Raw genomic sequence first — 54,571 nt, forward strand, 5'->3', positions numbered from 1 at the left:
ACGGGCGCGACGAACTCCTCGATCGTCGCCGGCGCTCTGCACATCTCCACCGGCGCCAATGCGGATCTGTCGATCACGGGTTCGGGCAATGCGCTGTCCTCGCTCGGTCTGACCGGCTCGACCGGCACCGGCACCGCCTTCACCGCGAGCCGCTCACCTGCGTCCGGCAGCATCTCGGGCAAGACCTTGACCTTCGCTTCCTTCAACGGCGGCACGGCGGTCAACGTCACCTTCGGCGACGGCACCAACGGCACCGTCAAGACGCTGGATCAGCTGAATACGCACCTTCAGGCCAACAACCTTGCCGCCACGATCGATGCCAATGGCCTGCTTACCATCTCGACGACCAACGAGTACGCCTCCTCGACGATCGGCTCGGCCGTCGCAGGCGGCGTGATCGGCGGCACGATCACCTCGGCCCTGAGCTGGACGAATGCGACGACGCCGACTGTCGATCCGGTGGCGCAGGCTACCCGCTCCAACCTCGTGGCCCAGTACAACAACATCCTGGCGCAGATCGACACCACGTCGGTCGACGCGTCCTTCAATGGTGTCAACCTGCTCAATGGCGACCAGCTCAAGCTGGTGTTCGACGAGACGGCCAAGTCGACCTTGAACATCACCGGTGTCACCTTCAACTCGAAGGGACTCGGCCTCGCCGGCCTGTTGCAGGGCACCGACTTCATCGACAACGCCGCGACCAACAAGGTGCTCGTCAGCCTGAACTCGGCCTCGAGCACGCTGCGGTCGGAAGCTTCGACTCTCGGTTCGAACCTCTCGGTCGTGCAGATCCGTCAGGACTTCAACAAGAACCTGATCAACGTGCTGCAGACCGGTTCGTCCAACCTGACGCTGGCCGACACCAACGAGGAAGCGGCCAACAGCCAGGCACTGTCGACCCGTCAGTCGATCGCGGTCTCCGCGCTGTCGCTGGCCAACCAGTCGCAGCAGAGCGTGCTCCAGCTGCTCCGCTAATAAGCAACTGAAATCACAAGAAAAATACGACGGCGGGGCCTCGGCTCCGCCGCTTTTTTGCGTGCGCGGAGACCGTGCAGATTGTGCGGCCGAGGCCGGGAAGGGACGCTAACCCGGCATTAACCGTATCCCTTAAACCGTCGTTAACCATACTTTAAAGGACAGCCCCTAAGAGTGGACAAAAGCCCGCTTTCCAGATCGGCGAGCCCCGATTCGTACCCGGTTCAAGAGGAAGACCCGCCATGTCCAACATCGTTCTCTCGGCGTCGGTTCGCCAGAACCTGTTGTCCCTGCAGTCGACGGCCGACCTGCTGGCCACGACACAGCAGCGCCTCTCGACCGGCAAGAAGGTCAACACGGCGCTCGACAACCCGACCAACTTCTTCACCGCGCAAGGGTTGGACAACCGGGCGAGCGACATCAGCAACCTGCTCGACGGCATCAACAACGGTGTGCAGGTGCTGCAGGCCGCCAACACCGGCATCACCTCGCTGCAAAAGCTCATCGACAGCGCCAAATCGATCGCGAACCAGGCGCTTCAGACCACGGTCGGCTATTCGACCAAATCGAACATCACGACCACGATCCCGGGGGCTACGCCAGCCGATCTTCGCGGCACCACGAGCTACACCTACGCAACCGCAACCGGCAATGTCGTCACCAACGGTACTGCCGGCGGTACGACTCCGATCACTGGCACGACCACGCTCGGCGGCATTTCGCAAGCCCTGACCGGCAATGCCGCTCCCGACGGTGCTGGCACGGTAGCAAGCCTGGCCGTGGGCCTGACTCTGCTTGGCACGCCGAGCGGCACCACCATTGCGGCGAACGGTGCGCCGTCGGACGGCGACGTCATGATCGTCGACGGCAAGACCATCACGTTCCGGGCCGGCGCTGCGCCCGCGGTGGCCAGCGTTCCCGCCGGCTCCGGCAAGAACAACAACGTCGTTACCGACGGCAATGGCAATTCGACCGTTTACCTCGGGACAAACGCCGTCCCGGCCGCAAACGTCCAGGACGTGATGGACGCGATCGATCTTGCGACCGGCGTGCAAAAGGCGGCCATCGCCGGCGGCACTGCGGTGTTGTCGCTCTCGTCGGGCGCCGTCGCCTCCATCGCCGGCGGCCAGCTCACCCTCACCACCGGCACGGGCGCCGACCTCAGCATCACCGGCAAGGCCGACTTCCTCAAGGCGCTTGGTCTGACGACCGCGACCGGTTCCGGCAACGTCAATGTGACCAAGGCACGTCTGACGAGCCCCACGACGCTGGGCTCGCTCATCAATGACGGCTCCACGCTGAACGTTGACGGCAAGACGGTGTCGTTCAAGAACGCGGCGGTTCCTGCTACGGCTCCGACGGGGTCCACCAAGATCGGCAACATCGTCACCGACAACAACGGCAACTCCATCGTTTATCTCCAGGGCGCAAGCGTTCAGGACTCGCTGAATGCGATCGACCTGGCTTCGGGTGCCGGCATCGTCAGCGGCAGCGCCGTGGCAGCGGCGAGCGGTTCGTCGCTTTCTTCGGTCGTCAACGGAGCTCTCAAGCTCAGCACCGGCACCTCGGCGGATTTGTCGATCACCGGCACGGGCAACGCGCTGTCCGCGTTCGGCCTGACCGGTCCGACTGGCACTGGCACGGCCTTCACGGCTGGTCGCGCGCCCGGAGCGGGCAGCATCTCGGGCAAGACCCTGACCTTTACCTCGTTCAACGGCGGCACGCCGGTCAACGTGACCTTCGGTGACGGTACCAACGGCACCGTCAAGACGCTCGATCAACTGAATTCTCAGTTGCAGGCGAACCATCTGACCGCGACGATCGACGCCAACGGCGTGCTCACGATCACCACCGTCAACGAGTATGCTTCCTCGACGCTAGGCTCAGTGACCGCCGGGGGCGCGGTCGCCGGCACGATCACGGGCGTGGTCGCGTTCACGACCGCGCAGCCGCCGATCCAGGATCCGGTCGCGCAGACGGCGCGCTCGAACCTGGTCAACCAGTTCAACAACATCCTGGCGCAGATCGATACGACTTCGCAGGATGCCTCCTTCAACGGCGTCAACCTGCTCAACGGCGACACGCTGAAGCTGATCTTCAACGAGACCGGCAGCTCCACGCTCGGCATCAACGGCGTGGTCTTCAACGCGGCGGGCCTCGGTCTCAGCAACCTCGTCAACGGTATCGACTTCATCGACAACGGTGCCACCAACAGGGTGCTGGCGAGCCTCAACGCCGCCTCGAGCACGCTGCGCTCGGAAGGCTCGGCGCTCGGTTCGAATCTCTCGATCGTGCAGGTGCGTCAGGACTTCTCGAAGAATCTGATCAACGTGCTGCAGACCGGCTCGTCCAACCTGACGCTCGCCGACACCAACGAGGAAGCGGCCAACAGCCAGGCGCTGTCGACCCGCCAGTCGATCGCGGTCTCCGCGCTGTCGCTGGCCAACCAGTCGCAGCAGAGCGTGCTGCAGCTGCTCCGCTAATCTCGCAGCGCAAGATACTGAATCGGAATATCGCGGCGGGGCTCATGCTCCGCCGTTTTTATGAAGATCGCTAAGGCAGGATTAGCCGAGATTGATGCGCATCATGCGAGGTGTGTTTACAGCATGCTCGTGCGCATCTAGCTTTGCGACGAAGCACTCCGTGACCCGTAATAATCCGGAGTGCTTCCAAGCACACACGTAAGCAAATCTTAAGCGGTGCTGCCTAGGGTCGGGAAAGAAATCCTTAAGCGCGTTCAACGGGCTAGGTAACCTCCAGGGTGTGATTGATGTCGAATTCCGCTGCCTCGGCCTACGCGCGTGTTGCAACGACCACCGCATCTCCTCGCGACATCGAAGCGCAGACCCTGCTCAAGGCCGCGAACAAGCTTCAGGATGCGATCAACAGCGCCGAGCCGTTCAGCGAGCAGACCACGCAGGCCCTGATGTTCAATCGCAAGCTCTGGACGATCTTTCTGGGCGAGGCCATGCGCGAGAACAATCCGCAGCCGATCGAGGTCCGGCAGAAGATCGCCAACATCAGCGTGTTCGTGCTGAGCCAGACCGCCGCGCTGCAGATGAGCCCGCAGTTCGATCACTTCCGTCCCCTGATCGAGATCAACCGCAATATCGCCGCTGGTCTGTCCGGCCGTCCGTGATCGAGCACGGCTCGTTCCGCGGCGGCAATATCAAGTTCAAGTGACGGATAGCGGCAAGGCGCAGATCAACAACGTCGTCACCGGTCCCGCGACCGTTCGAGCGATCTCGATGTTGCCGTTCCGACGCTCGACGCCTGATGGTCAGGCGCTGCGGTCCGTGCTGGCCGGACGCGAGGGCTCGGATTTCAAATCCTGCGCATGGAAATAGGCCCGCCGGCGCAGCATTGCCTCGTCGGGGAACTGGTTGACCACCGCGTCGGTCCTGTCGTTGACGACCTGGAAGACGAACGACGCCGCCGCTTGGTCGAACACGACCTGGCGTGAGACGTTCTCGCTGCTTCGCAAATCATTGCGTGCAGGCGCGCTCGCCTCGCCAGCGGCCACTGTCTGGCTCACGGGCAGATCGGTTTGCACGGCCTCGTTCGCCGCCGCATTCGACGTCGTTACGATCTGCACGGCGACCGGTATCCCCACCGGCCTGATGCTGAAATCTGTACTCATGGCAGCCTCCTGGTTGCCTCACGTGAGTCAAATCCCAACCCCTCTCAATACGCAACCATGGAACACCGGGATTGAACATCCGGTAAGGAAACGTGCCTAACCGCGCGACGATGTTGCCCCGCGGTTTTTCGTAAAATTGTCATTTGTTATTGCGCGCGCTCAGAGCGAGCGGCTGACCGCGAGCGGCGTGATGTGGCGCGGGCCCGGCGTGGCGCGGCGTCCCGCGGCCGTGTAGGTGTTCGGCACGTTGCGCTTCTGGATCTCGGCGTTGACGCCGCGCACGACGCTCTCCGACACCGCGTGAGCGGTTGCGAGCACGGTGAGGTTGACCTGGAGCATCGCGCGGAATGCATCATGGTGCCGATGCAGCGTCGAGAGCAGCTCGGGCGCGGATTTGGCGAGCTGGGCCTGGTTCGCCTTCAACTGGGTGACGGCGCCGACATAGTTTCGCGACAGTTCCTGCTTCTTGCTCTCGAGGGTCATCGCCTCGCGGACTTGGCCGGCACGTACCAGCTCGGTCTCGCGCTCGATCAGGCCGAGCAGGGCACTCATCGCATCCATCAACTGCTCGGCGATCTTGCGCGCCTCGGCGCTGCCGGATGCGGTGTTCGGGCGCTGCGCTTGCACCGGCTGACGCGAGGCGTTGAAGTGGTTCATCTCGTTTGACCTTATGCCGTGCGGATCGTTTTTGCCTGCTGCATGATCAGGGTGCGATAGACGTCGGTGGCGATGCCGACGCCGCCGGCGTTGGCGAAGTTCTTGGAATATTGCTCGGTCAGCATTGAGCGCCACACGCCGGTGCCAGGGGTGTCGCCGAACGGGCCTTCGCCCTTCAGACCCGAGGTCATCTGCGAGAACATGCTGTTGAGGAACATCGCCTCGAAGTCGGTGGCGATCTTCTGCGCCTTGACCTGCTGCTTCGGCGAGACCTTCTGCAGTGCCGCGGCGAGATCGAAGTCCGGGCGGCCGTTGCGGCTCTCCACCGAGAAGGCGGAGCTGGCGAGCCGTGCGGGGTTGACCATGCCGGCCTGCATCACATCACCTCGATGTCGGCTTCGATCGCACCGGCGGCCTTGATCGCCTGCAGGATGCTGATGAGATCGCGCGGGCCGATGCCGAGGCCGTTGAGGCCGTCCACGAGCTGCTGAAGCGAGACGCCGTCCTTGACGACGGCGAACTTCTTGCCGTCCTCGGTGACGCTGACGCTGCTGCGCGGCGCGACCACGGTCCGCCCCCGCGACAGCGGGTTGGGCTGGCTGACCTGCGGGCTCTCGGAGATCGTGACGGTGAGGTTGCCCTGTGCGACCGCAACGGTGGCGACGCGGACGTCGCGGCCCATCACGATGATGCCGCTGCGTTCGTCGATGATGATCTTGGCGGCGAGATCCGGATCGACCTGGAGCTGCTCGATCTCGGTGAGAAAGGCGACGACGTTGCCCTTGAACTCCGGTGGGATCGCAAGCTGCACGGTCGATGGGTCGATCGGCTCGGCGGTCTTGACGCCGAGATAGTCGTTGATCGCGGCGGCGATCCGCTTGGCCGTGGTGAAGTCGGCATTGCGCAGCGCAAGACGGACGTTCGGCAGGCGATTGAGCGCGAACTCGATCTCCCGCTCGATGATGGCACCGTTGACGATGCGTCCGACGGTCGGCACGCCACGCACGATTTTCGCCGCCTCACCTTCGGCCTGGAAGCCGGATATCGCGAGCGAGCCCTGTGCGACCGAATAGACGTTGCCGTCGGCGCCGAGGAGTGGGGTGACGAGCAGGGTGCCGCCCTGGAGATTCTTGGCGTCGCCGAGCGCGGAGACGGTGACGTCCATGCGCGTGCCCTGGGTGGCGAAGGCCGGCAGATTGCCTGTCACCATCACGGCGGCGACGTTGCCGGTGCGGATGGTGGCGCCGCGGATGTTGACGCCCATGCGCTCGAGCATCGCTTGCAGCGACTGCTTGGTGAAGGGGATGTTGTTGAGGGTGTCGCCGGTGCCGTTGAGGCCGACGACGAGGCCATAGCCGATGAGCTGGTTCTGCCGCACGCCTTCGATGTTGGCGAGATCCTTGATGCGCGATGTCGCGCTTGCAGAATTGGCCGAGAGCACCAGCGCTGACAGCGCGGCGCAGGCCACCCCCACAAGTCTCACCCAACGAACGCTTGGCATCCTCTGCTCCCCGAGGCTCCTCAAATCAAAGAACCATCGCGACACTCCCATGACGAGCTGGTCCGACGCTGTCCTTGCGAGCGCTGTGCCAAGTCGGGGCAGCGGGGGTAGGTAGCTGAATAGGTTGAATAAATCTGTTTCGAGCGACCTCAGCCTGTGTTGTCTCTGAGGAGCGAAACTGCCGCCTGTCGGCAGATTTTGCCGGGCTGTTTACGGGCCGTTAACCATAAAACGGCGAATGTGGCACATCGATCACCCGGATTGCTTCCGATGCGCATCTACGGACCGAACGGCACCACGCTTGGAACGCCGGCCACCCAGGCCAGGCGGACGAGCTCCGGCACCTTCGTGTTGCCCGACACCTCGTCGGCGCCGGAGACGCGGGGCGCCGCGGCGCCGAAGGCCGCCGCCAACATCGACGGGCTGCTGGCGCTGCAAGGCATCGAGGAGGATCCGGTCGAGCGTCGCAAGCGCTCGGTCGTGCGTGGAAAGACCGCGCTCGACGTGCTCGACGATCTCAAGATGGGACTTCTCTCCGGCAAGCTCGACGCCTCGACCGTGATGCGGCTGCGTGACGCTGCGGCGAACCTGAAATCGTCCTCCGGCGATCCCGGCCTGGATTCGGTGCTGTCCGAGATCGAGCTGCGCGTCGAGGTCGAGCTCGCCAAGGCCGGGCAGGCGTAGCGTCTTACGCCGCTTCATCCTTCAACTGCGAATCGTAGCGGCGCTGGGCGGCCAGCACGTCTTTCAGATTCTGTTCGGCCCAATCGCGCAGCGGATCGACGGCGGCGGCGAGCGTCACGCCAAGCTGCGTGATCGAGTATTCCACGGTCACCGGCACCGTTGCGATGGCGTGACGCTTGAGCAATCCATCGCGCTCGAGCGACTTGAGAACCTGGCTCAGCATCTTCTGCGAAATGCCTTCAATCGTCCGGCGCAACTGATTGAAGCGCATCGGCTCCTCGCGCAGCAGCAGCAGGATCAGCACCGCCCACTTGTCACCGACGCGGTCGAGGATCTGTCGCGTGGGGCAGTTCGCTGCGTAGACGTCTGGCTTCATCGTCGGGTCCTCACGATCCATTCCACTGATTTGCCGGCCGCCGCCGGTTACTCCTGTGTAATCAGGTAAGCACAAAGTGCTCTCTTAACACCAGCGCTCTTTGCGATATCTAGTTACCCATAGTTACCACAGAAGCAAAGGAGCCTTTCATGAAAATCGCAGTTACCGGCGCCTCGGGCCGGGCCGGGTCGGAGATCACCAAGGAACTGTCCCGCCGCGGCCACACGGTTACGGCCATCGCCCGCAACCCTGAGCAGATCGCCGCCCTGCCGAACGTCACCCCCACCAAGGGGGACGTGCTCGACCAGCCAGGCCTTGCCAAGCTGTGGGCCGGGCACGACGTCGCCGTGAGTTCCGTGCACTTCCTGGCCAGTGACGCGCTCAAGCTGATCGGTGCGGCCAAGGACTCCAAGGTCGGTCGTTACCTCGTCGTCGGCGGAGCCGGCAGCCTGGAGGTCGCTCCGGGCGTCAAACTGGTGACAACTCCCGGCTTTCCGGCTCAGTACAAGGCCGAGGCGGAGGCGGGTTCGGCCTTTCTCGACCTGCTACGGCGGGAAAAGGAGCTGAACTGGACCTTCATCTCGCCGTCGGCCCTGTTCATCGAGGGGGAGCGCACCGGCAAGTTCCGGCTTGGGACCGATCAGCTTCTCGCAGATGCGAACGGGAAGAGCTGGATCACCTTCGCGGACTACGCCATCGCGCTCGCCGACGAGATCGAGCGGCCGGCCCATGAAAGGCAGCGTTTCACGGTCGGCTACTAGGCTGTCGGCTGCTCCCGGGCCCTTCAGGATAAACCTTTCCTGTGCAAGGGCTTGGGGGCGCCGGTCGGGCGATCAGGGAAACATTGTCTGTCACAGGAGGCCGCTATATAACGCCCCGCTCAGCGGACCCCGTTCCGCGTACGAGTCGTTGCTTAGACAGATAGGCCGCCCTTGGAAAAGTTGAAAAACTACCGACCGACCGAAAAAGAGCCTTTCATGAACGACAGGCAGAAGGAGTACTTCCGATTGAAGCTCCTCGCCTGGAAGGATGAGATCCTCAAAGAGTCCAAGCTCACCCTGCAAGCCCTGCAGGAGGAGAACGTGAACCACCCCGATCTCGCCGATCGGGCATCGTCCGAAACCGACCGCGCCATCGAACTCCGTGCCCGCGACCGCCAGCGCAAGTTGATCGCCAAGATCGACGCCGCGCTCCAGCGTATCGAGGACAACACCTACGGCTATTGCGAGGACACCGGCGAGCCGATCTCGTTGAAGCGGCTCGAGGCCCGTCCCATCGCGACGCTCTCGGTGGAGGCGCAGGAGCGCCACGAGAAACGCGAGAAGGTCTATCGCGACGAATAGATTCCGAGCCGCAGCGATGCGGCTCTTTGTTTTTGAACGCAAGGCGCGCCTTTTCGCGTCGTGATCAGCATTTTGCCTGTCGCTTGCAACCGCGCATTCGGCGCGCGAGCGCAATCGCGAAAAGTGAATCGCGATCAATGGGCTAGACTCAACTCCTCCGAGCTCACGTGAGTTCGGATGAGAAACAGCCTTCACTTCAGGTGCGGGAGGTTTTGCGAGTCGCATCAAGGACATCGACTCGAATGCTGAGGCACCGATCCAGCAGCTTCACGCATTGCTGCAATCAGGCCTGATGCGACGCTACAAGGCGCGCATCCCGATAAAGCCCGGACCAGCTCAATATTTCCTTAAACGCCGGCACAGCCCGTGTGGCTTGCCATGATGTGCCCGATCAGCATTCGCAGCTCATCCAGCTTGGGTTGGCGATGACGTGCTGCCGTGGGGTCTCTTGCGCTTGTCACGCCCCGGCGGGGATGCTGAAGTGCCGCCCTCGATTGTGGTGTGTAGGAGGCGGCGCCGATGGACAGAATTCTCGCAGCCGCAAAGGCGATCGCGCTGGCGCGCCGCAACCATGCACCGCTCGCGGCGCTCGAAGTTCCTCCGGCCGATGAAGCCGAGGGCTATCAGGTCCAGCGCGCGCTGCACGATCTACTGCTGCCGCATGTCGGCCCGCTGGTCGGTTACAAGATCGGCTGCACCAGCCAGGTGATGCAGGAATACATCGGCATTCCGCATCCTTGCGGCGGCGGCGTGTTCCAGAAGGGCGTCCACGACAGCGGTGTGCGGCTCGCGGCTGCCGACTATGTCCGCGTCGGCGTCGAATGCGAGATCGCGGTGCGGCTGAAGCGCAATCTCGCCGCCGGCGAGGCGCCGTTCACGGCCGAATGGGTCGGCGAAGCCGTCGAGGCCTATCATCCCGCGATCGAGATCGTCGACGACCGCTATGTGAAGTGGGAAACGATGGGGGCGCCGACGCTGATCGCCGACGATTTCTTCGCCGCCGGCTGCGTGCTGGGTGAGGTCGTGCCGCGCTCGTCGGTGCCGGACCTGAAGGCGGTCAAAGGCCGCGCCATCGTCAACGGCGAAGAGGTCAGCCACGGCACCGGCGCCGACGTGCTCGGCCATCCCCACAACGCACTCGCCTGGCTCGCCAACCATCTCGCCGCCGAGGGCAAGGGTCTGCACGCGGGACAGCTCGTGCTGACGGGGAGCCTGGTCAAGACGCTGTGGCTGAAAGCCGGCGACAAGGTGCGAATGGAGCTGGACGGGCTGGGGACGGTGGAGGCGGAGTTTACGTAGGCGCTGCGGGCACTGCGTCGTCATTCCCCGCGAAGGCGGGGAATCCAGTACGCCACGGCTTCTCGGTTCATCACTGACGTCTCGAAATACTGGATCGCTCGCCTTCGCGGGCGATGACAGTTGAGAGGGCGGATAGGGGGAGCGGCGTCGCTGCAATCGCGCGTGCCCGACGCGCTGTACGCAGCCGACGCCACCTCAAAATACATGCGGCCCTCGCCAGGGGAGCTGGCGAGGGCCGCGTCGTACATCGTCGTCCGCGCCTAGGTTCGCGAACACGATGTGGGAGCTCGGGAGAAGCTAGAAAGGTAGCAGCACGTCCATGACTTGCTGGCCGTAGCGCGGTTGCTGCACGTCCATGATCTGGCCGCGGCCGCCGTAGGCGATGCGGGCCTGCGCGATCTTGGTGGAATCGATCGTGTTGTCGCTCTGGATGTCTTCCGGACGGACGATGCCGGCGACGATGAGCTCGCGGATTTCGTAGTTGACGCGGATCTCCTGCTTGCCTTCGACCACGAGGTTGCCGTTGGGCAGGACCTGGGTGACGACGGCTGCGACGTTGGTCTGCAACGCTTCCTTGCGGTCCACGCTTCCTTTGCCCTCGCTGGACGCGGTCGAGTCGGCGGTGAGGATGCGGCCGGGCAACACCTTCTGCGCTTGGGCGCCCAATGTCTTGGCGCCGATGAAGTCGGTGATTCCGGAATCTTCCTTGTTGGTGCGGCTGCGCTGGGTATCGTTTTCGATATTGGCCTTGTCGGTGATGTTCACGGCCACCGTCAGGAGATCGCCGACCTGGTGGGCGCGCTGGTCCTTGAAGAAGGCACGGCTGCCGTTGCGCCACAGCGAGTTCGGGTTGTAGGAGGCGACTTCCGGCTTCGGCATCGGCATCTGCACCGGCTTGTAACCGGGCTGCGTCGTCGGATTGTCGATCGCCGATAATTTCGGCTGCTCGCCGATCTGCGACAAGCGGTCGATCGAGGAGCAGCCGCTCGCCAGCGCGCAAGTCGCCAGCAGCAGGGCAGAGATCGCGATGCGACGAAGACGAAAAGCCGAACTGAACGTGGACATGACTTACTCTGACTTGGCTGGAGCTTGCGAGACGCGAACTTGCGGGATCTGGGCTTGTGCGATCTGGGCCGGGGATGCCGGGGTCTGGACCAGGTTCCGGACGAGGGCTGCGGTATCGACGGGGGCGGGCGCCTCGTCGCGCTTGAGCGAGGAGGTCTGCTCGACCGCGGCCGGCATCGGCGCGGCCTGGCTGGCGCCCTGGACCGTCACCTGGCCGCGGCCGGTGACGACGCCGCTCAGCGTGCGCTTGGTCTGCAGATTGAGCACGCTGATGGTGTCGCCCTCGGCGCCGCTCTCGATCGCCTTGCCGCGCGTGGTGAGGTAGATTCCGGGGACCTGATAAATAACAGTGACGTTCTGGTCGCGCTGCACGAAGTCGGGCTTGACGATGTCGGCGACGCGGATGGGAGTGCCCGCCCGCATCGGCCGGCGGAGTTGCATGCCGAGCGTGCGATCGCGCGAGGCGGCCTCACCCGTGACCTCGGCCTTCGGCCGGCGCTCCATGGCGACGTCGGAGGCCTTCAGGAGATCGACACGATCGATGTCGCGCGTCAGCACGGCCACTTCTACCGTTTCGATCGCGGTGCCGGTGAAACGCAGCTTGGTCGGTGCCGGATTGCTGTCGTTGTTGATCTCGAAGGCGATGTCGAAACGGCCGCTGCGGGCGTCATAGCGGGTTGCGACCGGCTGCAGCGTGCCGGTGTTGGAGGCATCCAACCGCATGTCGGCAATGCCGCGGTCGAACGTGACGGTGATGTTGGCAGCATCGCCAAGTCCAAAGCGGCGCTCGAGCGCTGAGGCGACCGCGGTTTCGAGGTCCTTGTTTACGAGCGTGCGGGCGAGACGGGTGACCTGGACCTCCTTGATGTCGCCGGTCATCACGCCGATCACCTGCTTTGCGCGCAACACCGCCAGCACGTGGGCGACCGGCAGCGCACCAGTGGTGCCGAGATCGGGCGAGCGGTAGACCGGGATCAGCGCGGCCGAGCCGGCATTGTCGATGAGATCGCCGACCCGCACCACGTCCGAGGTCACGGTGATGCTCGCGCGCAGCGTCGGAGTCGCGATGAAATCGTCGGCGGCCCGTGCGGGCAGCGCCAGCACGAGGAGAGCGGAGATCGTGGCGAGGGTGGTGCGGATCATCGTCATCACCTCAGCGGAACAACGCCGTGGTCGACTGCATCATCTGGTCGGCGGCGCTGATCACCTTGGCGTTCATCTCGTAGGCGCGCTGGGCGGCGATCAGGTCGCTCATCTCCGAGACGACGTCGACATTGGCCTGCTCGAGGCTGCTCTGCGTGATGTTGCCGAAACCTTCGGAGCTCGCGGTACCGTCCTGCGGCGGGCCGGAGGAGGGCGTCTCGGTGAACTGATTGTTGCCGACCGGCTGGAGGCCCGCCTTGTTGATGAATCGGGTCAGGCCGATCTGGCCCTGGACGGCCGAGGTCGAGGAACCTGGCAGCGTCACGGAGACCTGGCCCTGCACGTTGATGGTGAGGCCCGAAGCGTTGTTCGGGATCGTGATCGTCGGTTGTACCGGGTTGCCCTGCGCGGTGACGATGCGCCCCTGATTGTCCATCTGGAAGGTGCCGTCGCGGGTGTACTGGTAGCTGCCGTCGGGCATCAGGATCTTGAAGAAGCCTTCGCCCGTGATGGCCATGTCGAGGTCGTTGCCGGTCTGCGACAGCGTGCCCTGGGTCATGCTGCGCGGCGTGCCGACGGTCTTGACGCCGCCGCCGATGTCGACGCCGACCGGCAGGATGGTGCCCTGGTCGGACGATTGGGCGCCGACGCGGCGGACGTGTTCGTAGATCAGGTCCTGGAACGCCGCGGTCTGCTTCTTGAAGCCGGTGGTGCGCAGGTTCGCGATGTTGTTGGAGATCACCTGAACGTTGAGTTCCTGTGCCGCCATTCCGGTTGCTGCGGTGTGAAGCGCCTGCATGTCAGTTCTCCCTCAATCAGGCCGGAACGTCGGCGAGCTTCTCGATCGCCGACTTGTGCATGTCACTCTGCTGCTGGAGCAGGTTGGCGATGGCGGTGTAGCTGCGCATGACTTCGACCATGCGGCTCATCTCACCGACCGAGTTCACGTTCGACTTCTCGACATAGCCCTGCTGCACGGTCGACTTGGCGTCGGCCTGCGGGACCGCGGAGCCGATGTCGTAAAGGTTGGCGCCGAGCTTGGTCAGCTTGGCCGGATCGTCGAACGAGGCCATGCGGATCTTGCCGCGGATCGAGTCGTTCTTGGCCGTGCCCTCGAGTACCGTGACGGTGCCGTCCGGCGCGACGTTGATGTCGTGGTCGGTCGGCTGGAAGGTGATCGGGCCGCTGGTGCCCAGCACGAGGTTGCCGTCGGAGGTGACGAGCTGGCCGGTGTTGTTGAGCGAGAATTTGCCGTCGCGGGTGTAGCGCTCGGCGCCATTGGCCTGAACCGCGAAATAGGCGTTGCCGCTGATCGCCATGTCGAGTGGATTCTTGGTCGGCTCCATCGGCCCCTGGCCGACGTCGCGGAAAGTGCCGCGGTCCTGCACATAGGAGACCCGGCGGTCGGAGCCGACGAAATTGTCCTCACGCGCGTTCGAGTTGAGGTACTCCTCGAACAGCGAATGGTCGGCCTTGAAGCCATTGGTGTTGGCGTTGGCGACGTTGTTGGCGATGACATCCATCTGCCGTTCCAACGTCATCTGTCGTGACAACCCGATCAGAAGCGCGTTCTGCATCGGAAATCTCCCCTGAGTGAGATCCGCCAGCTCGCCCTCCCAAGCGCCTTGGCCGATCCCGTGAACGAGATCTCGGGTTCTCCCAAACCCTGGGTCTCGATCCTTTCTTAGCGAAACTCGTGCCAAGCTTAAAAATCGTGTAATTTCAACAGCTTGATTGTTTTTCGAGGGCGCGGGGAGGCGGCAGAAAGGGTCTGTTAGCCATGTTTGCCCGGCAGATTTTTCCTAGTGAAGGCCCAATCGAAAGGTTCCGTTAACCATTATTACCGTAGCGTTTGCGCGTAAGAGGAGCACTGCGCTGGGGCATTTGTATCGCGTCACTGTCTGCCAGGAGCTTCGCTCTTTCGACCCCTTTGAGAGATGAGCGAGCGCGGCGATCATGGCAGAGAATGAAGCGGAAGGTGGCGGAGCCACTGAGGGCGCGGAAGCCGCTCCGCCCAAGAACAAGTTCAAGCTGATGATCATGGTGGTAGGCCTGCTCGCCGTTCTCGGCGGGGGCGCCGCGACCTGGTTCTTCTTTTTCCGTCACGGCGACGACGAGCATCACGCCGAGGCGGCGCCTCCGCCGAAGCCGCCGTCTTTCGTCGAGGTTCCCGACATCATGGTCAACCTCGCCGGCGCGCCGGGCGAGCGCGTGCAATATCTGAAGCTCAAGATCGTGCTGGAGCTGAAGGAAGAGAAGCAGGTCGAGGCGATCAAGCCGACGATGCCGCGCATCACCGACATCTTCCAGACCTATGCGCGCGAGCTGCGCTCCTCTGACCTCAACGGTTCCGCCGGCATCTTCCGCCTCAAGGAAGAGTTGACCAAGCGCGTCAACGCGGCGGTCGCTCCGGTCCAGGTCAGCGCGGTGCTGTTCAAGGAAGTCGTGATCCAGTGAGCATGACGGGCTAGGGATCATGGCAGGCACCGACCAACCAGACCAGGATGCAATTGCCGCCCAATGGGAGGCCTCGCTTGATTCCGAGGATCCCGCCGAGGCCGCGAAGGCTGCTGCTGAAAATGAACTATCGGAGACCATGGCCCTGCAATGGGCGGCCATGGTCGAGGATGGCAGCCGCGATCTCGGAGCCGGCAAGAATTCCGGCGAACGGGTGCTGTCGCAGGAGGAGATCGACAACCTCCTCGGCTTCGCGGTCGGCGACGTCACGCTCGACGACCATTCCGGCATTCGCGCCATCATCGATTCGGCGATGGTCTCCTACGAGCGTCTGCCGATGCTCGAAATCGTCTTCGACCGCCTGGTGCGGCTGCTGACGACCTCCTTACGCAATTTCACCTCCGACAACGTCGAAGTCTCGCTCGACCGCATCACCTCGGTGCGCTTCGGCGACTACATGAACTCGATTCCGCTGCCCGCCGTCCTCACCGTCTTCAAAGCCGAAGAGTGGGACAATTTCGGCATGGCCGTGGTCGATTCCAGCCTGATCTACTCGATGATCGACGTGCTGCTCGGCGGCCGCCGCGGCTCGAGCCAGCTGCGCATCGAGGGCCGGCCCTACACCACGATCGAGACGGAGTTGGTCAAGCGGCTGGTCGAAGTCGTCATGACCGATGCCGAACAGGCGTTCCGGCCGCTGTCGCCGGTGACCTTCACCATCGACCGGCTCGAGACCAACCCGCGTTTCGCCGCGATCAGCCGTCCCGCCAACGCCGCGATCCTGGTGCGCCTGCGCATCGACATGGAAGATCGCGGCGGCAACATCGAGCTGTTGCTGCCTTACGCGACCATCGAGCCGATCCGGGGCGTCCTGCTCCAGATGTTCATGGGCGAAAAGTTCGGCCGCGACCAGATCTGGGAAGGCCATTTCGCCACCGAGATCGTCCAGGCCGAGATCTCCGTCGACGCCGTGCTCTACGAAGCCGACATTCCGCTCAAGCAGTTGATGCGGCTGAAGGTCGGCGACACGCTGCCGCTGGACATGCGCGCGGATGCCAACGTCACCGTTCGCTGCGGCGACGTCACCATCACCGAAGGACGCATGGGCCGGGTCGGCGATCGCGTCGCGATACGGGTGACGAAACCCTTGCGCAAGCCAAGTACGACACTTGCGATGTTCGAAAAGGTCGACGAGCAGAACAAGATGATGGAGGCCCCATGAACCACTCCCTAGGAATGGCGATCGAGACGCTGGTGGCTATCCTGCTGATGCTGACCATCGTCTACTGCGTCACGCTCAACAAGCGGCTGACGCGGCTGAAGGCGGACGAGCATTCGCTGAAGGCGGTCATCGGCGAGCTGATCACCGCAACCGAGATCGCCGAGCGCGCGATCGGCGGGCTGAAGCTCGCCGTGCGCGACGTGAACGAGAACCTCGGCAGCCAGCTCGCGTCGGCGACCCAGATGTCCGAGCAGCTCTACAAGCAGCTCGGCGAAGCCGATAATGTGGTGCGGCGCCTGTCCAAGATCGCGATCGCCGCGCGCCCCGTGACGAACCCGGAGACGGTCGCCGCGCCCGCAGCCAAGCCCTCGTCGGCGAAGGCGGTGGCGGCTGCGGCCGAAGCCTTCTCCGAGCGCCGACGATCCAACGGTCTTGCCGCATAAAGTCAGGGTATGAAGTCTTTTCGCAACATCCGCGTCATTCCGATCGTGCTGGTTGCCGTTGCTGGCCTCGCCACGCTGAAGGTCACGGGTCTTGTGATCAATGGCGGCTATGTCTTCGACTACAAGCCGAGCCAGACCAAGAAGTCCTGGGCGCAGGAGAATCTGAACTTCCCGGCCAGCCGTGAGGATCCCGACATCACGGGCTCGACCCATGGCGCGCCGAAGGAGGCGCCGAAGCCGGCCGCACCCGACACCAAGTCCGAAGGCGCCGCCGTCAAGGAGGAAGCCCAGTCGCAGATCTCCGCCTCGGAGCGCGCGATCCTGGAACGCTTGCAGTCGCGCCGCCAGGAGATCGAGGCCCGCCAGCGCGAGATCGACATCCGCGAGAGCCTGTTGAAATCCGCCGAGAAGCGCATCGAAAACAAGGTCGAGGAGATGAAGGCGGTAGAAACCCGTATCTCCGCGACACAGGCCGAGCAGAAGGCCGCCGAAGCCCAGCGCATGAAGGGCCTCGTGACCATGTATGAGGGCATGAAGCCCAAGGACGCCGCGCGGGTCTTTGACCGGCTCGAGATGGGCGTGCTGATCGAGATCGCCTCGCAGATCGCGCCGCGAAAAATGTCGGACATCATGGGATTGATGTCCCCGGAGGCCGCCGAGCGGCTGACGGTCGAGATGGCCCGCCGGGCCAATGGCGGCGGCGATCAGTCCGCTTCGGCCGGCGAGCTGCCCAAGATCGACGGCAAGCCGACGCAAAAGCCGAATTGAGGGCTCATACTTAAGAAGTCCTTAATTGCCAAAATCTACAGTCTGGGCAGGGGCCGGCACCAATGCCGGCGTGGACCGTCGAACCGGAAGAAATGCCGCCAATGGCGCGAGAGGCTGCCGCTGGATTTGTGTCGCGAGCCCGCGCCCTGGCGCGGAGGCTGTCGCGTCATGTCCGCGCGGCGCCGCTGCTGGCAGCCAGCCTGCTGATCGGCTTCACGGCGCCTGTCCGGGCGGCCGATGCTGTCAGGGGCGAGGCGACTTTCTCGGCCAGCGGCGGCTTTGCCCGTCTCGTGATCAAGCTCGGGGAGGACGTCCCCTCTGAGGTGACGACGGCCGGCTCCATTCTCGTCATCCGCTTCGACCGGGCGGTCGACGTGCCCGTCGACCGCGTCCCGGAAGGCGCGCCCGACTACGTCAACTCCGCCCGCCGCGATCCCGATGGCGGCGCCATCCGCCTGTCGCTGGCGCGGCGCGTTACCGTCAACACCATGAATGCCGGCGAACGAACCTTCATCGACCTCTTGCCGGAGGGTTGGAAGGGACCGCCGCCGAGCCTGCCGATGGACGTGGTCAAGGAGCTCGCCGAACGCGCGCGCGTTGCCGAACGGGCGCTGCGCGCCCAACGCGCCGCGGCGGAGAGCAAGAAGCGTCCGCAGATCCGCGTGCGCGCCTCGGTGCAGCCGACCTTCGTCCGCTTCGTGTTCGAGATGCCGGACGGCGTCGGCGTATCGTCCGTGCTCAACGAGCAGAAGCTCACGCTCGCCTTCAACGCCAACCTGAATTTCGATCTCGCGGACGCGGTCGTCGCGGCGCCGCCGAACGTCGCCTCGATCAAGCAGAAGGCCGACATCGACCAGACCAGTGTCGAGATCGCGCTGATCGGCGATTCCGACGTGCATTCGTTCCGCGACGAGAAGAACTACGTCGTCGACATCTCCTTCCAGCCCGACAAGAGCAAGATGGCCAATTCGGCCGAGGCTGCGATCGCGCAGGCCAAGCCCGCCGCTCATGGACCGGCGCCTGGGCCCGAAAAGCCGGCGGCCGAGAAGCCGAAGGACGCGCAGCGCGAGATCGCGCCGCCGACCTCCGAGGCGATCGCGCGCGGAGCCAGGATCGACGTCAAGCCCGAGGTGAAGGCGGAAGCGCCCGCCGCCATGTCGCCCGCTGAAGCGCCGAAATCGGTGCCGGCTCCTGCGGCCGAAGTTGCACAAGCGCCCAAAGAAATGTCGAAGCCTGCGCCCCCTGCTGCGGAAACTGCGGTCGCCCCTGCCAAGCCGGTCATGGCCGAAGCGCCTCAAGAGGTCGTGAAGGAAGCTGCCAGGGAGCCCGTCAAGGAGCCGGTCAAGGAAGCCGCCAAGGCTGCGTCGGCAGAAGCGCCCGCCGCGCCGCAGCCGACTGGTGCCAGCGTCGATGTGCGCCGCGACAGCGACGGCCTGCGGGTGACCTTCCCGCTTCAGGTCGCAACGCCTGCGGCAGCGTTTCGCCGCGGCGACACCGTCTGGCTGGTGTTCGATACGGCGAAGCCGATCGACGTCGAGGCGATCCGCACCAAGGGTGGTGCGATGATCGGCGAGGTCGGCCGCGTCCCGCTCGAGAAGGGACAGGCGGTGCGCATCCGTCTCACCCGGCCCCTGGTCTATTCGCTGACGAGCGAGGAGGTCGGCAAGCAGACCAACTGGCTCTTGACCCTCGCCGACAAAATCCAGGCGACGCCGCTGCCGCTAATGATCTCGCGCAACATTACCGACCCGGCGCTCGCCAACATCGCGATTCCTTTTGCCAATCCGGGCCTCCTGCACAAGCTTACCGATCCCGATGCCGGCGACACGCTCTATGTCGTCACCGCGCAGCGGCCGGTGCGCGGCTTCATCAAGCGACAGGACCTCGTTGACCTCGCGCTGCTGGAGTCCGCGCATGGCATCGCGATCCGGCCGAATTCCGACGAGGTCGGCGTCGAGGTGGGAGCCGACAAGGTCATCCTCGGCAAGAAGGGCGGGCTGACGCTGTCGCCGGTCGACATCTCGGCCGAGCGCGCGCCCACCGCAGTGCGGCCGGTCTTCAGCCCCGAAGCCTGGCGCAAGGGCCAGTCGGAAAATTTCATAGCGCGCCAGAACGAGCTGATCACGGCGATCTCCAACGTCGAACCGGCGATGCGTTCGCTGCCGCGGCTCGACCTCGCGCAATTCTACATGTCGCGCGCGATGTATCACGAAGCCAAGGCCGTCACCGAATTGATGCTGGCCGATCCCCTCAACAAGGAGGAGAGCGGTGGGCTGATCATGCATGCGATCGCGAGCATCCTGATCGGCCGGCCGGCACAGGGCCTGAAGGACCTCGCCAACCCCCTGATCGGCAACAGTCACGATTCTCAGCTTTGGAAGGCGCTCGCCCATGCGCGCCAGGGCAAATGGGCGGACGCGCGCGAGAAGTTCAAGAACGTCGAATTCGCCATCGCCTCGCTGCCGCTCGACATCCAGCGCATCGTAACGATGGAGGCGATGCGCGCTTCGCTCGAGGTGAAGGATTATGCCGGTGCCTCCAAGCGCCGCAGCGAGCTCGAGGTGGTCGGCGTCTCGCCCGAGGCAGCGCCCGGCTTCGCGGTGCTGCGCGGCCGGCTCGCCGAAGCGCTCGGCCACGACAAGGACGCGCTCGACGACTACAAATTCGCGGTCGGCTCGTCCGACCGGCCGGCCGCGGCCGAGGCCAAGCAGCTCGAAGTCGCGCTGCGGCAGAAGCGCGACGAGATCGGCAAGGAAGACGCGCTGCGCGAGCTCGAAACGCTCGCGATGACCTGGCGCGGCGACTCGATCGAGGTCAAGACGCTCCAGATGCTGTCGCAGATGTTTGCCGAGAACGGGCGCTACCGGGATGCGCTCACCGCGGCGCGTACCGCGACAAAGCTGCAGCCGAACGCGGAAGCCTCGCGCCAGGCGCAGGACCTCGCCTCCGACCTGTTCACGCAGATCTTCCTGGGACCCAAGGGCGACGAGCTGCCGCCGATCGAAGCGCTGGGGATGTTCTACGAGTTCCGCGAGCTGACGCCGATCGGCCGCCGCGGCGACGAACTGATCCGGCGCCTCTCGGACCGGCTCGCCTCGATCGATCTGCTCGATCAGGCCGCCGAGCTCCTGCAATACCAGGTCGACCACCGCCTCGAAGGCGCTGCCCGTGCGCAAGTCGCCGCGCGCCTTTCCATGATCTATCTCGCCAACCGCAGACCCGACATGGCGATCACGGCGTTGCGCGCGAGCCGTATCAGCGACCTCTCGGGCGAGCTCAGGCAGCAACGGCTGCTGCTGGAGGCGCGTGCGCAGAGCGACGTCGGCCGCCACGATCTCGCGCTCGACATCGTCTCCAACGTTACAGGACGCGAGGTGCTGCGGCTGCGCTCGGACATCTTCTGGGCGGCGCGGCGCTGGCGTGAATCCGCCGAGCAGATCGAGCTTTATTACGGCGAGCGCTTCCGTGACTTCAAGCCGCTCAACAGTGTGGAGAAAAGCGACATCATCCGCGCGGCTGTCGGTTATGCGCTCGCCGACGACTCGATCGGCATGTCGCGCTTCCGCGAGAAATATGCGCCGCTGATGAGCGAGAGCGCCGATCGGCTCGCCTTCGACATCGCGAGCAAACCGACCGGCGCCTCCAGCGCAGAGTTTGCCGATATCGCGAAGCTGGCTGCCAGTGTCGACACGCTCGACGGCTTCCTGCGCGAGATGAAGCAGCGCTTCCCCGACGCCACCGCCCGCGCGCCGGCCTCTCCGCAGGCCAAGGACGAGTCCGACCACACCGGCTCGTTGCCCACGATTCCCGTCGTGCGGCAGATCAAGATGACGCGGTAGTTTGCAAGATCGTTAGCCAGCAGCACAGCGGATCCGCCACGGCGTCGGTTCTTTGCGCTTTTCAAAATCTCAAAAATGAGATAATGTCGATCCGTGTCCTGGCGGGTTGAAATTCTCGATGAGGCCGTCGCCGCAGAGATTGCGGCTCTGCCGGCCGATATGCAGGCACGTTTTCTGCGGCTCGCAGAGCGCATCGCTTCAGCAGGCTGGAGAGCCTTAGCGAGCCACACGTGAAACATCTAGAGGGGAAGCTCTGGGAACTGCGCTTGGCCGGTCGCGATGGAATTGCCCGCGCATTATACGTGACTGCGATCGGACGCAGAGTGATCGTTGTGCGCGCGTTTGTGAAAAAGACACAGAAGACGCCGCGTTCCGAGATCGAGCTCGCGCTGCGAAGAGCAAAGGACGTCTCATGACGATCGCTTTTGAGAAGCTGAAGGCGCGTCTGCTCGCCAACCCGAAGGTGAAGGCGGAGTATGACGCGCTGGCGCCCGAGTTCGAGATCGCTGCCGAACTGCTCAGGGCCCGCTTGCGTGCTGGTCTTTCGCAAGCGGAACTCGCGGCTCGGATGGGCACCAGTCAATCTACGATTGCCCGGCTCGAAAATGGCCAGACCCTGCCCAGCACCAAAACGCTTCTGCGCTTCGCCGAGGCGACAGGCAGCAAGATGCATGTGAGGCTTTCGGCAGCGTGATGCAGGTCAATGCGACCTCACCGCATGCTGGTGCTGATTGGCGATCAGTTCAGCAAGCAGCACGACGTGTAGGGGGAGGGCGGGCGCTGCCGTATCGCGCGAAGCGCTGCTGGTCGCCCCATTCTCCGTCATCGCGAGCGCAGCGAAGCAATCCAGCGTCTGTCCGCGGCGGCAGCCTGGATTGCTTCGTCGCAAGAGCCCCTCGCAATGACGGGGAGATAGCGGGGCCAAGTCGAGTGCGGGAGGGATGCAAGGCCGGCTCCGCAGTTCGCCCCTGGGCACGCGCCCGCTAACCTCCGTAACTCTGTACCAGACTCCCTGCCACCAGCGACCAGCCGTCGACGAGCACGAAGAAGATCAGCTTGAACGGCAGCGAGATGGTTGCGGGCGGCAGCATCATCATGCCCATCGACATCAGCACGGACGCGACGACGAGGTCGATGATCAGGAAGGGAAGGAACAGCAGAAAGCCGATCTCGAAGGCACGTTTCAGCTCCGAGATCATAAAGGCGGGGACGAGGATGCGTAAGCCGAGCTCGTCGGGGGTTGCCGGCGGCGGCTCGCCGGAGAGATCCAGGAAGAGCTTGAGGTCCTTCTCGCGCACGTTCTTCTGCATGAAGCCGCGCAGGGGGACGGAGGCGCGCTGAAGCGCGTCTTCGACGCCGAGCTGATTGGCGACCAGCGGACGGATGCCTTCGTCGTAGGATTTTTGCAGGACGGGTCCCATCACGAAGAAGGTGAGGAACATCGCCAGCGCGATGATCACCGAGTTCGGCGGGGCGGTCGCGGTGCCCATCGCTGTGCGCAGCAGCGACAGCACGACTACGATACGCGTGAACGACGTCATCATGATCAGGATCGACGGTGCGATCGAAAGCACCGTCAGCAGCGCGATCAGCTGGATCGCGCGCTCGGTGACGCCGCCACCGCCAGCGCCTCCTCCGCCGAGATTGATGCTGATATCCTGCGCATGCGCCGGCATCGCGAGCGCAGCCGCGCCGATCAGGACAGAAAGAAGAAAAACTCTACGCGGGAGGGCCGGCAGCCTCACGAAGACGGCTTCGGACGGCCGAGCAACGAGGCCATCTCGTCTTCGAGATTTTCAAAGCTGGTCTTTTCCGGAGCCGGCTTTGCGGGAGGGGCCGGGGGTGCCGGCGGCTCGCTGCGGGCCACACGCGGAGGAGCGGCCGGGGGCTCTGGGGCGACCGGAGGGGCAAGCGTCTCGCCGGTGGGGCGGCGGAGTGCTGCTTCGAGCCGCTGCGCCATCTCGGCGAGATTTTGCTCGGCGCTCGATGGCGCCGCAGGAGCGGGCGCCGGCGGCGGAACGGGCGGAGCCTGCGGCACGGGCGGAGGTGGTGCGGCGACGCGCTCGGCGCGCACCGGAGGTGCCTTCACCGGCTCGCTCTGGCGCGGCGGACGCGGCATCAGAGGGGGTTCGTTGCGCGCAACGCGCGGCGGAACAGGTTCGGGACGAAGCTCGCGCTCGGGGCGCGGCGCGATCGGCTCGGAGGTGAAGCCGGCCAGTGGCGGCTCGTTGCGGCGTTCGGCCAGCGCAGGAGCGGGCCGGCGCACTTCGTCGGCAAAGGAGGGGCGCGCGGGCCGCGGTGGCGGCTCGGGCATTTGCGGCTCGGGATGATCGAGCAGCTCGGGCCGCGGTACTTCGTCGGCCCAGCTGCTGCTATCATGCATCGGCGCGAGACGCGGCGGCTCGGCAGCATTGGAGCGCTGCGGGAGCTGGTCGCGGCCGGGCGCTGCGCGCACGATGTTGGGTTCGACGACGATATCCGTGGGGCCGCCGATCATCAGAAGATGCTCGACATTGTCACGCCGGACCAGCACCAGACGGCGGCGGCCGTCGACTGCGGCGGCATCGATCACGGCGAGCCGGGGCATCCGGCCGCGCTGGGTGTTGGCGCCGAGCCGGCTGGTGGCGAATCGGCGAACCAGCCATGCAGCGACGCCGATCAACGCCAGAACGACGATGAACGCGACGATGAAGGTGATAGGACTGCCTTGCATACTTGTCCCCGACAAATGGCGCTTCTCTCGGGCCCGTGGTCAGATGCGCCAACCACTGGCTTACGTTGCCCCAAACTGCGATTTCTTAACGTCCCACGGCAAGTTTTGCCGTCCCCAACTCTTAATAACCCATGAATCGCTCGATCCAAAACGACTTCTTGGCCTGTGCATGCGCCGCCAAGCGGTTGGGTTAATGCCGCTTTTGGAGGCGTAGAATCACGGGGCGTGCGCATTCGTGTCCCGGCGGGGTACAACTGCCTCCGACCTCCTTAACCAGCTGTTAACCATACAGGCGGCAAATTCTGCCTAGCTTCGGACCCATGGGTCCTGCGAGGCGGAAGGAGCCGCAACGATGTCCATCAACGATCTTCCGGTGCTATCGGCGCTTCGCACCAAGATGCAATGGCACCAGGAGCGCCAGCGCGTCCTTTCCGAGAACGTCTCCAATTCGGACACGCCCAAATTCCGGCCGCGCGACCTGGTGGAGCCGAAGCTGGACAAGAGCGGTGCCGTCACGGGTTCGATGGGCCCCTTGGCGCTCACCCGCACCAGCGGTTCCCACATGGCGCCGTCAGGTGCGGCCTCCGGATTCGACCAGAACAAGAATGCGGGTTTTGAGACCCGCCCCGCGGGCAACGCCGTCAATCTCGAAGAGGAGATGATGAAGGCCGCCAGCAACCAGATGGATTATGCGGCGGTGACCTCGCTCTATTCGAAGAGCCTGCATCTGCTCAAGACCGCGATCGGCAAAGGCTAGAGCATGATCCGGAAAAGTGTGCAGCGGTTTTCCGACCAGATCATGCTCAAAAATGAGCGCTGGAGATAGACCATGGCGAACGACAGCAGCGACTTTGCCCGCTCGATGGCGATCGCGACCTCCGGTCTGCGGGCGCAGGCCGGGCGCATGCGGGTGATCTCGGAGAACATCGCAAATGCGGATTCGACGTCGCAGACCGCCGGCGGCGATCCTTACCGGCGCAAGGTGCCGACCTTCTCCTCGGCGCTCGACCGTACACTCGACGCGCAGGTCGTCACCCTCGGCAGGATCAAGCCCGACCAGTCCAATTTCCGCACCAAATACGAGCCGAACAATCCGGCGGCGGATGCGACCGGTAACGTCAAATATCCGAACGTAAACTCGGTGGTCGAGATGACCGACATGCGCGACGCGCAGCGGTCGTACGAGGCCAATCTCAACATCATCAGCGCGACACGCCGGATGATCCAGCGCACCCTCGACATCCTCAAGAGCTGAACAGGACATTTGAACCATGGCAACACCGACAATTGCCGCCAACGCCTATGCAAACCTCGCTCGCGTGCTGGAGAACAGCGGTGCCGGCAAGGGCAGCGAGCCGAGCGGGCAGTCCTTCGCCTCTCTTCTGAAAGACACTGTCGGCAGCGTCCTGGAGTCCGGCCGAAAATCCGATGCGCAGACGGTGGCGATGGCCGCCGGCAAGGCCAACGTGATGGACGTGGTGACGGCGGTCGCAGACACCGACGTCGCCGTGTCGACGCTGGTCTCGGTCCGCGACCGTGTGATCGCGGCCTATGAAGACATCATGAAGATGCCGATCTGATTTTTGGCGCTCGCGCCCGCCCCAACCGTCATTGCGAGCGCAGCGAAGCAATCCAGAGTCTTTCCGAAGCGGCAGTCTGGATTGCTTCGCTACGCTCGCAATGACGGGGGATAGGTCTTCGCATCGCTCGCAAGAGCGGTGGGAGGCGAGGAATAAGACAAAGGAATTGTGCAATGACCGGACCGGAAACCCTCGACGTCGCGCGTGATGCGATCTGGACCATCGTGATCGTGTCGTCGCCGCTGATGTTGGTCGGCCTCGTGGTCGGCGTCGTCGTGTCGCTGTTCCAGGCGCTGACGCAGATCCAGGAGCAGACGCTGATCTACGTGCCGAAGATCCTGGCCATCTTTGCCACAATGCTGTTGGCCTTGCCGTTCATGGCCGACGCACTGCATTCCCACATGCTGCGGATATCGTCGCGAATCATCGGCGGCTGAGGCACTATGCGCCCATCATGCGCATCGACGTCTCGCTGCTGCCGGCGCTTGCCGCCTCCTTCATGCTCGCCTTTGCCCGGGTCGGCGCGATGGTGATGCTGTTGCCGGGCCTGGGCGAGACCAATATCCCGACACGGATCAAACTGTCGATCGCGCTGCTGCTCACGCTGATCATCCTGCCGCTGCATCGCAACGCCTATCAGGTCGACATGGGTTCGATCGCGCCGCTGCTGGTCCTGATGCTGCATGAGATCGTGATCGGCATCGTGCTGGGGGCGACCGCGCGGGTGACGTTGTCGGCGCTGCAGGTTGCCGGTGCCGTGATCGCGCAGCAGATGGGGCTCGGCTTCGTCACCTCGGTCGATCCGACGCAGGGACAGCAGGGCGTGCTGGTCGGCAACTTCCTGACGATATTGGGGGTCACGCTGCTGTTCGCCACCGACAGCCATCATCTGGTGATCGCGGCACTGAACGACAGCTATACGATCTTCGCGCCGGGCGAGACGGTGTCGAGCGGCGATGTCGCCGCGCTGGCGACGCGCGCCTTTGCCGCCGCATTCCGCCTGGGCTTGCAACTTTCCGGCCCGTTCCTGGTGTTCGGCCTCGTCTTCAACATCGGGCTCGGCGTGCTGGCGCGGCTGATGCCGCAGATGCAGGTCTATTTCGTCGGCGTGCCGCTCTCGATCTTCGCCGGCTTCCTGGTGCTCGCCGTGGTGCTGACGGCGATGATGGGCACCTATCTCGACTATTTCATCGGTGTCATGCACCAGATGATGCCACTCAAGTGACCGGGTGATCGATGGCGGAAGACAACGATCCAGAGAGTCAAACAGAAGACCCGACGCAAAAACGTCTCGAAGAGGCGCTCGAACGCGGTGACGTCGCCAAGAGCCAGGAGATCAACACCTGGTTCATGATTGCGGGCGCCACGCTGGTGGTCTCGAGCTTCTCAGGATCGGTCGGTAGCGGGCTATTGGCGCCGATGCGCAACCTGCTCGCCAATTCCTGGATGATCAAGACCGACGGCAGGGCTCTGCTCGCTCTGATGCAGCAGATCGAAGTCGCGGTGCTCGCGGCGGTGGGCGTGCCGCTGCTGATGCTCGTACTGGCGGCAATTGCCGGCAACGTGCTGCAGCACCGCCTGGTCTGGTCGGCCGAATCTCTCAAGCCCAAGTTCAGCAAGCTGTCGCCGGCCGAGGGCCTCAAGCGCATCTTCGGCAAGCAAGCGGCGGCGAACTTCCTCAAGGGTCTCGGCAAGCTGATCGTGCTCGGCGCGGTCATGACCATGATCCTGTGGCCGGAGCGGCATCGCATGGAGGCGATGGTCAGGCTCGATCCCGCCGCCCTGCTCGGCGCCTCCACCAGCCTGACCATTCACCTGCTCGGCGCGGTGGTCGCGGCGCTCGCGATCATCGCCATCGGCGACTATTTCTTCCAGTATCGCAGCTGGTTCCAGCGGCAGAAGATGTCGCTCCAGGAGATCAAGGAAGAGTTCAAGCAGTCCGAAGGCGACCCGCACATCAAGGGCAAGCTCAGGCAGCTGCGCCAGCAGCGCTCGAAGAAGCGCATGATGGCGGCGGTTCCCAAGGCTTCCGTGATCATCACCAACCCGACCCACTATTCGATCGCGCTGTCCTACGAGCGCGGCATGTCGGCGCCGATCTGCGTCGCCAAGGGCGTCGACAACCTCGCTTTCAAGATCCGGGAGATCGCGCGCGAGCACGACATCCCGATCGTCGAGAACGTGCCGCTCGCCCGCGCCCTCTACGCCACCGTCGAAATCGACGAGGAAATCCCGACCGAGCACTACCATGCGGTCGCCGAAGTGATCGGCTACGTCATGCGTCTGAAGAGCGGATTTGGCGCCAGCCGGCAATAATACCCCTGAAAAGTACTGGAAATGGCCGTAATCTGGGAATCAGCGTACCTTTCGCCCCTGCTGCCCTTGCGTCTGCGGGTCCGATTCAGGCAGGGAGGACCCTGCGCGCCCTGTAGCGCGTTGATTCTCTGCCGACAGGCTGTGCCAGCTTGAGATGACTGCCGAGACCGACCACGACCTCACACGCGAGCCCGTTGCGGCGCACGAGCCGTCGCCGCGCTCGGGCAGCATTGCGCTGGTGCTGCTGGTGGCCGCCGGCCTCGTCGCCGTTGCCGTCGGGCTGATGACGCTCGGGCGCGCGCAGGCCCAGCCCTATATCCTCGGCATCCTCGCCGTGCTGGCGATGGTCGGCCTGTTCAACCTGTTCGCCTTCGCCGCCGGCATCATCCGCTTCGTCGATCGCAATCTCGACGATCCCGTGATGGGGCGCATCGCCGACCACGCCTTCGACGGCCTCGCCGTGACCGACCCGCGGGGCCATGTGGTCTATTCCAACGCGGCCTATCTGACGCTGACCGGCGCCGCCGGCCCACAGGACGTGCGTCCCGTGGAGCGCGTCTTCATCGGCAACCCCGACGTCTCCGAGGCGGTGTTCCGCCTGTTGAAAGCCGCGCGCGAAGGCAAGCGGCAGCAGGAAGAGGTGCGCATCTCCGGCAATGACGGCAGCCAGGGCCGCTGGCTACGCATGCGGGTGCGGCCTCTCGGCACCGGCAAGCGCGAGGCGAGATATGCGGTGTGGTCGATCGCCGACATCACCCGCGACCGCGAGCGCCAGGAGGACGTGTTCCAGGAACTCCAGCACGCGATCGAATATCTCGATCACGCGCCCTGCGGTTTTTTCTCGGTCAATCCGGCCGGCGAGCTCGCTTATGTCAACGCGACGCTGGCGAACTGGCTCGACTACGACCTTGCCGAGATCGGCTCGGGCGGGCTGAAGCTCACCGACATTGTCTCCGGCGATGGCGCTTCGCTGCTGACCGCGATCGTGTCGGTGCCGGGCGAGGTCAAGACCGAGGTCTTCGACATCGACCTGCGCATGCGTACCGGCAAGACCATGCCGGTGCGGCTCTATCACAAGCTCGCCTTCGGCGCCGACGGCGCGCCGGGCCCGTCGCGCACGCTGGTGATCAGCCGTGCCCGCGACGAGCGCAGCGATCCGGACCGTGCCGCCGAAGTGCGCTTCATGCGCTTCTTCGACCATACCCCGATGGCGATCGCCACCGTCGACCGCGGCGGCAACGTCGTGCGCGCCAATGCGCGCTACGCCAAGCTCGGGCAGGCGCTAGGGCTCGACAGCGCCAGCAAGTCGATCTTCCGCGCGGTCAATTCGCGCGACCGGCATCTCTTGATCGCGGCCATCAACCAGGCCGCGGAGGGCCAGGCCGACGTCGCGCCGGTCGAAGTGGCGCTCGAAGGAACCAGAGAGCGCTGGGGCCAGTTCTTCGTCACGCCCGTGGACGCGGCCGAGAACGACGCCGAAGTCGCCATCGTGCACATGCTCGAGACCACCGAGCGGCGCGCGCTGGAGAACCAGATCAATCAGTCGCAGAAGATGGAGACCGTCGGCCAGCTCGCCGGCGGCATCGCCCACGACTTCAACAACGTGCTCTCCGCCATCATGATGGCGAACGACTTCCTGCTGAACGCGCACAAGCCGACCGATCCGTCGTTCCAGGACATCATGCAGATCAAGCAGAACGCGACGCGGGCCGCCACGCTGGTGCGGCAGTTGCTGGCGTTCTCGCGCCGCCAGACGCTGCGGCCGCAGGTGCTCGACCTCGGCGATGCGCTCTCCGACCTCGCCATGCTGCTGCGCCGCCTGATCGGCGAGAAGGTCAAGCACGAGACGATCCACGGTCGCGATCTCTGGCCGGTCAAGGTCGACGTCTCCCAGTTCGAACAGGTCATCGTCAACCTCGCGGTCAACGCGCGCGACGCCATGCCCGACGGCGGCAAGCTGATCATCCGCACCGCCAACGTCACAACCGAGGAAGCGGCCAAGCTGGCCTACAAAGGCATGCCGGCAGCGGACTATGTGCGGATCGAGGTCGCCGACACCGGTACCGGCATTCCCGCCGACATCCGCGACAAGATCTTCGAGCCGTTCTTCTCGACCAAGGAAGTCGGCAAGGGCACTGGCCTCGGGCTCTCGACCGTCTATGGCATCGTCAAGCAGACCGGTGGTTTCATTTACGTGGACTCCGAGCCGGGGCAGGGCACCTCGTTCCAGATCTTCCTGCCGCGCCATCATGCCGAGCCGGAGGTGCAGGTCGAGCAGCCGGCGCCGGTCGTTGGCGCCAGCAATGGTGCCGCGAAGGAAGCCGGGTCCGTGACGGACGCCAAGCCCCGCACCGATCTCACCGGACAGGGCACCATCCTCCTGGTCGAGGACGAAGAGGGCCTGCGCGCGCTCAACGCGCGCGGTCTGCGCTCGCGCGGCTACACAGTGGTCGAGGCCGAGAACGGTGTCGAGGCGCTGGAGGTACTGGAAGAGCAGAGCGGCGGAATCGATCTCGTCGTGTCCGACGTCGTGATGCCGGAGATGGACGGCCCGACACTGCTCAAGGCGATGCGCGAGAAGAATCCCGACATCAAGTTCATCTTCGTCTCCGGCTACGCGGAAGACGCATTCGAGAAGAGCCTGCCCGAAGGCCAGCAGTTCGACTTCCTGCCCAAGCCGTTCACGCTCAGCCAGCTCGTGGCGGCCGTGAAGGAGACGATGGCGAAGGCGGGGTGAGGGCCTCGACGCCATGACGACGGGAAACCGGAACTCCCGTCGCACAAGTGACCGGTAACCCGCGACCGCGGCTCCTTCGCACGCCCGGCCAAGCTGCCGCCAAAGATGGGCTTTTGCCACATCCCCGCGACTGAGGGCCGCAGCCATAAGTTCCGATAGTGGCTTCCTTTTTACGGAAGGCTGCCCATCTTAGGGGCACGTCCCCATGCCGGGGATCTGGGAAACCAACATGAATTTCTCGCAACGCTCCCGCAGCCTCTTCAAGACGATTGCCGTCGTGCTGGCGCTTGCGCTGCCGACTGCGCTGGCGATCTCGTCCGCCGACGCGCGCGTCGGTGGCGGCATGTCGTCTGGTTCGCGCGGTTCGCGCACCTATTCGGCCCCGCCATCAACCACGACCGCGCCGGGCTCGACCTCGCAGTTCAATCGGACCTACACCCAGCCGGGCGCAGGCATGAATTCGGCTGCCGCCGCACCCGCGCGTGGCGGCCTGTTCGGCCGCGGTGGCGGTTTCCTGGGCGGCCTTGCGGCCGGGTTCCTCGGCGCCGGCCTGCTCGGCATGCTGTTCGGCGGTGGCCTGTTCGGCGGCCTCGGCGGCCTGTCGTCGATCATCGGCCTGATCATCCAGATCGTGCTCGTGGTGCTCGTGGTTCGGCTGGCGATGTCCTGGTGGCAGCGCCGGCACACCCCGCAGGCGGCCTATGCCAACGCTGACGCCGGTGCCGGTCCGGGACCGCAGGCGAATAACCGTCTTGGTGGCGGTCTTGGCGGCGGCTTCGGCTTCGGCGCCAACAACGCCCCGCTCGAGATCAAGCCGGACGACTATGAAGCGTTCGAGCGCCTGCTCGGCGATGTCCAGACCGCGTGGTCGAATGAGGACGTGGCCAAGCTGCACACGTTAGCGACGCCGGAAATGGTCTCCTATTTCGAGCAGGACCTCGGCCAGAACCGCGCGCGCAATGTCGTCAACAAGGTCAGCGGCGTGAAGCTGTTGCAGGGCGACCTCGCGGAATCCTGGCGCGAAGGCGAGACCGATTACGCGACGGTGGCGCTGCGCTTCGCGCTCACCGACAAGACGCTCGACCGCAATACCGGCGCAATCGTCGCCGGCAGCGAGCAGCCGGGCGAGGCCACCGAGGTCTGGACCTTTGCCCGACGTCCGGGCGGCGCCTGGGAATTGTCGGCAATCCAGCAGACCAACTGATCGCGCGTATAGCGACAAACGAGGGCGTCGTGCTTCGGCACGGCGCCCTTTTTGTTTGAGCTGCGCGTTTCGGTCAGGCGGCCATTTGGGCGAAGCACTTAATTGCTTGTTGGCCGCGCAGAGCTGCCGCAATTTCGCACATGCCGGTTGGATGAGGAGATATTCCGTGAGCCAGTGTGTCGCGCGCCTCAGGACAAACTACGAAGGCATTGCCAGGAGTTCGTCCCTGCTGCTGGAGGCGATCGGAACGGCGTATGACCGGATCGAGGCCGAGCGCGACCGCAATTGCTGGATCTATCTTCGCCCACGGCAGGAGGCACTCGAAGAATGCCATAGACTGGTGGCGCGCGCGCGGACGGGCGAAAATCTTCCGCTGCTTGGCATTCCATTTGGTGTGAAGGACAATATCGACGTCGCGGGAATGCCGACAACTGCCGCATGTCCGGCGTTCAGCTACACGCCCTGGCATTCCGCGCATAGCGTCGAACGCCTCACCGCAGCCGGCGCAATTTGCCTCGGAAAGACCAATCTCGATCAGTTCGCCACAGGCCTGTCCGGCGCGCGCTCGCCCCATGGCCCCTGCGCGTCGGTTGCCGATGCCCGCTATGTTGCGGGCGGTTCCAGTTCCGGCTCCGCGGTCGCCGTGGCGGCGGGGCACGTCGCCTTTGCGCTCGGCACCGATACCGGCGGCTCGGGGCGCATACCTGCCGGGTTCAACAACATCGTCGGAATCAAGCCGACCGTTGGGCTGGTGTCATCACGTGGCCTGGTGCCGAATTGTCCGACGATCGATTGCGTGTCGGTATTCTGCAATACCGTCAGCGACGGCGAAGCAATCCTCGACATCATCGAAGGGTTTGATTTCGAAGATCCCTACAGCCGCCTGCCCAGAACCTTTTTCTCCGCCAACGGGGCGGCGGCATCATTCCGGTTCGGCCGCGTTGCGCCAGCAGATCTCGAATGCTTCGGCATGTCGGAATGCGGCGAACTCTACGAGAGCGCCTGCGAACGTCTTGCTCATATCGGAGGAACAGCGATCGAGGTGGACTTTGCCCCATTCCGCCAAGCGGGGGAGTTGATGTTCAGCGGTCCCTGGGTCGCTGAGCGGCGCTCCGCCATCGCTTCTCTCATCGATGTCGAATCCGGCTCCTTGCTTGATGTCACGAGGACCGTGCTGGGCTCAGCCGCCGGCTATTCGGCGATCGACACGTTTGGCGCCATTCACCGGCTGCACCGGCTTCGCCGCGACGCCGAAGCAATCTTTGCCGGCATCGATGCCCTGGTGGTTCCGACTGCACCGCGGCCGTTCACACTGGAGGAGATGCATCGTGATCCGATCACCCTCAACAATCGTCTGGGCTACTACTCGTACTTTGCCAATCTACTCGATCTCTGCGGCGTCGCCGTTCCGAATGCGAAATTGTCAAACGGCATGCCCATGGGCGTGACCCTGCTAGCGCCGGCCTGGCACGATCGCGCGCTGATCGGACTGGCGCGGCGGTTCGAGGCAGGCGCAGACGGATCGGCGTTCGAATTGAAGTCTGGCGGCTAAAGGGCGGACATTATCCCATCGCCTGCCCGAGCGTAGAAATATCCAGGATCGAAATCACGGATCTTTCATATCTGATCACGCCTTCGTCCTGGAGCCGCGCGAGTTGCACGGTCACCCATTGGCGGGTGGATCCGATGAGGTTGGCGAGATCCCCGTGGGTGAACGGCATGCCGACGACGACCTCGTTGTCGCGCTTCACGCCGTAGACGTGCGACAGGAAGATCAGCAGGCTGTGCAGCCGCTCGGTCACCGAGCGCGTCCCAAGCATCTGGGCCATCGCCGAATAGCATCGCGCCTTGAATGCGAGGGCATCCAGCAAGGCGACGGCAATCGTCGGCGATTCCAGCGCAAGCCGCCGCAGCGCCGGTCCGGGCATGAACGTCAACCGGCTGCGCTCGGCTGCAACCGATGTCCACATGTGCGGGCCCGTCCCGAATATGTCGGGCCCGCCGACGAAGTTGCCGGGAAACCAATAGGCGAGCGTGACTTCGCGCCCCGACGGTGCAGCATAGTAGCTGCGTATGCGTCCCTCGCTGATCAGGTAGATCCCGGCCTGTGCGTCGCCCTGAGACCAAACCAGTTGGCCGGCTTCCAGGATCTTTTCGCGTCCGATCGCACGCAAGCGATTGCAATCAGCCCGGTTGAGACCATCCAGCAAGCCGGGCAGCGGTCTGACGAGATCGTCCGACTCCGCGAGCATCACACCTGCCGCTATCGCGCTGTTCGCCCTGTGCATGGCCGGCTCCGCATGTGAGACCCGGCATCGAATATTCAAGAACCATGCCAGCCCGCTGCGTCCGCCTCAGACCCGCGGGCTCCGGGTCATCAGTCCGCGTCCGACTGATTGAACGCCCGCAACCCTTCTGCGCGGATGACGTCGAGACAATCCTTCTTGAGCGACAGATAAGCTGGCTCGACCATGACAGAACTCGACCGTGGGCGCGGCAGCTTGACCGCGACTTCGCGCAGGATGCGGCCGGGTCCCGCGCTCATGATGAGAACGCGGTCGGCCAGCACGATGGCTTCATCGATATCATGCGTCACGAATACGATTGTCGCCTTGATCCGGTCGCGCAGCGCCAGCAGATTGTCCTGCATCACCGCGCGGGTCTGCGCGTCGAGCGCCCCGAAGGGCTCGTCCATCAGCAGCACACGGGGCTGATTGGCCAGCGCTCGCGCGATCGCCACGCGCTGTTGCATGCCGCCGGACAGCGTGTTCGGATAAGCGTCGGCGAAACGCTTGAGGCCAACCATCGCGATCAGATCGTCGGCGATGGCATACGCTTCCGTCTTGGACTTCCCGAGCATCCTGGGGCCGTGGGCGATGTTGCTGCGGACGGACTTCCAGGGAAAGAGATGCGGCTGCTGGAACACCATGCCGACATCGGGACGCGGACTGTAGACGGGCGCGCCCTCGACCAGGATCTCGCCTTCGAACGGCACTTCCAGCCCGGCGATCGTATTGAGCACCGTCGACTTGCCGCAGCCGGAGGGCCCGGCGATGCAAACGAACTCGCCAGGCGCCACGTCAAACGAAACGCGATCGACCGCAATCATTTGCCCGCGCTTGGTGTCGAAGACGATGCTCAGGTTCGAGACTTGAATGGCCGGTTGTTTTCGGGCCGATTCGACGGAGGCAGGCGAACTTGCCAGCGCCAGTTTCATGCCCGATCGAGATCCCGACATCAGCGCCACCAGACGATACGTTCGGCAAGAGCCGCAAACAGCCGGTCGGCGATGAACGACATCAACCCGAGCGCTGCGAGCCCGCCCATGACCTGGCCCGTTTGCAAATTCTGCTGCGCAATCTCGATCCTGTAGACGATGCCGGCGAAAGCGCCGGCCAGTTCAGCCGCGACAAGCGTATAGAAGGAGATGCTGACGGCGGTGCGCAACCCGACCACAATGTAGGGAAGCGCGCCCAGCAGCACGATCTCCTGCAGCATCTGCCGTCGGGGCGTGCCGAGCATCAACGCCGCCCGAATCAGGCCACGGTCGACCTTCTGCACGCCGATGTGAGTCGAAAGCCATACCGTGAAGAATACGCCCCATACGACGAGGAACAATTTTCCCGCCTCCGACAGGCCGAACCAGAGGATGACGATCGGCACGAACGCAATCGGCGGAATTGGCCGCAAGATATGGAATAGCGGGGACAGCAAGCTCGAGATAACGGGGAATTGGCCGGTGAGAACACCGAGCAGGATGCCGAGTGCGCCGCCTATGATGAATCCCGTGGTGACGCGAAAGAGGCTGGCCAACAGATCGCTAAAGAACTGTCCGCTTCGGATCCATTCAAGCACGGCCGCAGCAACCACCGTGGGCGGCGGAAACAGCACCATGTTGACGGTTCCGGAACGGGAGACAAGTTCCCAGAGCCCAATGAACAAGGGAAGCGAAAGCGCCCCGACCAGAATATTGAGACGGCGAAGCCGAACTGAATTCGGCCGCCGAGCGCGACCGCCAGTGCGGATGGCAATGTCGCGTCCCGCTGAAGTGGCTTCCTGCATGGCCGCGCGGGTGCCTATTTCCACGACAGGGTGACGCGTGCGGGATCGACCTTTTTCAGTGGCTCGGTGACGACGAATTTGCTGAAGTCGGGCATCGCCGCTCCCGGAGGATGGTTGCCGCTCTCGAGGCGCCATGCGGAGTGGGTCTTGAGAATCTCGATCAGCCGGTCGTCGAGACGCACCCGGTAAACATAGTCGGCCCAGATGGGCGCGAGTTCGTCCCGCTTCATTCCAACCGCGTCCGCCACTGTCGTGATCGCTTCATCCGGGTGTTCCTTCATCCAGACCTCGGCATCGATCAGTGCGGCGATGAACTTCTCGACCAGCGCAGGGTTGGCATCCAGATAGGGCCTCATGACGACGATGTTGAACGTCTCGGAGTAAGTGCCCGTTGTATCGAGCTCAGCGACGGCTTCGCCCAGGGCCTTCTTCGCGTTGGCGACGTGGGGCTCCCAGGTGTCGATCGCGTCGATGCTTCCGGCTGCAAGTGCCGGCAGCATTTCCTGCGGCCGCAGATTGACGAGGGTGACATCCTTGGGCGTCAATCCCGCCGACTTCAGCAAAGTCGCCGTGTAAACCTCGCTGCCGGTGCCGGCCGTGAAGGCGATTCGCTTGCCGCGAAGATCGGCCTTGGTCTTGACGCCGGCCTTGGCTGCGACGACCGTCTTGAGGTCGGAATATTCCATGCCGGCGACGAAGGCGATGGGCTGGTTTGCCATCGCCGAAGCGGTGACCGGCGCCTCGGCCGTCGTCGCGATGTCGGCGCCGCCCCCGATCACCGTGTCCAGGCACTGCTTGCCGGACGTGAAGTTCGAGACTGTGATGTCCAGTCCGTTCTTTTCGAAGATTCCCTTCGATTTGGCGACGATCGCAATGCCGGAGATCGGTCCGAGGTTTTGCGCAAGTCGGGCTTTGAGCAGTTCCGCGGCCAAGGCGCAGTTCGGACCGATGGCAAGACCGACGGCAAGGCAGCAAAGGGTGGCACGGCCGGCAATTGTCGTGATTGGGCGGATGGTGGTCCGGTGCATGACGATCTCCCCCTTGCGCCGCGTCCCTGCGCAGCCCCGATGTGGTCGCGGATACCGCCCTGAACGGTCCCGCCACAGTCCCCCGCGTCCTCCCCTGGACGATCACTTGAGGATCGGCCCATTTGGTATGCTCGCCCGGCACCCTTGTCCCGGGAAGCAATTAATCGACATGGCAGTCGGGAAGCGGCTGGGAATCGTCGGCGATCCCGCTGACCAACAGATCGCAGACGACATGAAAAGCCAGGGCATCGTGCTTCTTGCATGGGGCCTTGTTCTTTTGGGCGTCTCGCATTGCGACATCGGAATAAGCGGGCCTGCGTCGGGTTGAAATCTGGCGGCCAATGACAACACAAAGGGAGGACAGGATGACCCGCATTGAGAGATCCGTGACGATTTCAGGCCTCGCGCTCGCTGCGGCCTTGCTTGCGGCGCCATCGGCGCAGGCGCAGTCGGCCGACATGACGTTCTTCGTGACTTCCAATGGTCCTGGCAAAGGCGCCGATCTCGGCGGTCTGGAGGGGGCCGATGCGCAGTGCCAGAAGCTGGCCCAGGCCGGCGGCGCCGGCGGCAAAACCTGGCGCGCTTATCTCTCCACGCAGGCCGCCGACGGCAAGCCGGCCGTCAACGCGCGCGACCGCATCGGCAAGGGACCGTGGCAGAACGCCAAGGGCGCTATGATCGCAAAGGACGTTGCCGACCTGCACGGGGCGGCCAACAACCTCACCAAGCAGACCGCGCTCAGCGAGAAAGGCGAGGTCATCAACGGCCGCGGCGACACGCCGAACCGGCACGACATCCTCACGGGTTCGCAAGCCGACGGCAGCGCATTTCCCGCGGGTGACGACAAGACCTGCAAGAACTGGACGTCGAGCACGCAAGGCGCGGCGGTCGTGGGCCATGCCGATCGTCAAGGCCTGCGCGATGACGAGCCGTCGAAATCGTGGAACAGCTCGCATCCCTCGCGCGGCCCTGATGGCGGCTGCTCGCAGGCCGACCTGAAGAGCACCGGCGGCGACGGGCTGCTGTATTGCTTCGCGTCGAATTGAGGCTGCCGTCATTGCGAGGAGCGCAGCGACGAAGCAATCCAGAGTCGTTCCAGGGTGACAGTCTGGATTTGCTTCGCTTCGCTCGCAATGACGGAGCGTGTGGTGCCGCCGTTCCGCCCCATCCTGACGGAACCTTGTCGCGCGTGATAAATTGGTCCTGTCGCTTCCACGCTCACGGACCCCTTTCATGAAATACGAGCTCTATTATTGGCCCGAGATCCAGGGCCGCGGTGAATATGTGCGGCTGGCGCTGGAGGAGGCGGGCGCGGGTTATGTCGACGTGGCGCGTGGCCCACGCGGCACAGCTGCGATGATGAAGATGATGGACGCGCACAAGGGCACGCCGCCTTTTGCGCCGCCGTTCCTCAAAGCCGGTAAGCTCGTCATCGGCCAGACCGCGAACATCCTGCTCTATCTGGGCGCCCGCCACGCCCTCGCCCCGAAGTCGGAGGCCGGTCAACTCTGGGTCCATCAGCTCCAGCTCACGATCACCGATTTCGTGGTCGAGATTCACGACACCCATCATCCGCTGGGGCCCTCGCTCTACTACGAAGATCAGAAACCGCCGGCAAAGAAGCGCACCGCCGACTTCTGGGGCGAGCGCGTGCCGAAATATCTCGGCTATTTCGAGCAGCTCCTTGAGGACAATGGCGGTGCCTATGTCACGGGCCGCAGGCTGACCTATGTCGATCTCTCGCTGTTCCAGATCGTCGCGGGGCTGCGCTATGCGTTTCCGAAGCGGATGAAGGCGTTCGAGACCGATATCCCGGGCCTGGTCGATCTGCACGACCGCGTCGCGGAGCGGCGGAACATCAAGGCCTATCTCGATAGCGGGCGCCGCATTGTCTTTAACGAGCAGGGCATCTTCCGCCGCTACCGCGAGTTGGATGGTTAAAGCACAGCAGAGTGATGCGCGCGCTCACCACAGGCCAGGCAGCAGGCGATAGCGCACGCGCGTCACATAATCGGCATAGCCCGGCAGGCCCTCGCGCAGCGTGCGCTCCTCGATGCGAATGCGGACCGCAAACAAGAGGAGGAACAGCGGCACCATCAGAAGTCCCCACCACGAGCCCAGAAGCAGCGGCACGCCGGCGAAGAACAGGATCATGCCGCTGTACATGGGATGGCGCACATGGGCATAGGGCCCCGTCGAGATCACGTGCTGCGCGCGCTCGGCCTGCAGCTTCACCACGGGCGCCGCGAATGAGTTCTCGCGGAAAACCCAGAGGATGAACAGCGTCGAGAGCAGGAACAGGGCGAAGCCGAGCATCTGCAGCGCCATCGGCACGTCGGAGGACAGCGTACGCCGGTCGAGCCCGATCGCCGCCAGCCAGACCAGCATCGCGACGACGAAGACTGTCATGAACACCTTGTCGGCGGCGGGCTGGTCCTTTTGCAGGACCGGCCGCAGACGTTCGGCGAGCAGTGCGGGGTCGACCCGGTAAAGCCACCAGCCGCAAAGCGGGCCGAGCAGGGCGGAGGTCGCGAGGAACACCCAGGCCGAAGGCCAATGCAGGGTGTCCGCGGACGCGAACAGCAGCGCGCCCATGGCGGCGGTGGTGATCGTGCTCTGCAACAGGAGTCTTGCGATCATGCGCAGGTCTCAGGGTAGCCGCGCACAATATTGGCCCCGCTATCCGGCGAAGTTGCGGCCGGACACGCGAAAAGCCCGATCGACCGGATCGGGCATTTCATCTTCGACGCGGCTGTTCAGGCGAGCTGATCGATCCGCGTACCCTGACCCGGCGGCAGCGGCGCAGGCGGCGGCGGCTTATAGGTCGGGTCGTTGTCTTTGGTCTTGATCTGATCGTCCTGCTGCTTGGTCGTGTCGTAGCTCGGCACCACGATCGCGATCGGCGGCGGCGAAACGGTAGAAACGCTCATCCACAAATCCTCACACATGGAAACAATTGACCCTGCGCCGCGAGGAGCGAAATTTCCTTCAAGCCAATCGTTAAAATGCGAGGGATCCGGTGCGGTGGAATGTGCTCTCGGACCTCTCCTCGTCATTGCGAGGAGCCCTTGCGACGAAGCAATCCAGTCTGTCACCGCAGAGACAGTCTGGATTGCTTCGCTGCGCTCGCAATGACGGAGTGCGTGGAAAGAGCGAGGGGTCGCCCCGCCTATTCGTCCTTGCCGCGCGTGATCGCGATGGACGCATCCGTCTTGGTGCGGGTGCATTCCATGTTGAGACGCCGGTAACGCATGCTGATCTTGTCGCCGCGCAAGAGCCCCATCCGCTTCAGGCAGCGTGTCGCGCCCGTCGTCGTATCGTCCTTGGTCACGGTGAAGACGATCGCCGCCATCGACCCCACCAGCGCAAAGAACTCCGGCTTGGGCTTGCGATCGCCCTTGGCATAGAGCTCGATCGAATATTTGTCGCCACGGCAAGCCACGGACAATTCCTTGGCCGCGGGATGAGTCAAGTAGACGACATTGGCTGCGCGGAAATTCACCTTGAGGCGATCGACCTGGTTCGCCAGCTCCTTGGCGCTGTCGTCGCAGCGGTCTGCGCGCGCGGGCGAGGCGAGGGTCACAAGGCCGGTGATGGCGGCGGCGACCAGGATCGCGCCGCGGACGTGCAAGTTCAATGTCATGATGAAAAGCCCCTTAGCGGGCGCATTCAACCGTCGTCCCGCGCATAGCGCAAGGGGTGCACCCAGGGTCTTCACCGGCATGATGAGGGCCTCGTGTCCGTCGACTGCCGCCGAAAATAGGTCGCCATGTCGCCGAATCGGGATGCCCCGACCGCACCAGAGCGCCTTCCCTTTGCGGCAAAAAAGCTTAGAACGCTTCTATGGAAGGGGCCCATACGAGGGCTCCAAAACCCCGAGATTCCAGCCCATGAACGCTCCCACCGCCTTCCCCGACCCCATAAAGCCCGTTCCGCCCTACAAGCACACGCCGCTGTTTCCGCTCGGCAAGGACGAGACGCCCTACAAGAAGATCACGGCCGAGGGCGTGCGGGTCGAGAAGGTCCTGGGGAAGGACATGCTGGTGGTGTCGCGGGAGGCGCTGCGGGCCCTGTCGGAAGCGGCCTTTGGCGACATCAACCACTATCTGCGGCCGGGGCATCTGAAGCAGCTCCGCGCGATCCTGGAGGATGGCGAGGCGAGCCCGAACGACAAGTTCGTCGCGCTGGACTTCCTCAAGAACGCCAACATCGCCGCCGGCGGCGTGCTGCCGATGTGCCAGGACACCGGCACCGCGATCATCATGGGCAAGAAGGGCTGCAACGTCATCACCGATGGTGACGACGAGGCGGCGCTGTCGGAAGGCGCGCGCGATGCTTACCTGCGCCGCAATCTGCGCTACTCGCAGGTCGCGCCGCTCTCGATGTACGAGGAGAAGAACACCGCCAACAACATGCCGGCGCAGTGCGAGATCTACGCCGAAGGTGATGACGCCTACAAGTTCATGTTCATGGCCAAGGGCGGCGGCTCCGCCAACAAGAGCTTCCTGTTCCAGGCCACGCCCTCGGTGTTGACCAAGGACCGGCTGCTCGCCTTCCTGAAGGAGAAGGTCTTGACGCTGGGCACCGCGGCGTGCCCGCCCTATCACCTCGCCATCGTGATCGGCGGCACCTCGGCCGAGCTCTGCATGAAGACGGTGAAGTTGGCGTCGGCTCGCTATCTCGATGCACTGCCGACCCACGGCTCGCCCGACGGCAACGCGTTTCGCGATCTCGAGATGGAGCAGGAAATTCTGAAGATGACGCAGTCGCTCGGCGTCGGCGCGCAGTTCGGCGGAAAATACTTCTGCCACGACGTCCGCGTGATCCGCATGCCGCGTCATGGCGCCTCGCTCCCCATCGGGCTCGGCGTGTCCTGCTCGGCCGATCGCCAGGTGCTCGGCAAGATCACCAAGGACGGCGTCTATCTCGAAGAGCTCGAGCACAACCCGGCGCAGTATCTGCCTGAGGTCGAGCAGTCGCTGGGCGGCGAGGTCGTCAAGATCGATCTCAACCAGCCGATGAAGGATATCCTGGCCACCTTCTCGAAGTACCCGACCAAGACGCGGGTCTCGATGACCGGCACCATGATCGTCGCGCGCGATTCCGCGCATGCCAAGCTGCGCGAGCGGCTCGACAAGGGCGAGCCGCTGCCGGACTATTTCAAGAACCATCCCGTCTATTACGCCGGCCCCGCCAAGACGCCCGAGGGCTACGCCTCCGGTGCGTTCGGCCCCACCACCGCTGGCCGCATGGATTCCTTCGTCGATCAGTTCCAGGCCGCCGGCGGCTCGATGGTGATGGTCGCCAAGGGCAACCGGGCGCCGGCCGTGCGCGAGGCCTGCAAGAAATATGGCGGCTTCTATCTCGGCTCGATCGGCGGTGCCGCGGCGAATCTTGCCGAGCACTGCATCAAGAAAGTGGAGGTGCTCGAATATCCCGAACTCGGCATGGAAGCGATCTGGCGCATCGAGGTCGTCGACTTCCCGGCGTTCATCATCATCGACGATAAGGGCAACGACTTCTTCAAGGAGCTGAATCTGGGCTAGCTCTTCGCCTCGCTCCGGAGTGCCGGAAGAGCTCGGCCTGCATGGTTCGAGACGCCCGCTTTGGCGGGCTCCTCACCATGAGGGTCTGATATCTCGCCGCGAAACATGACCTCATCCTGAGGGCCCGCCGGAGGCGGGCGTCTCGAAGGATGGGCCGCAGGCTAACTGCAATTCGTGACCTGGTTGGAGCACAGCCCGCGCCACCAGCCGCGGACGCCGTCCTGGCTCTCGACGAGGCCCCAGAGGCCGCTGCAAGCAAAGATGTGCTTCGGCCCGCCATCGGTGTCGATCGGACCGCCGAGCTCGCGCTGGGCCGGCATCCATTTCGCATCGACGAAGGGCGCCTGGAACAGGCCGCCCATGCGGGTCGCGCCATTGGCGTAGGCCGCGCCGACCTTGTTGGAGGCGACCCAGCCGCGTCCGGCATAGGGCTTTGGCGCGCTGCGCGGATATTTCTTGTCGTCCTCGTAGTCCCTGCCGGGCGGCTTGGCGCCTTCGATCAAAAACCAGCCGTTCTTGAAGCCGATGATGCGGAATTCGGTGAGCCAGCCGCCATCGGGCGTGTTCTCGCTGCCGCCGAGCTTGAGCAGGTAGGGCGGCGGAAGCGTGCCGAGCACACGCGCCTTGGTCGATGGTTCGGCACGCACGTTGAGGCCATCAGGATCCTTGTCGACGGACCAGGCGCCGAGATCGCACGGCTCGGTGCCGTCGGGAAGCGTCGAGCGCTTCGCGGCGAGATCGGCGTGCAGCTTTGCGAATTCGGTGTCGTCGTTGTCAGGATCCGGCCCGCTACGCGGCTTCAATGCGGCCGAGACTGCGCGCGTCGCATCCGACGTCAGCGCGACCACAAGAGCCTGGCGCGCGCCGAAAACGCTTGCAGGCGACTTCGGATCGTTCGACGAGATCGGATAGACGGCGAGGTAGCCCGTCGAACCTTCGGTTCGATAGGCCGTGCCGGCAACATAGCCTGCCGGTAGCATGGCGAGCGCGCTTGCCCGCCACGCCGGTTCGGCGTCGTCCGCGCGCGCCGCTTGTGTCGCGACACACAGGATCGTCGCCGCGATGAGACCGAGCGCGCGCACGGTTGCCGCGCGGCTTAGGCGCGCGTGCCGGTGAACGGGAAGCGGCCCATCGGGCCGATGCCCATCTCACCGCTCATGCTGTCGCCCGAGACGGTTCCGATGAATTCGAGCGTCAACGGCATCGGATTGGTGATCGAGACCTTCCAGTTGACGGCATCGCCGCTGACGGTGCCGTCGAATATCTCGGCTGTATCGCCTTCCGCACCCTGCGTCCCTGTGAGCGTGCCGCCGGCAGCCGTCAGGCTCAGCGTCGCCTTGCGCTCGCCCATGGGGGTTGTCAGGGTCAGAGTCCAGTTGCCGTCGACGGCCATTCGCGTCTCCCAAGATCCCGGCGGACCGCGACGATCCGCGGGCCAGTCCCGGCCGAGCGTATAGCGCAACTCGTCGCCCGCGCCTAACGCTCCGTCGGAGGCATTTAGGCGCGGGCGGCGGCGCGCCGTCGGCTGGTGACGATGAGACGGAGCACGACATATTGCACGGCGAAGGCGAGGATCTTGGCGCCGCCCGCGACCACCGTGATGTAGAACGCCCACAGCTTCAGATCGCCTGTGGAGGCGACGGCGATCATGCCGGCGCCGATCACGAACATCAGCACAGCCCAGGCATAACCTGCAGCCGTCACATATTCCGGAACGGTCTCTACGACGATCGCCGGCATGTAGCGCAGCATCCAGCCGCGCTTGAGCATGATGGCGCCGATCGCGAAATGCGCGATCGAGGGCTTTGCGAGCATGAAGCGGGGATCGTTGGTCAGCAGCGTGATCGTGCCGAGCACGACGACGAGCGCGACGCTCGCATAGGTCATGTAATTGACCTGCTGCCCCTTGACGCGCGCGTAGATCACCTGCGCGATCGCTCCGGCAATCGCCACCGACGTTGCCAGGACGACGTTGTCGGTCACGAGGTAGATGACCAGGAAGACGATGGCGGAGAAGAGGTCGGAGGCGAGGCGGGCGAATACGTCCTTCATCGTCGATCCTGTTCAGCGAGTGTGGGGCAGTGCGCTGGCCGGCGCACCGTACGTGATCTGCCGATATTCGGGATACCATTTTGTGAAGTACATCGCGCTGTTGCGGGCGGCGAAGGCGACCGCAAGGCTCGACCAGAGCGGCAGGCCGGGGACATAGAGCAGCACGAGATTGGCGGCCGCCATCAGCAGCGCAGCCGCGGTCCATGCGCCGGTGATGATGTAATTGGCGTAGAGAAAGCCGGGCATTGCCGCGGTCTCGGCCGGCACGGCCTCCAGCGCGTATTGCAGCGTGAATGGACGGCGGACCAGCATCGAGCCGAGCGAGATGACGAAGATGCCGATGTCGACCGACAGCTTGACACCGAGTGTGCCGAGCGCCGGATCGAACAGCGCGAGGTGGATGCCGATTGCGGCGAATAGCAGCGCCGAGCTCATCGCCAGGATCTTCACCGATCGACCGCGCACGACATCGATCGCGACGGTGGCGAGACAGATTGCCGAGGCCACGAATACGCTGATCGTGGCCGATGTCATCAGCATCAGGAAGGTGAAGGCGCCGTAGGGCGCGAGGATCAGGAAAATCGCCATGGTCCGCCTCGGTCAGGCCTTATCTTTACGATGTAAAGATCAATAAGTCACGGGCGGAGCGGGGTCAAGCAAAATCTTTACAGTGTCAAAATGACGTAAGCGACTTCCAAAAATTGAATTGCTGCAACGGCTTGGTCGGCCATTTCGTCGATGAATCCGGCCCAGGGCAGGTAGGACAGCGCAGGTAACGCACAGGCGACCGAGAGGACGAGGGCGAGCAAGATACCGCCGTTGAAGACGGTTTGGCCGCTCCGCCGCGGCTGGATCATCTGAAGTGTGAGGGCGGCGCAGATCAGGACCAGGACGAGATAGTCCGCAGTGATCGATGGCATGTGCATCAGAGACCTCTTTGGTGGCATCCGTGATGACGAGGAACAGCTACTGCGCGCCGACCCAATTGCCGTGAAAACCGTCGGGCACGCGATGTCCGAGCTGCACCAGCGCCACGGGACCGGCCTCGATATCTCCAGCGTTGAACACGGCGAGGTCGCTCCGGTTCTCCCGCGCGCGCCAGACCACCGCCAGCAGCCAGCCATCGCCTTCTGCCGCATCTTTCGACCGCTGGACGAAGACCGGTTCAGAAATGGTGTCGCCGGCCGGCAGCAGATAATGGCCGAGGCGCTTGCCCTTGCCATCGACATGGACGACGCCGGACAACGCGCCGAACATCGGCAGCGTCGGATTGGCGCAGGCGTACCAGCCGTGACCGCTCTTCAATCCGGCGCGGCGGTCGTCGATGCGCGGGAATTCGCCGGTGAGATCGTCGAGATAGGTCTGCTGGAAGCGGTCGGTATTCCCGGCAAGATCAAACGTCCAGCGGCAATGGCGGGCGAAGGATTTCTCGGGATTGGTGGGCGTGCCGTCGGGATGCGTGAACAGTGGTGCTTCCTCGAACTGCATGACGTCGGCGATGATGCGGTCACCTTCCTCCCATGCATTCATGACGTGGAAGACGTAACAGGCCTCAGCGCGAAACCAGACGATGTCCTTCGCGCTGCCCTTGCGCTTGATCACGCCGACATAGGCGCCCTTGTCCGGCTCCCAGGCATAGGGCGGCCGCCCGCTCATCGCGCGCTCCATGCTGCCGGTGAGGGGCAGGATCGGAAACAGCAGGTGGTTTTCCGTGACGATGAAGTCGTGCACCATGCTGGCATAGGGCGCCTCGAAACGTTCGAAGCGCGTCGCCTTACCGGACGCATCGATCGATCCGTAGGAGAGGGCAGGCGTCAGCCGTCCCGCCGCATTGTAGCCGAAGAACACCAGCTCGCCGGTGACGGGATCGATCTTCGGGTGCGCGGTGAAGGTGCCGGCGATGCGGCCTTGATAATTGTGATAGCCGCGCGTCGCCAGCGTACCGGGCTCGATCTCGGTCGGCAGATGCAACTCCTCCAACGCAAGCAGCTTGCCGGCATGGAAGATGATGTTGGTATTCGCAACGCCGCCGTCGGTCAGGTTCGCCGGGGCATCCGGCAGCTTGCGGCCAAAGCCGCCGAACAACGCGCGGCCGGCATCGTGCTCGGCCAGCCATTTCGACGTGCGGATCCAGCGGTTGCGATGGCTGGCGCGCCCGTTCTCGAGATGAAAGGCGTGCAGCATGCCGTCGCCGACGAACCAGTGCGCGCCGGGCGACTCGAACTGCGGATTGGGGCCGTTGCGATAGAGCGTGCCGTTCAGCTCGCGCGGCAATTCACCGATGATTTTCAGGAAGGGCGCGTCGGCCTCGAACGGAATCGGACCGAGATTGTGGCGGCGTTCGGCAACGGCGTCCTGCTGCACGGCGTATCCTCCATCATCTTTACATCGTAAAGATCAAATAGTCGTACGAGGAGTTCTGGTCAAGTGAAATCTTTACACTGTAAATATTGCGTCTTATAGCTGGCCTATGGGCAAGAGCGAAATCAGGACAGCAACCGCGCGAGGTGCGCGCACCCCAAAGAAGGCGAGCGCCCCGGCGCGCCTCGCGCGACGGACGGCGAGCGTCAAGTCCGAGGCGCCCTATCACCACGGCGCGCTGCGCGAGGCGCTGCTCCAGGCCGCCGAACGGGTGCTGGAGCGTGACGGGCTCGCCGGCCTGACATTGCGCGCCGTGGCGCGCGAGGCGGGCGTCTCGCATGCCGCGCCCACCCATCATTTCGGCGACCTCACCGGGCTTCTCAGTGAGCTCGCGGCAGTTGGCTTCCGCCAGTTCAATGCGGCGATGGCGTCGTCCTCCGACTCCGCCACCACCCCGCTCGAGCGCGCGCTGGCGCGGCCGAAAGCCTATGTTGCCTATGCCCAGGCTCATCCCGGCATGTACGGCATCATGTTCCGCACCGAGCGCCTCGACTATTCCAGGCCGTCGCTGCACGAGGCCGCCGAGGCGTCCTTTGCCGGGCTCGCCAATGCCGTCGGCATGATGCGGCAGGAGCAGATCAGCGGCGACGCGCTGACGCTCCATCAGGGCGCCGCGATCGCGCGCGCGTGGTCGATGGTACACGGTTTTACCATGCTGCTGCTCGATGGGCGGCTGGAGGATATTCTGGGGCGCCTGCCCGAGGGCACGACTCCCGAACGCCTGCTCGAGGCGATGCTGATGTCGCCCGTGACGGGGAAGCCGCCGGGCCCTTGATCGCTTGCCGCGAGCGCCTAGCGCATCGTCGCCAGCTCGACCGCGCGGCCGCGTGCGCCGATGATCTTCACCTCGTCCTTGCCGCAGATAAAGCTGCGGGCGAACTCGTCTGCGGCCTTGCGCGCCAGCTCATTGGCGTTCGGGTTGGCGATCGCGTCGACATAGGCGACGTGGCAGACGGGGCCGGGCGGCAGCCGGGTCACGATGAGCATGGCCTTGGTGTTCGGCCGGCCCTTCTTGTCGGGATCGGTGCCATCGGCGACGTGCCAACGCTGGATCATCGCAAACGGCCTGGCGGCCGCGGTGCGCCATTCGACGGTGGTTTCGGACGAGTTGAACGGAGCGAACCAGACTTTTGCCCCCGGTTCCTCGGCCGCGGCCCTGCGATTGCGGCCGACGGAGACGATTTCGCGAAGATCATCCTCGGCGATCAGGACCACGAGGCCATCCTTGCCCTTGCAGACCCGCGTGGTGCTGCCGTCGAGCTCGCTGGGCTTACCGATCTGGCGGCAATCTTTCGGGGCCGTCGAGCTATATTGGCTGCTCACGGATTGGGCGTCGGCGCGGTCGAGACCGCTGCACATCAGCAACATGGCTGGGAGCAATAGGGCCAAGACTGCGGTGGTGATGCGGAACATGACGACGCCTTTGGTCGAGCGGGAACTCCGTACCATCAGACGTCTTGATTGTGGGCAAGGTTCAAACAGGGTCGACAGACACCTGACAGCGGCGCGGAATCGTTCTAGAAGAGCGGCTTCGCTTGGGCTCTTTCAGCCTCGTTCGCGTCCTCGTTTTTCGTGATCATGCCAGCCACCTCGTCCAACAAACCTTATCGCGTCGGCCGCTCGAAGACCGGGCTCGGCCTCTTCGCCACCAAGCCGATCAAGAAGGGCACTCGGATCATCCGTTATTACGGACCGATCCTGGACTCCCGGATTCCCGAGCACGACGACATCGAGAACAAATATTTGTTCGAGCTCAACGGCCGCTGGACCATTGACGGCTCGGTGCGCAAGAACCTCGCGCGCTACATCAACCATTCGTGCCGGCCCAACGCCGAATCCGACGTCCGGCCGCGCGAGCGCAAGGTCTTCATCCGCGCCATCAAGAACATCGAGCCGGGCGACGAGATCAATTACGACTACGGCACCGATTATTTCAAAGCCTACCTGAAGCCGATCGGCTGCAAGTGCGAATCTTGCGAGAAGAAGCGCAAGAAGCTGCGCGCGGAAGCGCGGGCCGAACGCGCCAAGGTGAAGGCGCGCGCGGAGCGTAAAGCGCAGAAGGCGGGGGCGAAGCCCGTCAAAAAGAAGAAGCTCAACGGCGTCGCTGTTGGCAAAGCCAACGGGCGCGCGCGGGCGTAGCCTGATTTCGAGCTTCTGGCACAACTGTCATGCTCCGCGAAAGCGGGGCATCCAGTACGCCGCGGCCTTTTCGTATGCGACGACTGCCTCTGGAATACTGGGTCGGGCCCGGACGCCGCGGGGCCCCCCCCCGGGTGGGCGGCCCCGCCCGCGACCCCCCCCCCCCCCCCGCGCCCCCCCCCCCCCCCCCCCCCCCCCCCCCCCCCCCCCCCCTCTCCCCCCCCCCCCCCCCCCCCCCCCCCCCCCCCCCCCCCCCCCCCCCCCCCCCACGACAGCGAGTGATGCGGCCTCAGGCAGCCAGCACACTCCCGCTCCTGCGCAATCCCACATATTGTAGTTCGGCAAACACGCCGGTCGCGATCGCCTGTGCCACGACCATGAGCTCGCCGGCAAGGTTCGGCGACACCGCGCCCGAGAGCAGCAGCGCGATGCTGCCGACCGTCCAGGCCGCGTTGCCGACGACGACCAGCAGCACGGGCGGCTTTGCCACGGAGGCGCGTGAGGCGAGCCAGCCGACGAGTGCCGTATAGGCGATCAGGAACAGGCCGGTCTCGCGCAGCAGCGCTTCGGGCAGGTTGAACAGCGACGCGAACGCGCCGGCGCCGAAGGTGAAACCGACAGCGGCGACGCCGCTGAAGATCGCGTCGGCAAGAAGCGCGCGGCGAAGCAAGGTGGATGCGTCAATCATCGTGGTCTCCATGGTTGGGGTTGGGCTTGGAAAAAACTCAGTGCCACCCACGCCACCAGGCGCGGAGCAGCCGGGCGAGGCGGTACGGGCAAAGGCTCCTGCCGACGCTGTGCTCGAAGGCCGTGACCTGCGCGACGACATAGTCGCCGGTCGAATGCACCAGCGGCTCCGGCATGTTGAGGCTGCGCGCCAGCATCCGGGTTGCGAGCGCCATGGCCCAGGGAACAAGGTGGTCTGTGATGGTCCGGTAGAGCAGCAGTGCGATCATGGTCGTCTCCTGTTGCGACCCAAGATGCGCCGGCCTGAGGACCAATTCGATTACCTCCGACGTAATGGAAGGGCCGAAATCTGCGTGCTAGGTTTTCGATCATGAACGCACATGCATCCACGGCACAGGCCGAACGCAGCCAGCCGGTCCATATCGGCGACCATTTGCGCGAATGGCGGCAGCGCCGCCGCATGAGCCAGCTCGATCTCGCCGGCGAGGCCGAAATCTCAGCGCGGCATTTGAGCTTCGTCGAGACCGGCCGTGCCGCGCCCTCGCGCGACATGGTGCTCAGACTCGCCGAACGTCTCGAGGTGCCATTGCGCGAACGCAACATGCTGCTGGTCGCCGCCGGCTATGCCCCGGCCTTTCCGCAGCGCCCGCTGGAGGATCCCGCCTTGAAATCAGCCCGCCAGGCGATCGACCTCGTCCTTAGGGCGCATGAGCCGAATCCGGCGCTGGCTTATGACCGGCACTGGAATCTGGTCTCCGCCAATCGCATGCTGGCGCCGCTGCTCGCCGGCATCCCGCAGCGGCTGCTCGGCCAGCCCTTCAACGTGCTGCGGCTCGCCTTCCATCCCGAGGCGCTGGCGCCGCGCACGGTCAACCTCGCGGAATGGTGCGGACATCTCCTGGAGCGGCTGCACCGGCAATGCGAGGCGACGGCCGATCCCGAGCTGATCAAGCTGTACAACGACCTGAAGAGCTATCCGATCCCGGCACGCGCGGCGCCGCTGTCGAGCGACAATGTCGCGATCCCCTTCAAGCTGCGCCATGACGGGGAAATACTCAGTTTCTTCTCCACCACCATGGTGTTCGGTACGCCGGTCGACATCACGCTCTCGGAGCTGGCTCTGGAAAGCTTCTTCCCGGCCGACGAACGCACTGCCGAGCGGCTCCGACAAATGGCAGCAGCCATGAGTTAGCGGCCTTGCCTCGGAATAGGTTCGGCTTATCTTTGGGCACAACCGCAACGCCCGAAGGAGGCGCTCATGAGCACCCTAAAGCCGCTCCAGATCGACGTCGTTTCGGACGTGGTGTGCCCCTGGTGCTATATCGGCAAGCACCGGATCGAGAGCGCGCTGGCGCTGGTGCCCGACGTTCCGGTCAAGCTCAATTTCCGTCCCTTCTTCCTCAATCCCTGGGTGCCGTCCGAGGGCATCAGCCGGGAAGAGTATCTCACCAAGAAGTTCGGCTCGGTTGAGGCCTATAAGGGTATTGCGGGGCGCGTCGTTGCGGCCGCGAACGAAGAGGGGCTCGTCTACCGACCCGAGCTTGTCGCGCGTCAACCCAACACCACTGACTGCCACCGCCTGATTCTCTGGGCCGAGGCGATCGGCAAGGCGCCCGAGATGAAACAGCGCCTGATGGAGCTCTACTTCCGCGACGGCGGCGACCTCACCGATTTGAACGTGCTTGTGCAGGCGGCTGCCGATGTCGGCCTCGATGCCGATGACGTGCGCAAGCGCCTCTCCACCGACGAGGACGTCGCCCGCGTATCGGCGGACGCGCAGGAAGCCGCCGAGAAAGGCATCTCCGGCGTGCCGACCTACGTGTTCGCGCAGAAATACGCCGTCTCCGGCGCACAGGATCCCAACATGCTCGCGCGCGCCATCCGCGAGGTCTCGGCGGAGATCAACGCGCAGGCGGCGGAGTAGAAGCTATTTTATTTGCGAAGTAGGCCAACCGCGCGGCGGGCCGCCGCGTAGGCGATGCCGTGCGCCGCGAGCGCTCCGTGAACGAGCGCCACGATGGGGTCGTTCCGCCGCAACGGTATCAGCACGTCGCCGACGGCGAAGCGCCCGCGCCAGATCGGATTGATCATGGGGTGATCGGCGCTCGCGGTGGAATCCGCGCTGGCGATGGCCGGATCGGCGCAGAGGCGGCGGGTGAGCTCGAGTGTAAGCTGCACGCCCGGCGAATATCTTGCGAAGCGCTCGTCGACGCCGAGCTTGAAGAAGAAGGCGCGGTCCTGATGGCGCAGCACGATGCCGGCGGCCACCGGTGTCGCGCCGGCGCGAAGGGTGACGATCTCGCATTGCGCGGTTTCTGCCAGCGCGGGAACGGCGCGGCGGATGAAGGTTGCATCGCCGGCATCCTGGACCAGCGCGGTGCCGCGCTTGCCCTTCCAGCCACTGGCTTCGAGCTGCAAAAATGTCTCGAGCGCGGGCCTGATCTCGTCGAGGCTGCGCGCGACGTCGAACACGACTGCGCCGTGTTCTTCGAGACGGTGGCGCTGGCGGCGCAGCTCCTTGAGCTTTTTGGTGCCGAGCGCGTCGCGTAGCAGCGTCTCACCGTCCTGGGTCGCGTCGAGGCTGGCGCGGATGTAGGAGTTGAGGAGGCGCGGCTTCAGGCCGTCGCGATTCAGGACCTGGCTGAGGGCGGTCATTGCCGCCCCATCGAGCGCGACATCGTTCAGAACGAGCGCACGCGCTCCGGCCCCGCGGGCCTGCTGCAACAGGCGCGTCGCTGCCTCGATCGGGGCATCGCGGTCGATCAGCGGGCTGCACAGCGTACCATAGGGATGCGCGCTCACCAGCGCGGGCAGGGGGATCTTCCATGCCCGCCAGAGCGAGATCACCGGCATCAGCCCGATCAGCCGCGATCCATCGCATGCGGGAAGCGCCGAAGCATCGGTGCGGCCCCGCGCGGTTGCGCTGACAGCGAGCTCCCACCCTGGCAGGTAATATCCGTTCGGCTCGATGGCGCGCTGCGCGAGTGCGCGCCACTGGCCGGGCTCGATGGCCGTGAGCGGGACGCGCGCACGCACCGCCGCGGCATGCTTTGCCGGTGCCGGATTGATCGCAGCCTGGTGCGCGATATCGACCACGTCCCGTCGTCCCCGTTCAGAAGGCCATGCTTAGCGCAAAGATTGGAAAATACAGTTGGGACGCCGCTTCAATTCGAATGGTAATATTAACGTCTCGTTGAGCATCCGGCCGCGACCCGCCGGATGCCCCTCAATGGATACGCCAGAATTGCTCTCGACTTGGAGGATCATCATGGTCGCCACACCCTTTACGCCGATTGCGTCGCTCCTTGGCGGCGCGTTGATCGGTTTGTCCGCCGTGCTGCTGATGTGGACGACGGGGCGGATCGCCGGGGTGAGCGGTATCGCGGCGCGACTGTTTCCGCCTTACGAGGATCGGGAATTGGCCGGCCGGCTCGCCTTCGTCGCGGGCCTTATCGTCGCGCCCGTTCTGGTGCGCCTTGTCACCGGAAGCCTGCCGGCGCAAACGATCGCCGCCGGAACGCCACTTCTGATGGTCGCGGGACTGCTCACCGGCTTCGGCTCGGTGTGGGGCAGCGGTTGCACCTCCGGCCACGGCGTCTGTGGCTTGTCGCGGCTGTCGGTGCGATCGCTGGTCGCGACCATGACGTTCATGGCGGCGGGAATGGCAACCGTCTTCGTGATGCGGCACTGGAGCTGACCGCGATGACAGTCCTCATTCAATTCGGGATCGGTGTGGTCTTTGGGCTTGGCCTTATCGTCTCAGGCATGTCGAACCCGGCAAAGGTCCTGAACTTCCTGGACGTTGGCGGCATCCCGGCAGGAACGTGGGACGCAAGCCTCGCTTTCGTGATGGCCGGCGCGGTCGTGGTGACCTTCATCGGCTTCCGCCGCGTCTTGAAACTGGCGCGGCCTGTCCTCGCCGATCGCTTCTATGTCCCAGTGCGAAAAGATATCGATCCGAGAATTATCGCCGGTCCCGCCATCTTCGGTATCGGCTGGGGCCTTGTGGGCTTTTGTCCAGGCCCGGCGTTGACCGCCCTCGGGTTTGGCTCGGCCTCCGCCTTCATCTTCGTCGCCGCGATGTGTGCTGGTATGGTGCTCGCCCGCTTCATCGCGCAGCTCCCGTCGGCAACGCGTATCGTCACGCCGGGAGAGCCGCTCGAGACCTGACATGGACAGGACCGGACGAGTTGTCTCGTTCGGTCCCGCCTGTCATGTCATCATTGATTACCAGCGGTCCCCGCCGACACCGACGCCAACACTGACGCCGGGCGCGCGGATACCGACGCCGCCGCGCGGACCATCGTCCCAGTCGCGATAGGTGCGGCGCTCATAGTAGCGGTCGCGCGGCATGGTCGCATAGGAGTCGCGCACGATCACGCGCGAGCCGCCGCGGGTGCGATAGCAATTGCCGGAATCGTCGCAGACCAGCCGCACTTGCTGGACGAGATCGGGGCTGGTGTATTCGCTGGTCGTATAGACGTCGGCGGCCTTCGCGCCGCTCACCGCTGCCAAGGCTCCGACACCAGCCAGCAATGCAATCGTGAATGTCCTCATCATGTCCTCCTCGAAACTGCCCTCGGCGGTAACAAGAAGGGGAGGCCATGATCGTTCCGGCAAAATTACAGGTTTTTCCCGGAACCGGATCGGATGTCGGCTTGATCTGCTTCCTAG

At 64.4% G+C, this 54,571-nt stretch carries 63 protein-coding genes (1 of these 63 cut by a window edge); 32 read left to right on the forward strand and 31 right to left on the reverse strand.

The features are described 5' to 3' along the window. From AC0L30_RS01260 to flaF, 3 genes are all read left to right on the forward strand, one after another. The coding region (locus AC0L30_RS01260; RefSeq protein ID WP_473403636.1) for a flagellin at positions 1-975 on the forward strand (975 nt) is incomplete at its 5' end. Positions 976-1,217: 242 nt separating this feature from the next. After that, positions 1,218-3,458 carry a DUF1522 domain-containing protein gene (locus tag AC0L30_RS01265; protein ID WP_473403637.1) on the forward strand — a complete coding sequence of 747 codons (2,241 nt, stop codon included), beginning with the start codon at positions 1,218-1,220 and terminating at the stop codon, positions 3,456-3,458. A gap of 287 nt (positions 3,459-3,745) precedes the next feature. Beyond that, positions 3,746-4,114 (forward strand): flagellar biosynthesis regulator FlaF, encoded by a 369-nt coding sequence (gene flaF, locus AC0L30_RS01270; RefSeq protein WP_007602113.1) that lies wholly within the window; start codon positions 3,746-3,748, stop codon positions 4,112-4,114. Positions 4,115-4,255: 141 nt separating this feature from the next. Here flaF and AC0L30_RS01275 read toward each other — a convergent pair whose 3' ends face one another. The 4 genes from AC0L30_RS01275 to AC0L30_RS01290 all read right to left on the reverse strand — a co-directional run bounded on the left by AC0L30_RS01275 (position 4,256) and on the right by AC0L30_RS01290 (position 6,773). Beyond that, entirely contained in the window at positions 4,256-4,615 is a 360-nt protein-coding gene (locus AC0L30_RS01275) for a hypothetical protein (protein ID WP_027567591.1), read from the reverse strand. A gap of 159 nt (positions 4,616-4,774) precedes the next feature. Next, a complete protein-coding gene (locus AC0L30_RS01280) occupies positions 4,775-5,272 on the reverse strand; it encodes a hypothetical protein (RefSeq protein WP_007602115.1) in 498 nt (165 codons plus the stop codon). 11 nt (positions 5,273-5,283) lie between these two features. Further along, positions 5,284-5,649, reverse strand: a complete 366-nt coding sequence (flgJ, locus tag AC0L30_RS01285; protein ID WP_473403638.1) for a flagellar assembly peptidoglycan hydrolase FlgJ — start codon at positions 5,647-5,649, stop codon at positions 5,284-5,286. Continuing rightward, positions 5,649-6,773, reverse strand: coding sequence for a flagellar basal body P-ring protein FlgI (locus AC0L30_RS01290; protein WP_219685064.1), 1,125 nt, complete (start codon positions 6,771-6,773; stop codon positions 5,649-5,651). The genes flgJ and AC0L30_RS01290 overlap by 1 nt, the downstream gene beginning before the upstream one ends. Positions 6,774-7,043: 270 nt before the next feature. On the opposite strand from AC0L30_RS01290, the gene AC0L30_RS01295 reads away from it, so the two are divergent. After that, positions 7,044-7,457: a flagellar assembly protein FliX gene (locus AC0L30_RS01295; protein ID WP_473403639.1), complete on the forward strand. Its 414-nt coding sequence runs from the start codon at positions 7,044-7,046 to the stop codon at positions 7,455-7,457. A gap of 4 nt (positions 7,458-7,461) precedes the next feature. On the opposite strand, the gene AC0L30_RS01300 is transcribed toward AC0L30_RS01295, so the two are convergent. After that, on the reverse strand, positions 7,462-7,833 hold the full coding sequence (locus AC0L30_RS01300) for a winged helix-turn-helix transcriptional regulator (RefSeq protein WP_007602122.1): 372 nt from the start codon (positions 7,831-7,833) through the stop codon (positions 7,462-7,464). A gap of 149 nt (positions 7,834-7,982) precedes the next feature. Here AC0L30_RS01300 and AC0L30_RS01305 point away from each other — a divergent pair, with 149 nt between their 5' ends. From AC0L30_RS01305 to AC0L30_RS01315, 3 genes are all read left to right on the forward strand, one after another. Then, positions 7,983-8,594 carry an NAD(P)-dependent oxidoreductase gene (locus AC0L30_RS01305; RefSeq protein ID WP_473403640.1) on the forward strand — a complete coding sequence of 204 codons (612 nt, stop codon included), beginning with the start codon at positions 7,983-7,985 and terminating at the stop codon, positions 8,592-8,594. Positions 8,595-8,810: 216 nt separating this feature from the next. Further along, entirely contained in the window at positions 8,811-9,176 is a 366-nt protein-coding gene (gene dksA, locus AC0L30_RS01310) for an RNA polymerase-binding protein DksA (protein WP_008554760.1), read from the forward strand. 519 nt (positions 9,177-9,695) lie between these two features. Further along, complete coding sequence (locus AC0L30_RS01315; RefSeq protein ID WP_473255192.1) at positions 9,696-10,475, forward strand: 2-keto-4-pentenoate hydratase; 780 nt, start codon at positions 9,696-9,698, stop codon at positions 10,473-10,475. 297 nt (positions 10,476-10,772) lie between these two features. Here AC0L30_RS01315 and flgH read toward each other — a convergent pair whose 3' ends face one another. The 4 genes from flgH to flgF are packed head-to-tail and all read right to left on the reverse strand — an operon-like array spanning position 10,773 to position 14,260. Next, the gene (gene flgH, locus AC0L30_RS01320; protein WP_027518924.1) at positions 10,773-11,540 is read right to left on the reverse strand and encodes a flagellar basal body L-ring protein FlgH; all 768 of its coding nucleotides are present in this window, start codon (positions 11,538-11,540) and stop codon (positions 10,773-10,775) included. Between the two features lie 3 nt (positions 11,541-11,543). Further along, positions 11,544-12,683, reverse strand: a complete 1,140-nt coding sequence (gene flgA / locus AC0L30_RS01325; protein WP_473403641.1) for a flagellar basal body P-ring formation chaperone FlgA — start codon at positions 12,681-12,683, stop codon at positions 11,544-11,546. 10 nt (positions 12,684-12,693) lie between these two features. After that, entirely contained in the window at positions 12,694-13,482 is a 789-nt protein-coding gene (gene flgG / locus AC0L30_RS01330) for a flagellar basal-body rod protein FlgG (protein ID WP_007602131.1), read from the reverse strand. Between the two features lie 16 nt (positions 13,483-13,498). Next, the gene (flgF, locus tag AC0L30_RS01335) at positions 13,499-14,260 is read right to left on the reverse strand and encodes a flagellar basal-body rod protein FlgF (protein ID WP_473403642.1); all 762 of its coding nucleotides are present in this window, start codon (positions 14,258-14,260) and stop codon (positions 13,499-13,501) included. Positions 14,261-14,639: 379 nt separating this feature from the next. Between flgF and fliL the strand changes: the two genes are divergently transcribed. The 7 genes from fliL to AC0L30_RS01370 all read left to right on the forward strand — a co-directional run bounded on the left by fliL (position 14,640) and on the right by AC0L30_RS01370 (position 22,106). Further along, positions 14,640-15,140 (forward strand): flagellar basal body-associated protein FliL, encoded by a 501-nt coding sequence (fliL, locus tag AC0L30_RS01340; RefSeq protein WP_473403643.1) that lies wholly within the window; start codon positions 14,640-14,642, stop codon positions 15,138-15,140. A 19-nt stretch (positions 15,141-15,159) separates the two neighbouring features. Next, positions 15,160-16,362 (forward strand): flagellar motor switch protein FliM, encoded by a 1,203-nt coding sequence (gene fliM / locus AC0L30_RS01345; protein ID WP_007602134.1) that lies wholly within the window; start codon positions 15,160-15,162, stop codon positions 16,360-16,362. Further along, positions 16,359-16,805: a DUF6468 domain-containing protein gene (locus tag AC0L30_RS01350; protein WP_007612299.1), complete on the forward strand. Its 447-nt coding sequence runs from the start codon at positions 16,359-16,361 to the stop codon at positions 16,803-16,805. The genes fliM and AC0L30_RS01350 overlap by 4 nt, the downstream gene beginning before the upstream one ends. 9 nt (positions 16,806-16,814) lie before the next feature. Beyond that, entirely contained in the window at positions 16,815-17,573 is a 759-nt protein-coding gene (locus AC0L30_RS01355) for a MotE family protein (RefSeq protein ID WP_219685048.1), read from the forward strand. Positions 17,574-17,635: 62 nt separating this feature from the next. Next, positions 17,636-21,412: a tetratricopeptide repeat protein gene (locus AC0L30_RS01360; protein WP_473403644.1), complete on the forward strand. Its 3,777-nt coding sequence runs from the start codon at positions 17,636-17,638 to the stop codon at positions 21,410-21,412. Positions 21,413-21,642: 230 nt separating this feature from the next. Further along, the gene (locus AC0L30_RS01365; protein ID WP_354202256.1) at positions 21,643-21,828 is read left to right on the forward strand and encodes a type II toxin-antitoxin system RelE/ParE family toxin; all 186 of its coding nucleotides are present in this window, start codon (positions 21,643-21,645) and stop codon (positions 21,826-21,828) included. Then, positions 21,825-22,106 (forward strand): helix-turn-helix domain-containing protein, encoded by a 282-nt coding sequence (locus tag AC0L30_RS01370; RefSeq protein ID WP_354202257.1) that lies wholly within the window; start codon positions 21,825-21,827, stop codon positions 22,104-22,106. Before AC0L30_RS01365 ends, AC0L30_RS01370 begins: the two co-directional genes overlap by 4 nt. Positions 22,107-22,395: 289 nt before the next feature. Here the strand turns inward: AC0L30_RS01370 and fliP are convergent, their stop codons facing one another. Both fliP and AC0L30_RS01380 read right to left on the reverse strand, forming a co-directional pair. After that, positions 22,396-23,157 (reverse strand): flagellar type III secretion system pore protein FliP, encoded by a 762-nt coding sequence (gene fliP, locus AC0L30_RS01375; protein WP_473403645.1) that lies wholly within the window; start codon positions 23,155-23,157, stop codon positions 22,396-22,398. Further along, the gene (locus AC0L30_RS01380) at positions 23,154-24,125 is read right to left on the reverse strand and encodes a flagellar biosynthetic protein FliO (protein ID WP_473403646.1); all 972 of its coding nucleotides are present in this window, start codon (positions 24,123-24,125) and stop codon (positions 23,154-23,156) included. Before AC0L30_RS01380 ends, fliP begins: the two co-directional genes overlap by 4 nt. Before the next feature lie 352 nt (positions 24,126-24,477). On the opposite strand from AC0L30_RS01380, the gene flgB reads away from it, so the two are divergent. From flgB to atzF, 9 genes are all read left to right on the forward strand, one after another. Further along, the gene (gene flgB, locus AC0L30_RS01385; protein WP_007602147.1) at positions 24,478-24,882 is read left to right on the forward strand and encodes a flagellar basal body rod protein FlgB; all 405 of its coding nucleotides are present in this window, start codon (positions 24,478-24,480) and stop codon (positions 24,880-24,882) included. A 72-nt stretch (positions 24,883-24,954) separates the two neighbouring features. Next, a complete protein-coding gene (gene flgC / locus AC0L30_RS01390) occupies positions 24,955-25,380 on the forward strand; it encodes a flagellar basal body rod protein FlgC (protein ID WP_007602149.1) in 426 nt (141 codons plus the stop codon). 16 nt (positions 25,381-25,396) lie between these two features. Then, entirely contained in the window at positions 25,397-25,705 is a 309-nt protein-coding gene (fliE, locus tag AC0L30_RS01395; RefSeq protein ID WP_007612285.1) for a flagellar hook-basal body complex protein FliE, read from the forward strand. A gap of 173 nt (positions 25,706-25,878) precedes the next feature. Continuing rightward, on the forward strand, positions 25,879-26,142 hold the full coding sequence (gene fliQ, locus AC0L30_RS01400; RefSeq protein ID WP_007602153.1) for a flagellar biosynthesis protein FliQ: 264 nt from the start codon (positions 25,879-25,881) through the stop codon (positions 26,140-26,142). A 17-nt stretch (positions 26,143-26,159) separates the two neighbouring features. Further along, positions 26,160-26,930 carry a flagellar biosynthetic protein FliR gene (gene fliR / locus AC0L30_RS01405; RefSeq protein WP_007602155.1) on the forward strand — a complete coding sequence of 257 codons (771 nt, stop codon included), beginning with the start codon at positions 26,160-26,162 and terminating at the stop codon, positions 26,928-26,930. A gap of 11 nt (positions 26,931-26,941) precedes the next feature. Beyond that, positions 26,942-28,021 carry a flagellar biosynthesis protein FlhB gene (flhB, locus tag AC0L30_RS01410; protein WP_007602156.1) on the forward strand — a complete coding sequence of 360 codons (1,080 nt, stop codon included), beginning with the start codon at positions 26,942-26,944 and terminating at the stop codon, positions 28,019-28,021. A 154-nt stretch (positions 28,022-28,175) separates the two neighbouring features. Further along, complete coding sequence (gene cckA, locus AC0L30_RS01415) at positions 28,176-30,758, forward strand: cell cycle histidine kinase CckA (RefSeq protein ID WP_473403647.1); 2,583 nt, start codon at positions 28,176-28,178, stop codon at positions 30,756-30,758. 205 nt (positions 30,759-30,963) lie between these two features. Beyond that, on the forward strand, positions 30,964-31,962 hold the full coding sequence (locus AC0L30_RS01420) for a Tim44 domain-containing protein (RefSeq protein ID WP_473403648.1): 999 nt from the start codon (positions 30,964-30,966) through the stop codon (positions 31,960-31,962). Beyond that, positions 31,907-33,514 carry an allophanate hydrolase gene (atzF, locus tag AC0L30_RS01425; RefSeq protein WP_473403649.1) on the forward strand — a complete coding sequence of 536 codons (1,608 nt, stop codon included), beginning with the start codon at positions 31,907-31,909 and terminating at the stop codon, positions 33,512-33,514. Before AC0L30_RS01420 ends, atzF begins: the two co-directional genes overlap by 56 nt. 10 nt (positions 33,515-33,524) lie before the next feature. Here atzF and AC0L30_RS01430 read toward each other — a convergent pair whose 3' ends face one another. The 5 genes from AC0L30_RS01430 to AC0L30_RS01450 all read right to left on the reverse strand — a co-directional run bounded on the left by AC0L30_RS01430 (position 33,525) and on the right by AC0L30_RS01450 (position 37,428). Further along, on the reverse strand, positions 33,525-34,250 hold the full coding sequence (locus AC0L30_RS01430; protein ID WP_354159229.1) for a Crp/Fnr family transcriptional regulator: 726 nt from the start codon (positions 34,248-34,250) through the stop codon (positions 33,525-33,527). An 89-nt stretch (positions 34,251-34,339) separates the two neighbouring features. Beyond that, positions 34,340-35,179, reverse strand: coding sequence for an ABC transporter ATP-binding protein (locus tag AC0L30_RS01435; RefSeq protein ID WP_007602161.1), 840 nt, complete (start codon positions 35,177-35,179; stop codon positions 34,340-34,342). Between the two features lie 20 nt (positions 35,180-35,199). Then, positions 35,200-35,856: an ABC transporter permease gene (locus tag AC0L30_RS01440; protein WP_240543214.1), complete on the reverse strand. Its 657-nt coding sequence runs from the start codon at positions 35,854-35,856 to the stop codon at positions 35,200-35,202. Between the two features lie 182 nt (positions 35,857-36,038). After that, entirely contained in the window at positions 36,039-37,052 is a 1,014-nt protein-coding gene (locus AC0L30_RS01445) for an NrtA/SsuA/CpmA family ABC transporter substrate-binding protein (RefSeq protein WP_473403650.1), read from the reverse strand. A 160-nt stretch (positions 37,053-37,212) separates the two neighbouring features. Next, positions 37,213-37,428 (reverse strand): hypothetical protein, encoded by a 216-nt coding sequence (locus tag AC0L30_RS01450; protein WP_473403651.1) that lies wholly within the window; start codon positions 37,426-37,428, stop codon positions 37,213-37,215. On the opposite strand from AC0L30_RS01450, the gene AC0L30_RS01455 reads away from it, so the two are divergent. Together AC0L30_RS01455 and AC0L30_RS01460 are read left to right on the forward strand one after the other, a co-directional pair. Continuing rightward, positions 37,418-38,098, forward strand: a complete 681-nt coding sequence (locus AC0L30_RS01455) for a lectin (protein WP_473403652.1) — start codon at positions 37,418-37,420, stop codon at positions 38,096-38,098. The genes AC0L30_RS01450 and AC0L30_RS01455 overlap by 11 nt on opposite strands. A gap of 187 nt (positions 38,099-38,285) precedes the next feature. Beyond that, entirely contained in the window at positions 38,286-38,993 is a 708-nt protein-coding gene (locus tag AC0L30_RS01460) for a glutathione S-transferase (RefSeq protein ID WP_219685039.1), read from the forward strand. 24 nt (positions 38,994-39,017) lie between these two features. Here AC0L30_RS01460 and AC0L30_RS01465 read toward each other — a convergent pair whose 3' ends face one another. From AC0L30_RS01465 to AC0L30_RS01475, 3 genes are all read right to left on the reverse strand, one after another. Beyond that, positions 39,018-39,692 (reverse strand): methyltransferase family protein, encoded by a 675-nt coding sequence (locus AC0L30_RS01465; protein ID WP_219685038.1) that lies wholly within the window; start codon positions 39,690-39,692, stop codon positions 39,018-39,020. A gap of 116 nt (positions 39,693-39,808) precedes the next feature. Then, positions 39,809-39,982, reverse strand: a complete 174-nt coding sequence (locus AC0L30_RS01470; protein WP_007612258.1) for a hypothetical protein — start codon at positions 39,980-39,982, stop codon at positions 39,809-39,811. A 239-nt stretch (positions 39,983-40,221) separates the two neighbouring features. Continuing rightward, positions 40,222-40,695: a hypothetical protein gene (locus tag AC0L30_RS01475; protein WP_219685036.1), complete on the reverse strand. Its 474-nt coding sequence runs from the start codon at positions 40,693-40,695 to the stop codon at positions 40,222-40,224. A 247-nt stretch (positions 40,696-40,942) separates the two neighbouring features. On the opposite strand from AC0L30_RS01475, the gene AC0L30_RS01480 reads away from it, so the two are divergent. Then, positions 40,943-42,598 (forward strand): fumarate hydratase, encoded by a 1,656-nt coding sequence (locus tag AC0L30_RS01480; protein WP_219685035.1) that lies wholly within the window; start codon positions 40,943-40,945, stop codon positions 42,596-42,598. Between the two features lie 161 nt (positions 42,599-42,759). On the opposite strand, the gene AC0L30_RS01485 is transcribed toward AC0L30_RS01480, so the two are convergent. From AC0L30_RS01485 to AC0L30_RS01510, 6 genes are all read right to left on the reverse strand, one after another. Then, the gene (locus AC0L30_RS01485; protein WP_473403653.1) at positions 42,760-43,680 is read right to left on the reverse strand and encodes an SH3 domain-containing protein; all 921 of its coding nucleotides are present in this window, start codon (positions 43,678-43,680) and stop codon (positions 42,760-42,762) included. Between the two features lie 14 nt (positions 43,681-43,694). Continuing rightward, on the reverse strand, positions 43,695-43,991 hold the full coding sequence (locus AC0L30_RS01490) for a hypothetical protein (protein ID WP_473403654.1): 297 nt from the start codon (positions 43,989-43,991) through the stop codon (positions 43,695-43,697). Positions 43,992-44,095: 104 nt separating this feature from the next. Beyond that, positions 44,096-44,650 (reverse strand): inner membrane-spanning protein YciB, encoded by a 555-nt coding sequence (locus AC0L30_RS01495; RefSeq protein ID WP_473403655.1) that lies wholly within the window; start codon positions 44,648-44,650, stop codon positions 44,096-44,098. Positions 44,651-44,662: 12 nt separating this feature from the next. Next, positions 44,663-45,238: a hypothetical protein gene (locus tag AC0L30_RS01500; protein ID WP_473403656.1), complete on the reverse strand. Its 576-nt coding sequence runs from the start codon at positions 45,236-45,238 to the stop codon at positions 44,663-44,665. 77 nt (positions 45,239-45,315) lie between these two features. Beyond that, complete coding sequence (locus tag AC0L30_RS01505) at positions 45,316-45,576, reverse strand: hypothetical protein (RefSeq protein ID WP_473403657.1); 261 nt, start codon at positions 45,574-45,576, stop codon at positions 45,316-45,318. 40 nt (positions 45,577-45,616) lie between these two features. Beyond that, entirely contained in the window at positions 45,617-47,014 is a 1,398-nt protein-coding gene (locus AC0L30_RS01510) for a carotenoid oxygenase family protein (RefSeq protein WP_473403658.1), read from the reverse strand. A 106-nt stretch (positions 47,015-47,120) separates the two neighbouring features. Between AC0L30_RS01510 and AC0L30_RS01515 the strand changes: the two genes are divergently transcribed. Continuing rightward, positions 47,121-47,846, forward strand: a complete 726-nt coding sequence (locus tag AC0L30_RS01515; RefSeq protein ID WP_354159205.1) for a TetR/AcrR family transcriptional regulator — start codon at positions 47,121-47,123, stop codon at positions 47,844-47,846. Positions 47,847-47,863: 17 nt separating this feature from the next. Here AC0L30_RS01515 and AC0L30_RS01520 read toward each other — a convergent pair whose 3' ends face one another. Continuing rightward, entirely contained in the window at positions 47,864-48,484 is a 621-nt protein-coding gene (locus AC0L30_RS01520) for a hypothetical protein (protein ID WP_473403693.1), read from the reverse strand. A gap of 165 nt (positions 48,485-48,649) precedes the next feature. Here AC0L30_RS01520 and AC0L30_RS01525 point away from each other — a divergent pair, with 165 nt between their 5' ends. After that, positions 48,650-49,210, forward strand: coding sequence for an SET domain-containing protein (locus tag AC0L30_RS01525; protein ID WP_473256402.1), 561 nt, complete (start codon positions 48,650-48,652; stop codon positions 49,208-49,210). Between the two features lie 289 nt (positions 49,211-49,499). Here AC0L30_RS01525 and AC0L30_RS01530 read toward each other — a convergent pair whose 3' ends face one another. Then, positions 49,500-49,898, reverse strand: coding sequence for a hypothetical protein (locus tag AC0L30_RS01530; RefSeq protein ID WP_473403659.1), 399 nt, complete (start codon positions 49,896-49,898; stop codon positions 49,500-49,502). Between the two features lie 37 nt (positions 49,899-49,935). Further along, complete coding sequence (locus AC0L30_RS01535) at positions 49,936-50,166, reverse strand: hypothetical protein (protein ID WP_473403660.1); 231 nt, start codon at positions 50,164-50,166, stop codon at positions 49,936-49,938. A gap of 101 nt (positions 50,167-50,267) precedes the next feature. Between AC0L30_RS01535 and AC0L30_RS01540 the strand changes: the two genes are divergently transcribed. Both AC0L30_RS01540 and AC0L30_RS01545 read left to right on the forward strand, forming a co-directional pair. Continuing rightward, the gene (locus AC0L30_RS01540; protein WP_473403661.1) at positions 50,268-51,089 is read left to right on the forward strand and encodes a helix-turn-helix domain-containing protein; all 822 of its coding nucleotides are present in this window, start codon (positions 50,268-50,270) and stop codon (positions 51,087-51,089) included. 66 nt (positions 51,090-51,155) lie between these two features. Beyond that, on the forward strand, positions 51,156-51,821 hold the full coding sequence (locus AC0L30_RS01545) for a DsbA family oxidoreductase (protein ID WP_473403662.1): 666 nt from the start codon (positions 51,156-51,158) through the stop codon (positions 51,819-51,821). Positions 51,822-51,829: 8 nt separating this feature from the next. On the opposite strand, the gene AC0L30_RS01550 is transcribed toward AC0L30_RS01545, so the two are convergent. After that, on the reverse strand, positions 51,830-52,993 hold the full coding sequence (locus AC0L30_RS01550) for a GNAT family N-acetyltransferase (protein ID WP_473403663.1): 1,164 nt from the start codon (positions 52,991-52,993) through the stop codon (positions 51,830-51,832). 172 nt (positions 52,994-53,165) lie between these two features. On the opposite strand from AC0L30_RS01550, the gene AC0L30_RS01555 reads away from it, so the two are divergent. Further along, the gene (locus AC0L30_RS01555; RefSeq protein ID WP_473347691.1) at positions 53,166-53,594 is read left to right on the forward strand and encodes a YeeE/YedE family protein; all 429 of its coding nucleotides are present in this window, start codon (positions 53,166-53,168) and stop codon (positions 53,592-53,594) included. A 5-nt stretch (positions 53,595-53,599) separates the two neighbouring features. Then, positions 53,600-54,067: a DUF6691 family protein gene (locus tag AC0L30_RS01560; RefSeq protein WP_473403664.1), complete on the forward strand. Its 468-nt coding sequence runs from the start codon at positions 53,600-53,602 to the stop codon at positions 54,065-54,067. 57 nt (positions 54,068-54,124) lie between these two features. Here AC0L30_RS01560 and AC0L30_RS01565 read toward each other — a convergent pair whose 3' ends face one another. Next, positions 54,125-54,457, reverse strand: a complete 333-nt coding sequence (locus AC0L30_RS01565; protein ID WP_035994586.1) for a hypothetical protein — start codon at positions 54,455-54,457, stop codon at positions 54,125-54,127. Between the two features lie 110 nt (positions 54,458-54,567). Beyond that, positions 54,568-54,571, reverse strand: partial view of a hypothetical protein gene (locus tag AC0L30_RS01570; protein ID WP_007602199.1) — the 3' portion only. The gene runs 401 nt beyond the window's last position; the window shows 4 of its 405 coding nt (coding positions 402-405); the start codon falls outside the window, past its right edge; it ends in the stop codon at positions 54,568-54,570.

The organism is Bradyrhizobium sp. MI1.11 (assembly GCF_055811255.1).

Coding starts and splice junctions, on each gene's coding strand:
- AC0L30_RS01265 (WP_473403637.1), top strand. CDS start 1,218: ATGTCCAACATCGTTCTCTCGGCGTCGGTTCGCCAGAACCTGTTGTCC.
- flaF (WP_007602113.1), top strand. CDS start 3,746: ATGTCGAATTCCGCTGCCTCGGCCTACGCGCGTGTTGCAACGACCACC.
- AC0L30_RS01275 (WP_027567591.1), bottom strand. CDS start 4,615: ATGAGTACAGATTTCAGCATCAGGCCGGTGGGGATACCGGTCGCCGTG.
- AC0L30_RS01280 (WP_007602115.1), bottom strand. CDS start 5,272: ATGAACCACTTCAACGCCTCGCGTCAGCCGGTGCAAGCGCAGCGCCCG.
- flgJ (WP_473403638.1), bottom strand. CDS start 5,649: ATGCAGGCCGGCATGGTCAACCCCGCACGGCTCGCCAGCTCCGCCTTC.
- AC0L30_RS01290 (WP_219685064.1), bottom strand. CDS start 6,773: ATGCCAAGCGTTCGTTGGGTGAGACTTGTGGGGGTGGCCTGCGCCGCG.
- AC0L30_RS01295 (WP_473403639.1), top strand. CDS start 7,044: ATGCGCATCTACGGACCGAACGGCACCACGCTTGGAACGCCGGCCACC.
- AC0L30_RS01300 (WP_007602122.1), bottom strand. CDS start 7,833: ATGAAGCCAGACGTCTACGCAGCGAACTGCCCCACGCGACAGATCCTC.
- AC0L30_RS01305 (WP_473403640.1), top strand. CDS start 7,983: ATGAAAATCGCAGTTACCGGCGCCTCGGGCCGGGCCGGGTCGGAGATC.
- dksA (WP_008554760.1), top strand. CDS start 8,811: ATGAACGACAGGCAGAAGGAGTACTTCCGATTGAAGCTCCTCGCCTGG.
- AC0L30_RS01315 (WP_473255192.1), top strand. CDS start 9,696: ATGGACAGAATTCTCGCAGCCGCAAAGGCGATCGCGCTGGCGCGCCGC.
- flgH (WP_027518924.1), bottom strand. CDS start 11,540: ATGTCCACGTTCAGTTCGGCTTTTCGTCTTCGTCGCATCGCGATCTCT.
- flgA (WP_473403641.1), bottom strand. CDS start 12,683: ATGATCCGCACCACCCTCGCCACGATCTCCGCTCTCCTCGTGCTGGCG.
- flgG (WP_007602131.1), bottom strand. CDS start 13,482: ATGCAGGCGCTTCACACCGCAGCAACCGGAATGGCGGCACAGGAACTC.
- flgF (WP_473403642.1), bottom strand. CDS start 14,260: ATGCAGAACGCGCTTCTGATCGGGTTGTCACGACAGATGACGTTGGAA.
- fliL (WP_473403643.1), top strand. CDS start 14,640: ATGGCAGAGAATGAAGCGGAAGGTGGCGGAGCCACTGAGGGCGCGGAA.
- fliM (WP_007602134.1), top strand. CDS start 15,160: ATGGCAGGCACCGACCAACCAGACCAGGATGCAATTGCCGCCCAATGG.
- AC0L30_RS01350 (WP_007612299.1), top strand. CDS start 16,359: ATGAACCACTCCCTAGGAATGGCGATCGAGACGCTGGTGGCTATCCTG.
- AC0L30_RS01355 (WP_219685048.1), top strand. CDS start 16,815: ATGAAGTCTTTTCGCAACATCCGCGTCATTCCGATCGTGCTGGTTGCC.
- AC0L30_RS01360 (WP_473403644.1), top strand. CDS start 17,636: ATGCCGGCGTGGACCGTCGAACCGGAAGAAATGCCGCCAATGGCGCGA.
- AC0L30_RS01370 (WP_354202257.1), top strand. CDS start 21,825: ATGACGATCGCTTTTGAGAAGCTGAAGGCGCGTCTGCTCGCCAACCCG.
- AC0L30_RS01380 (WP_473403646.1), bottom strand. CDS start 24,125: ATGCAAGGCAGTCCTATCACCTTCATCGTCGCGTTCATCGTCGTTCTG.
- flgB (WP_007602147.1), top strand. CDS start 24,478: ATGTCCATCAACGATCTTCCGGTGCTATCGGCGCTTCGCACCAAGATG.
- flgC (WP_007602149.1), top strand. CDS start 24,955: ATGGCGAACGACAGCAGCGACTTTGCCCGCTCGATGGCGATCGCGACC.
- fliE (WP_007612285.1), top strand. CDS start 25,397: ATGGCAACACCGACAATTGCCGCCAACGCCTATGCAAACCTCGCTCGC.
- fliQ (WP_007602153.1), top strand. CDS start 25,879: ATGACCGGACCGGAAACCCTCGACGTCGCGCGTGATGCGATCTGGACC.
- fliR (WP_007602155.1), top strand. CDS start 26,160: ATGCGCATCGACGTCTCGCTGCTGCCGGCGCTTGCCGCCTCCTTCATG.
- flhB (WP_007602156.1), top strand. CDS start 26,942: ATGGCGGAAGACAACGATCCAGAGAGTCAAACAGAAGACCCGACGCAA.
- cckA (WP_473403647.1), top strand. CDS start 28,176: ATGACTGCCGAGACCGACCACGACCTCACACGCGAGCCCGTTGCGGCG.
- AC0L30_RS01420 (WP_473403648.1), top strand. CDS start 30,964: ATGCCGGGGATCTGGGAAACCAACATGAATTTCTCGCAACGCTCCCGC.
- AC0L30_RS01430 (WP_354159229.1), bottom strand. CDS start 34,250: ATGCACAGGGCGAACAGCGCGATAGCGGCAGGTGTGATGCTCGCGGAG.
- AC0L30_RS01435 (WP_007602161.1), bottom strand. CDS start 35,179: ATGAAACTGGCGCTGGCAAGTTCGCCTGCCTCCGTCGAATCGGCCCGA.
- AC0L30_RS01440 (WP_240543214.1), bottom strand. CDS start 35,856: ATGGTGCTGTTTCCGCCGCCCACGGTGGTTGCTGCGGCCGTGCTTGAA.
- AC0L30_RS01445 (WP_473403650.1), bottom strand. CDS start 37,052: ATGCACCGGACCACCATCCGCCCAATCACGACAATTGCCGGCCGTGCC.
- AC0L30_RS01455 (WP_473403652.1), top strand. CDS start 37,418: ATGACCCGCATTGAGAGATCCGTGACGATTTCAGGCCTCGCGCTCGCT.
- AC0L30_RS01450 (WP_473403651.1), bottom strand. CDS start 37,428: ATGCGGGTCATCCTGTCCTCCCTTTGTGTTGTCATTGGCCGCCAGATT.
- AC0L30_RS01460 (WP_219685039.1), top strand. CDS start 38,286: ATGAAATACGAGCTCTATTATTGGCCCGAGATCCAGGGCCGCGGTGAA.
- AC0L30_RS01465 (WP_219685038.1), bottom strand. CDS start 39,692: ATGATCGCAAGACTCCTGTTGCAGAGCACGATCACCACCGCCGCCATG.
- AC0L30_RS01470 (WP_007612258.1), bottom strand. CDS start 39,982: ATGAGCGTTTCTACCGTTTCGCCGCCGCCGATCGCGATCGTGGTGCCG.
- AC0L30_RS01475 (WP_219685036.1), bottom strand. CDS start 40,695: ATGACATTGAACTTGCACGTCCGCGGCGCGATCCTGGTCGCCGCCGCC.
- AC0L30_RS01480 (WP_219685035.1), top strand. CDS start 40,943: ATGAACGCTCCCACCGCCTTCCCCGACCCCATAAAGCCCGTTCCGCCC.
- AC0L30_RS01490 (WP_473403654.1), bottom strand. CDS start 43,991: ATGGCCGTCGACGGCAACTGGACTCTGACCCTGACAACCCCCATGGGC.
- AC0L30_RS01495 (WP_473403655.1), bottom strand. CDS start 44,650: ATGAAGGACGTATTCGCCCGCCTCGCCTCCGACCTCTTCTCCGCCATC.
- AC0L30_RS01500 (WP_473403656.1), bottom strand. CDS start 45,238: ATGGCGATTTTCCTGATCCTCGCGCCCTACGGCGCCTTCACCTTCCTG.
- AC0L30_RS01505 (WP_473403657.1), bottom strand. CDS start 45,576: ATGCACATGCCATCGATCACTGCGGACTATCTCGTCCTGGTCCTGATC.
- AC0L30_RS01515 (WP_354159205.1), top strand. CDS start 47,121: ATGGGCAAGAGCGAAATCAGGACAGCAACCGCGCGAGGTGCGCGCACC.
- AC0L30_RS01520 (WP_473403693.1), bottom strand. CDS start 48,484: ATGTTCCGCATCACCACCGCAGTCTTGGCCCTATTGCTCCCAGCCATG.
- AC0L30_RS01525 (WP_473256402.1), top strand. CDS start 48,650: ATGCCAGCCACCTCGTCCAACAAACCTTATCGCGTCGGCCGCTCGAAG.
- AC0L30_RS01530 (WP_473403659.1), bottom strand. CDS start 49,898: ATGATTGACGCATCCACCTTGCTTCGCCGCGCGCTTCTTGCCGACGCG.
- AC0L30_RS01535 (WP_473403660.1), bottom strand. CDS start 50,166: ATGATCGCACTGCTGCTCTACCGGACCATCACAGACCACCTTGTTCCC.
- AC0L30_RS01540 (WP_473403661.1), top strand. CDS start 50,268: ATGAACGCACATGCATCCACGGCACAGGCCGAACGCAGCCAGCCGGTC.
- AC0L30_RS01545 (WP_473403662.1), top strand. CDS start 51,156: ATGAGCACCCTAAAGCCGCTCCAGATCGACGTCGTTTCGGACGTGGTG.
- AC0L30_RS01555 (WP_473347691.1), top strand. CDS start 53,166: ATGGTCGCCACACCCTTTACGCCGATTGCGTCGCTCCTTGGCGGCGCG.
- AC0L30_RS01560 (WP_473403664.1), top strand. CDS start 53,600: ATGACAGTCCTCATTCAATTCGGGATCGGTGTGGTCTTTGGGCTTGGC.
- AC0L30_RS01565 (WP_035994586.1), bottom strand. CDS start 54,457: ATGATGAGGACATTCACGATTGCATTGCTGGCTGGTGTCGGAGCCTTG.